Source organism: Pseudomonas syringae, assembly GCF_001698815.1.
GTDB lineage: Bacteria > Pseudomonadota > Gammaproteobacteria > Pseudomonadales > Pseudomonadaceae > Aquipseudomonas > Aquipseudomonas syringae_A.
The window spans coordinates 1-55,967 of record NZ_LGSI01000066.1; the positions used below are offsets into that span (position 1 = coordinate 1).

At 58.2% G+C, this 55,967-nt stretch carries 54 protein-coding genes and 4 pseudogenes (1 of these 58 running past the window's edge); 31 read left to right on the plus strand and 27 right to left on the minus strand.

The window, feature by feature from the left end; genetic code table 11:
• Window positions 1–344 precede the first annotated feature (344 nt).
• The 6 genes from AFK24_RS22210 (at window position 345) to AFK24_RS22235 (ending at window position 7,217) form a co-directional block, all read left to right on the plus strand.
• Window positions 345–1,631 (plus strand): ABC transporter substrate-binding protein, encoded by a 1,287-nt coding sequence (locus tag AFK24_RS22210; protein ID WP_065835279.1) that lies wholly within the window; start codon window positions 345–347, stop codon window positions 1,629–1,631.
• 157 nt (window positions 1,632–1,788) lie between these two features.
• Window positions 1,789–2,697 carry a carbohydrate ABC transporter permease gene (locus AFK24_RS22215; protein WP_065835280.1) on the plus strand — a complete coding sequence of 303 codons (909 nt, stop codon included), beginning with the start codon at window positions 1,789–1,791 and terminating at the stop codon, window positions 2,695–2,697.
• Window positions 2,690–3,535: a carbohydrate ABC transporter permease gene (locus AFK24_RS22220; protein WP_065835281.1), complete on the plus strand. Its 846-nt coding sequence runs from the start codon at window positions 2,690–2,692 to the stop codon at window positions 3,533–3,535. Before AFK24_RS22215 ends, AFK24_RS22220 begins: the two co-directional genes overlap by 8 nt.
• A gap of 2 nt (window positions 3,536–3,537) precedes the next feature.
• Window positions 3,538–4,698: an ABC transporter ATP-binding protein gene (locus AFK24_RS22225; RefSeq protein WP_065835282.1), complete on the plus strand. Its 1,161-nt coding sequence runs from the start codon at window positions 3,538–3,540 to the stop codon at window positions 4,696–4,698.
• A gap of 116 nt (window positions 4,699–4,814) precedes the next feature.
• Entirely contained in the window at window positions 4,815–6,170 is a 1,356-nt protein-coding gene (locus AFK24_RS22230) for a carbohydrate porin (RefSeq protein WP_065835283.1), read from the plus strand.
• Between the two features lie 192 nt (window positions 6,171–6,362).
• Window positions 6,363–7,217, plus strand: coding sequence for a D-hexose-6-phosphate mutarotase (locus AFK24_RS22235; protein WP_065835284.1), 855 nt, complete (start codon window positions 6,363–6,365; stop codon window positions 7,215–7,217).
• Between the two features lie 109 nt (window positions 7,218–7,326).
• Here AFK24_RS22235 and AFK24_RS22240 read toward each other — a convergent pair whose 3' ends face one another.
• Window positions 7,327–8,193, minus strand: coding sequence for a MurR/RpiR family transcriptional regulator (locus tag AFK24_RS22240; RefSeq protein WP_065835285.1), 867 nt, complete (start codon window positions 8,191–8,193; stop codon window positions 7,327–7,329).
• A gap of 218 nt (window positions 8,194–8,411) precedes the next feature.
• On the opposite strand from AFK24_RS22240, the gene zwf reads away from it, so the two are divergent.
• Genes zwf through AFK24_RS22255 form a run of 3 tightly spaced genes read left to right on the plus strand, consistent with a single transcriptional unit; the run spans window position 8,412 to window position 11,273 of the window.
• Window positions 8,412–9,881 (plus strand): glucose-6-phosphate dehydrogenase, encoded by a 1,470-nt coding sequence (gene zwf / locus AFK24_RS22245; RefSeq protein ID WP_065835286.1) that lies wholly within the window; start codon window positions 8,412–8,414, stop codon window positions 9,879–9,881.
• Window positions 9,868–10,581 (plus strand): 6-phosphogluconolactonase, encoded by a 714-nt coding sequence (pgl, locus tag AFK24_RS22250; protein WP_065835287.1) that lies wholly within the window; start codon window positions 9,868–9,870, stop codon window positions 10,579–10,581. Before zwf ends, pgl begins: the two co-directional genes overlap by 14 nt.
• A 17-nt stretch (window positions 10,582–10,598) precedes the next feature.
• The gene (locus AFK24_RS22255) at window positions 10,599–11,273 is read left to right on the plus strand and encodes a bifunctional 4-hydroxy-2-oxoglutarate aldolase/2-dehydro-3-deoxy-phosphogluconate aldolase (protein WP_065835288.1); all 675 of its coding nucleotides are present in this window, start codon (window positions 10,599–10,601) and stop codon (window positions 11,271–11,273) included.
• Window positions 11,274–11,453: 180 nt separating this feature from the next.
• On the opposite strand, the gene AFK24_RS22260 is transcribed toward AFK24_RS22255, so the two are convergent.
• Both AFK24_RS22260 and AFK24_RS22265 read right to left on the minus strand, forming a co-directional pair.
• Entirely contained in the window at window positions 11,454–12,653 is a 1,200-nt protein-coding gene (locus AFK24_RS22260; protein ID WP_065835289.1) for an aminotransferase class V-fold PLP-dependent enzyme, read from the minus strand.
• 17 nt (window positions 12,654–12,670) lie between these two features.
• Window positions 12,671–12,904: a DUF3820 family protein gene (locus AFK24_RS22265; RefSeq protein WP_065835290.1), complete on the minus strand. Its 234-nt coding sequence runs from the start codon at window positions 12,902–12,904 to the stop codon at window positions 12,671–12,673.
• Between the two features lie 221 nt (window positions 12,905–13,125).
• Here AFK24_RS22265 and AFK24_RS22270 point away from each other — a divergent pair, with 221 nt between their 5' ends.
• Window positions 13,126–13,596, plus strand: a complete 471-nt coding sequence (locus AFK24_RS22270; protein ID WP_065835291.1) for a PA2169 family four-helix-bundle protein — start codon at window positions 13,126–13,128, stop codon at window positions 13,594–13,596.
• Window positions 13,597–13,803: 207 nt separating this feature from the next.
• Here AFK24_RS22270 and AFK24_RS22275 read toward each other — a convergent pair whose 3' ends face one another.
• The 5 genes from AFK24_RS22275 to AFK24_RS22295 form a co-directional block, all read right to left on the minus strand.
• Window positions 13,804–15,306, minus strand: coding sequence for a sensor domain-containing diguanylate cyclase (locus AFK24_RS22275; protein WP_065835292.1), 1,503 nt, complete (start codon window positions 15,304–15,306; stop codon window positions 13,804–13,806).
• 154 nt (window positions 15,307–15,460) lie between these two features.
• Window positions 15,461–16,837: a heavy metal sensor histidine kinase gene (locus AFK24_RS22280; RefSeq protein ID WP_065835293.1), complete on the minus strand. Its 1,377-nt coding sequence runs from the start codon at window positions 16,835–16,837 to the stop codon at window positions 15,461–15,463.
• A complete protein-coding gene (locus AFK24_RS22285; RefSeq protein ID WP_065835294.1) occupies window positions 16,827–17,504 on the minus strand; it encodes a heavy metal response regulator transcription factor in 678 nt (225 codons plus the stop codon). Before AFK24_RS22285 ends, AFK24_RS22280 begins: the two co-directional genes overlap by 11 nt.
• Before the next feature lie 181 nt (window positions 17,505–17,685).
• Entirely contained in the window at window positions 17,686–20,799 is a 3,114-nt protein-coding gene (locus AFK24_RS22290) for a multidrug efflux RND transporter permease subunit (RefSeq protein WP_065835295.1), read from the minus strand.
• Complete coding sequence (locus AFK24_RS22295; protein WP_065835296.1) at window positions 20,796–21,956, minus strand: efflux RND transporter periplasmic adaptor subunit; 1,161 nt, start codon at window positions 21,954–21,956, stop codon at window positions 20,796–20,798. Before AFK24_RS22295 ends, AFK24_RS22290 begins: the two co-directional genes overlap by 4 nt.
• Before the next feature lie 303 nt (window positions 21,957–22,259).
• Here AFK24_RS22295 and AFK24_RS22300 point away from each other — a divergent pair, with 303 nt between their 5' ends.
• From AFK24_RS22300 to AFK24_RS22330, 7 genes are all read left to right on the plus strand, one after another.
• The gene (locus AFK24_RS22300; RefSeq protein WP_065835297.1) at window positions 22,260–22,652 is read left to right on the plus strand and encodes a hypothetical protein; all 393 of its coding nucleotides are present in this window, start codon (window positions 22,260–22,262) and stop codon (window positions 22,650–22,652) included.
• Between the two features lie 330 nt (window positions 22,653–22,982).
• A complete protein-coding gene (locus AFK24_RS22305; protein ID WP_065835298.1) occupies window positions 22,983–23,567 on the plus strand; it encodes a fimbrial protein in 585 nt (194 codons plus the stop codon).
• A 61-nt stretch (window positions 23,568–23,628) separates the two neighbouring features.
• Window positions 23,629–24,366 (plus strand): fimbrial biogenesis chaperone, encoded by a 738-nt coding sequence (locus AFK24_RS22310; RefSeq protein ID WP_080482248.1) that lies wholly within the window; start codon window positions 23,629–23,631, stop codon window positions 24,364–24,366.
• Window positions 24,367–24,532: 166 nt separating this feature from the next.
• The gene (locus AFK24_RS22315; RefSeq protein ID WP_065835367.1) at window positions 24,533–26,983 is read left to right on the plus strand and encodes a fimbria/pilus outer membrane usher protein; all 2,451 of its coding nucleotides are present in this window, start codon (window positions 24,533–24,535) and stop codon (window positions 26,981–26,983) included.
• Window positions 26,980–27,759, plus strand: coding sequence for a fimbrial biogenesis chaperone (locus AFK24_RS22320; protein ID WP_065835299.1), 780 nt, complete (start codon window positions 26,980–26,982; stop codon window positions 27,757–27,759). Before AFK24_RS22315 ends, AFK24_RS22320 begins: the two co-directional genes overlap by 4 nt.
• 2 nt (window positions 27,760–27,761) lie before the next feature.
• Window positions 27,762–28,760: a fimbrial protein gene (locus AFK24_RS22325; protein ID WP_080482250.1), complete on the plus strand. Its 999-nt coding sequence runs from the start codon at window positions 27,762–27,764 to the stop codon at window positions 28,758–28,760.
• A gap of 102 nt (window positions 28,761–28,862) precedes the next feature.
• Entirely contained in the window at window positions 28,863–29,084 is a 222-nt protein-coding gene (locus AFK24_RS22330; RefSeq protein ID WP_065835368.1) for a hypothetical protein, read from the plus strand.
• Window positions 29,085–29,262: 178 nt separating this feature from the next.
• Here AFK24_RS22330 and AFK24_RS22335 read toward each other — a convergent pair whose 3' ends face one another.
• From AFK24_RS22335 to AFK24_RS22350, 4 genes are all read right to left on the minus strand, one after another.
• Complete coding sequence (locus AFK24_RS22335; protein ID WP_065835301.1) at window positions 29,263–30,012, minus strand: YkgJ family cysteine cluster protein; 750 nt, start codon at window positions 30,010–30,012, stop codon at window positions 29,263–29,265.
• A 130-nt stretch (window positions 30,013–30,142) separates the two neighbouring features.
• Window positions 30,143–30,463 (minus strand): hypothetical protein, encoded by a 321-nt coding sequence (locus AFK24_RS22340; protein ID WP_065835302.1) that lies wholly within the window; start codon window positions 30,461–30,463, stop codon window positions 30,143–30,145.
• A 32-nt stretch (window positions 30,464–30,495) separates the two neighbouring features.
• Window positions 30,496–31,080 (minus strand): GNAT family N-acetyltransferase, encoded by a 585-nt coding sequence (locus AFK24_RS22345; RefSeq protein WP_080482251.1) that lies wholly within the window; start codon window positions 31,078–31,080, stop codon window positions 30,496–30,498.
• Window positions 31,035–31,934 (minus strand): chemotaxis protein, encoded by a 900-nt coding sequence (locus AFK24_RS22350; RefSeq protein ID WP_065835303.1) that lies wholly within the window; start codon window positions 31,932–31,934, stop codon window positions 31,035–31,037. Before AFK24_RS22350 ends, AFK24_RS22345 begins: the two co-directional genes overlap by 46 nt.
• A 325-nt stretch (window positions 31,935–32,259) precedes the next feature.
• Here AFK24_RS22350 and hmpA point away from each other — a divergent pair, with 325 nt between their 5' ends.
• From hmpA to AFK24_RS32110, 9 genes and pseudogenes are all read left to right on the plus strand, one after another.
• Complete coding sequence (gene hmpA, locus AFK24_RS22355; protein WP_065835304.1) at window positions 32,260–33,441, plus strand: NO-inducible flavohemoprotein; 1,182 nt, start codon at window positions 32,260–32,262, stop codon at window positions 33,439–33,441.
• 373 nt (window positions 33,442–33,814) lie between these two features.
• On the plus strand, window positions 33,815–34,339 hold the full coding sequence (locus AFK24_RS22360) for a disulfide bond formation protein B (protein WP_065835305.1): 525 nt from the start codon (window positions 33,815–33,817) through the stop codon (window positions 34,337–34,339).
• Window positions 34,340–34,792: 453 nt separating this feature from the next.
• On the plus strand, window positions 34,793–35,752 hold the full coding sequence (cyoA, locus tag AFK24_RS22365) for a ubiquinol oxidase subunit II (protein WP_065835306.1): 960 nt from the start codon (window positions 34,793–34,795) through the stop codon (window positions 35,750–35,752).
• A 3-nt stretch (window positions 35,753–35,755) separates the two neighbouring features.
• A complete protein-coding gene (cyoB, locus tag AFK24_RS22370) occupies window positions 35,756–37,768 on the plus strand; it encodes a cytochrome o ubiquinol oxidase subunit I (protein WP_065835307.1) in 2,013 nt (670 codons plus the stop codon).
• A gap of 2 nt (window positions 37,769–37,770) precedes the next feature.
• The gene (locus AFK24_RS22375; RefSeq protein WP_044901468.1) at window positions 37,771–38,391 is read left to right on the plus strand and encodes a cytochrome o ubiquinol oxidase subunit III; all 621 of its coding nucleotides are present in this window, start codon (window positions 37,771–37,773) and stop codon (window positions 38,389–38,391) included.
• Complete coding sequence (cyoD, locus tag AFK24_RS22380; protein ID WP_020292152.1) at window positions 38,391–38,723, plus strand: cytochrome o ubiquinol oxidase subunit IV; 333 nt, start codon at window positions 38,391–38,393, stop codon at window positions 38,721–38,723. Before AFK24_RS22375 ends, cyoD begins: the two co-directional genes overlap by 1 nt.
• 10 nt (window positions 38,724–38,733) lie before the next feature.
• Window positions 38,734–39,621, plus strand: a complete 888-nt coding sequence (gene cyoE, locus AFK24_RS22385; RefSeq protein ID WP_065835308.1) for a heme o synthase — start codon at window positions 38,734–38,736, stop codon at window positions 39,619–39,621.
• Between the two features lie 337 nt (window positions 39,622–39,958).
• Window positions 39,959–40,861 (plus strand): glycosyltransferase family 2 protein, encoded by a 903-nt coding sequence (locus AFK24_RS22390; RefSeq protein ID WP_065835370.1) that lies wholly within the window; start codon window positions 39,959–39,961, stop codon window positions 40,859–40,861.
• A gap of 219 nt (window positions 40,862–41,080) precedes the next feature.
• Window positions 41,081–41,180 (plus strand): annotated as a pseudogene (locus AFK24_RS32110) (antibiotic acetyltransferase); the annotation flags it as partial.
• A 232-nt stretch (window positions 41,181–41,412) separates the two neighbouring features.
• Here AFK24_RS32110 and AFK24_RS22400 read toward each other — a convergent pair.
• Window positions 41,413–41,838: a VOC family protein gene (locus AFK24_RS22400; protein WP_065835309.1), complete on the minus strand. Its 426-nt coding sequence runs from the start codon at window positions 41,836–41,838 to the stop codon at window positions 41,413–41,415.
• A 109-nt stretch (window positions 41,839–41,947) separates the two neighbouring features.
• Between AFK24_RS22400 and AFK24_RS22405 the strand changes: the two genes are divergently transcribed.
• Window positions 41,948–42,844: a LysR family transcriptional regulator gene (locus AFK24_RS22405; RefSeq protein WP_065835310.1), complete on the plus strand. Its 897-nt coding sequence runs from the start codon at window positions 41,948–41,950 to the stop codon at window positions 42,842–42,844.
• 109 nt (window positions 42,845–42,953) lie between these two features.
• Window positions 42,954–43,973, plus strand: a complete 1,020-nt coding sequence (locus AFK24_RS22410; protein WP_065835311.1) for a branched-chain amino acid aminotransferase — start codon at window positions 42,954–42,956, stop codon at window positions 43,971–43,973.
• A gap of 94 nt (window positions 43,974–44,067) precedes the next feature.
• Here the strand turns inward: AFK24_RS22410 and AFK24_RS22415 are convergent, their stop codons facing one another.
• Together AFK24_RS22415 and AFK24_RS22420 are read right to left on the minus strand one after the other, a co-directional pair.
• Entirely contained in the window at window positions 44,068–44,859 is a 792-nt protein-coding gene (locus AFK24_RS22415; RefSeq protein WP_065835312.1) for a transporter substrate-binding domain-containing protein, read from the minus strand.
• 53 nt (window positions 44,860–44,912) lie between these two features.
• Window positions 44,913–45,254: a YceK/YidQ family lipoprotein gene (locus AFK24_RS22420; RefSeq protein WP_065835313.1), complete on the minus strand. Its 342-nt coding sequence runs from the start codon at window positions 45,252–45,254 to the stop codon at window positions 44,913–44,915.
• 133 nt (window positions 45,255–45,387) lie between these two features.
• Here AFK24_RS22420 and AFK24_RS22425 point away from each other — a divergent pair, with 133 nt between their 5' ends.
• Window positions 45,388–45,684 (plus strand): ArsR/SmtB family transcription factor, encoded by a 297-nt coding sequence (locus AFK24_RS22425; protein WP_065835314.1) that lies wholly within the window; start codon window positions 45,388–45,390, stop codon window positions 45,682–45,684.
• A 191-nt stretch (window positions 45,685–45,875) separates the two neighbouring features.
• Window positions 45,876–46,886 (plus strand): zinc-dependent alcohol dehydrogenase family protein, encoded by a 1,011-nt coding sequence (locus tag AFK24_RS22430; protein WP_065835315.1) that lies wholly within the window; start codon window positions 45,876–45,878, stop codon window positions 46,884–46,886.
• Window positions 46,887–46,951: 65 nt separating this feature from the next.
• On the opposite strand, the gene AFK24_RS22435 is transcribed toward AFK24_RS22430, so the two are convergent.
• The 6 genes from AFK24_RS22435 to AFK24_RS22460 all read right to left on the minus strand — a co-directional run bounded on the left by AFK24_RS22435 (window position 46,952) and on the right by AFK24_RS22460 (window position 50,061).
• Entirely contained in the window at window positions 46,952–47,206 is a 255-nt protein-coding gene (locus AFK24_RS22435; protein WP_065835316.1) for a hypothetical protein, read from the minus strand.
• Between the two features lie 56 nt (window positions 47,207–47,262).
• A complete protein-coding gene (locus AFK24_RS22440) occupies window positions 47,263–48,147 on the minus strand; it encodes a manganese catalase family protein (RefSeq protein WP_065835317.1) in 885 nt (294 codons plus the stop codon).
• Between the two features lie 214 nt (window positions 48,148–48,361).
• Window positions 48,362–48,868 carry a DUF6644 family protein gene (locus AFK24_RS22445; protein ID WP_065835318.1) on the minus strand — a complete coding sequence of 169 codons (507 nt, stop codon included), beginning with the start codon at window positions 48,866–48,868 and terminating at the stop codon, window positions 48,362–48,364.
• A complete protein-coding gene (locus AFK24_RS22450) occupies window positions 48,868–49,218 on the minus strand; it encodes a DUF6152 family protein (RefSeq protein ID WP_065835319.1) in 351 nt (116 codons plus the stop codon). The genes AFK24_RS22445 and AFK24_RS22450 overlap by 1 nt, the downstream gene beginning before the upstream one ends.
• 159 nt (window positions 49,219–49,377) lie before the next feature.
• Window positions 49,378–49,617 carry a hypothetical protein gene (locus tag AFK24_RS22455; protein WP_065835320.1) on the minus strand — a complete coding sequence of 80 codons (240 nt, stop codon included), beginning with the start codon at window positions 49,615–49,617 and terminating at the stop codon, window positions 49,378–49,380.
• 186 nt (window positions 49,618–49,803) lie between these two features.
• Window positions 49,804–50,061: a PLD nuclease N-terminal domain-containing protein gene (locus AFK24_RS22460; RefSeq protein WP_080482252.1), complete on the minus strand. Its 258-nt coding sequence runs from the start codon at window positions 50,059–50,061 to the stop codon at window positions 49,804–49,806.
• 167 nt (window positions 50,062–50,228) lie between these two features.
• Here AFK24_RS22460 and AFK24_RS22465 point away from each other — a divergent pair, with 167 nt between their 5' ends.
• Window positions 50,229–50,489, plus strand: coding sequence for a DUF1652 domain-containing protein (locus tag AFK24_RS22465; protein WP_065835321.1), 261 nt, complete (start codon window positions 50,229–50,231; stop codon window positions 50,487–50,489).
• A 355-nt stretch (window positions 50,490–50,844) separates the two neighbouring features.
• Here AFK24_RS22465 and AFK24_RS31645 read toward each other — a convergent pair.
• The 6 genes and pseudogenes from AFK24_RS31645 to AFK24_RS22495 all read right to left on the minus strand — a co-directional run.
• A pseudogene (locus tag AFK24_RS31645) lies at window positions 50,845–51,064 on the minus strand (hypothetical protein).
• Between the two features lie 105 nt (window positions 51,065–51,169).
• A complete protein-coding gene (locus AFK24_RS22475; protein ID WP_080482253.1) occupies window positions 51,170–53,497 on the minus strand; it encodes a TonB-dependent siderophore receptor in 2,328 nt (775 codons plus the stop codon).
• Between the two features lie 76 nt (window positions 53,498–53,573).
• Window positions 53,574–54,413 carry a FecR family protein gene (locus AFK24_RS22480; RefSeq protein ID WP_065835322.1) on the minus strand — a complete coding sequence of 280 codons (840 nt, stop codon included), beginning with the start codon at window positions 54,411–54,413 and terminating at the stop codon, window positions 53,574–53,576.
• Window positions 54,410–54,949, minus strand: a complete 540-nt coding sequence (locus AFK24_RS22485; protein ID WP_065835323.1) for an RNA polymerase sigma factor — start codon at window positions 54,947–54,949, stop codon at window positions 54,410–54,412. Before AFK24_RS22485 ends, AFK24_RS22480 begins: the two co-directional genes overlap by 4 nt.
• A gap of 189 nt (window positions 54,950–55,138) precedes the next feature.
• A pseudogene (locus AFK24_RS31650) lies at window positions 55,139–55,328 on the minus strand (DUF3303 domain-containing protein).
• A gap of 67 nt (window positions 55,329–55,395) precedes the next feature.
• Window positions 55,396–55,967: pseudogene (locus tag AFK24_RS22495) on the minus strand (multicopper oxidase domain-containing protein); its annotated part runs 249 nt beyond the window's last position; the annotation flags it as partial.

Sequence of the window (55,967 nt, forward strand, 5' to 3'; positions counted from 1 at the left end):
CCGAAGAGGCCGGGCCAGCCAGACTCAATCTCTCTGCCAGACTTCATTGCCTGAGCCGACGCCTTCCCGGACAAGTCCGGTCCTACCGAATCCGTGAAACCCGGTAGGAGGAACTTGTCCCCGAAGAGGCCGGGCTAGCCGAACTCAATCTCTCTGCCAGACTCTATTGCCTGAGCCGACGCCTTCGCGGGCAAGCCTCGCGCCAACGGTTGGGGATTCTTGAATGTCACCACCCTGTGACAATCGCGCATCCCTTCGTTACCGTTCTTTGAAAACCCTTGGTTAGACTCCATGCAGCGCAAGCACAGACTTGCTCATGCATAACAACAAGAAAGGTTAAATCGATGAATTCAATTTCCCGTCTCGCTACTCTCATTTCTCTCGCCTCGTTGTTCCCGCTGAGCGCGCTTGCTGCCGATTCGAAAGGCTCCGTTGAAGTGGTCCACTGGTGGACGTCCGGCGGCGAAAAAGCGGCTGTCGATGTGCTCAAGGCCCAAGTGGAAAAAGACGGCTTCACCTGGAAAGACGGCGCTGTGGCCGGTGGTGGCGGTTCCACTGCCATGACTGTGCTGAAAAGCCGCGCGGTCGCTGGCAACCCGCCTGGCGTTGCCCAGATCAAAGGTCCGGACATTCAGGAATGGGCCTCGACCGGCCTTCTTGACACTGACGCGCTCAAAGACGTCGCCAAGGAAGAGAAGTGGGACAGTCTGCTGGACAAGAAAGTCTCCGACACCGTGAAGTATGACGGCGACTATGTGGCCGTCCCGGTGAACATTCACCGCGTCAATTGGCTGTGGATCAACCCGGCAGTGTTCAAGAAAGCCGGGATCGACAAGAATCCAACTACCCTCCAGGAATTCTACGCAGCCGGTGACAAGCTCAAGGCCGCAGGCTTCATCCCTCTGGCCCATGGCGGTCAGCCTTGGCAGGACAGCACCGTTTTCGAAGCCGTCGTGCTGTCGGTGATGGGTGCGGACGGTTACAAGAAAGCCCTGGTCGATCTGGATAACGCTGCATTGACCGGTCCGGAAATGGTCAAGTCGCTGACCGAACTGAAGAAAGTCGCCACCTACATGGATGCCGACGGCAAAGGTCAGGACTGGAACCTGGAAGCCGCCAAGGTCATCAACGGCAAGGCCGGCATGCAGATCATGGGTGACTGGGCCAAGAGCGAATGGACCGCTGCCAAGAAAGTCGCGGGCAAGGACTACGAGTGCGTAGCTTTCCCGGGCACCGACAAGGCGTTCACTTACAACATCGACTCCCTGGCGGTGTTCAAGCAGAAAGACAAAGGCACGCTGGCGGGTCAGCAGGACATCGCCAAAGTCGCGTTGGGTGAAAACTTCCAGAAAGTCTTCAGCATCAACAAAGGCTCGATCCCGGTTCGCAACGACATGCTGAACAACATGGATAAGTTGGGCTTCGACTCTTGCGCGCAAACCGCTGCCAAAGACTTCCTGGCGGACGCCAAGACCGGTGGGCTGCTGCCGAGCATGGCGCACAACATGGCAACCACATTGGCAGTACAAGGTGCGTTCTTTGACGTAGTCACCAACTACATCAACGACCCGAAAGCCGATCCTGCCGACGCGGCGAAGAAACTCGGTGGGGCTGTCAAATCTGCGAAGTAATCGTTTCGCGCTCTTGTAGATCGTGCCCTTTCAGATCAAAGAGCGCGCGTTAACCCCAGCCGCAGTTCGTGCTGATGAAACCGTCTCATCCGGTTTCACGCACGGCTGTGGTCTGGATAGCCCTGTTTCAAAATCATGTTCCAGGTGGATGCTTCCAATGAGTTCTATTGCTGTGTTCAGCAAAGCCTCGCCGTTTGATGCCCTGCAGCGCTGGCTACCCAAACTGGTGCTGGCGCCAAGCATGTTCATCGTCCTGGTGGGCTTCTACGGCTATATCCTGTGGACGTTTGTACTGTCGTTCACCACCTCGACCTTTCTGCCTTCCTACAACTGGGCCGGACTGGCGCAATACCAGCGCCTGTTCGATAACGACCGCTGGTGGGTAGCGAGCAAGAATCTCGCGGTGTTCGGTGGCATGTTCATCGGCATCAGCTTGGTCGTCGGCGTGATCCTCGCGGTATTCCTCGACCAGCGCATTCGCCGCGAAGGGTTTATCCGCACCATTTATCTGTACCCGATGGCGCTCTCGATGATCGTCACCGGTACCGCCTGGAAATGGCTGCTCAACCCGGGCATGGGCCTGGACAAATTGTTGCGCGACTGGGGTTGGGAAGGCTTTCGGCTGGACTGGCTGATTGACCCGGATCGCGTCGTCTATTGCTTGGTGATCGCTGCAGTCTGGCAGGCGTCGGGTTTCATCATGGCGATGTTCCTGGCCGGCCTTCGCGGTGTCGATCAATCGATCATCCGTGCTGCGCAAATCGACGGGGCAAGCCTGCCGACCATCTACCTCAAAGTGGTTTTGCCAAGCCTGCGTCCGGTGTTTTTCAGCGCCGTGATGATCCTTGCGCATATCGCCATCAAGAGCTTCGACCTGGTGGCAGCGATGACTGCGGGCGGCCCCGGCTACTCCTCGGACCTGCCGGCGATGTTCATGTATTCGTTCACCTTCAGTCGCGGCCAGATGGGCATGGGTTCGGCCAGTGCAATCCTGATGCTCGGGGCGATTCTCGCCATCGTCGTGCCTTATCTGTATTCCGAGCTGAGGAACAAGCGTCATGAGTAATCAGATCGGAACACCTTCTGTCAGCATCAGCCGGATCGCGATTCACACGGTCCTGATCATCGCGTGCCTGCTGTACCTGGTGCCGCTGGTGGTCATGTTGCTGACCAGCTTCAAGACTCCGGAAGACATCAGCACCGGCAACCTGCTCAGTTGGCCAGCCGTGGTGAGCACCATCGGTTGGGTCAAGGCCTGGGCGACCGTCGACGGGTATTTCTGGAACTCGATCAAGATCACCGTGCCCGCAGTGCTGATCTCCACCGCCATCGGCGCGCTCAACGGTTACGTGCTGTCGTTCTGGCGTTTTCGTGGTTCGCAGTTGTTCTTCGGCCTGTTGCTGTTCGGCTGCTTCCTGCCGTTCCAGACCGTCCTGCTGCCAGCGTCCTTCACGCTGGGCAAGATGGGGCTGGCGAGCACCACCACCGGGCTGGTGTTTGTCCACGTGGTCTACGGTCTGGCGTTCACCACGCTGTTCTTCCGTAACTACTACGTGAGCATTCCGGATGCGCTGGTCAAGGCCGCGCGCCTGGATGGCGCCGGGTTCTTCACCATCTTCATGAAGATCATTCTGCCGATGTCGACGCCGATCATCATGGTCTGCCTGATCTGGCAGTCCACGCAGATCTGGAACGACTTCCTGTTCGGGGTGGTGTTCTCCAGCGGTGACTCGCAACCGATCACCGTGGCCCTGAACAACCTGGTCAACACCAGCACCGGAGCCAAGGAATATAACGTTGATATGGCGGCGGCGATGATTGCCGGTCTGCCGACACTGCTGGTCTACATCGTGGCAGGCAAGTATTTCGTGCGCGGTCTCACGGCCGGCGCGGTCAAGGGGTAAACATGGCAACGCTCGAATTACGCAATGTAAACAAGACCTACGGCGTTGGCCTTCCGGACACGCTGAAGAACATCGAACTGCAGATCAAGGACGGTGAATTCCTGATTCTGGTCGGGCCTTCCGGCTGCGGTAAATCCACCCTGATGAACTGCATCGCGGGTCTGGAAACCATCAGCAACGGCTCGATCCTGATCGACGACGCCGACGTCAGCGGCATGAGTCCCAAGGACCGTGACATCGCCATGGTCTTCCAGTCCTATGCGCTGTACCCGACCATGACCGTGCGCCAGAACATCGAGTTTGGTCTGAAAATCCGCAAGATGAGCGCCGCCGCCATCGACGAGGAAGTGACCCGGGTCGCCAAGCTGTTGCAGATCGAACACCTGCTCAATCGCAAGCCCGGCCAATTGTCCGGCGGCCAGCAGCAGCGTGTAGCCATGGGTCGTGCACTGGCGCGGCGGCCGAAGATTTACCTGTTCGATGAGCCGCTGTCCAACCTCGACGCCAAGCTGCGGGTCGAGATGCGTACCGAAATGAAGCTGATGCATCAGCGGCTGAAAACCACCACGGTATACGTCACCCACGACCAGATCGAAGCAATGACTCTGGGCGATAAAGTGGCGGTGATGAAAGACGGGATCATCCAGCAGTTCGGCACCCCGAAAGAGATCTACAACAATCCGGCCAACCTGTTTGTGGCCAGCTTCATCGGTTCGCCGCCGATGAACTTCATTCCCCTGCGCCTGCAACGCAAGGATGGCCGGCTGTTCGCCTTGCTCGACAGCGGTCAGGCCCGTTGCGAACTGCCCATGGGCATGTCGGATGCCGGGCTTGAGGATCGCGAAGTCATCCTTGGCATGCGTCCCGAGCAAATCGTTCTGGCGCCCGGCGAACCCAACGGCCTGCCGACCATTCGCGCTGAAGTCCAGGTCACCGAGCCTACCGGGCCGGACACGCTGGTGTTCGTCAACCTGAACCAGAGCAAGGTCTGCTGCCGTCTGGCGCCGGACGTCGCGCCTCAGGTCGGGGAAAGCCTGACCCTGCAATTCGATCCGGCCAAAGTCATGCTCTTCGACGCCGCCACCGGCGAGCGTCTTGGTGTACTGGGCCAGCTACAACCTGCGGGCCGCGCGGGCAATGTCACTCAGATCAACCGCAATTGAACCGAGCACAGCCGGTCGGGTCACCGCTGCCGTAACAGGTCGCCCAGCCGGCAAACACGAAGCAACCGATGTCGATGCCGTTAGAAGCTAATAACAATAAAACGAGGATTTAAGGGATGAAGAAGCTACGCAATAAATCGCTTAACCAGTTCCAGCTTATCGGTAGTTTGTCTGTTTTGAGTGCGTTGGCGTTTACGGGAACTGCCAGTGCTGTCGAGCCGTTCCACGCCAACGAACACATGACCGGCGATTGGGGTGGATTGCGTCAGGAACTGTATGACAAGGGCTACGACTTCTCGCTGGAATACGTCGGCGAGATGGGTGCCAACGTGCATGGCGGCTACAACGACGACAAGACGGCGCGTTACAGCGATCAGTTCGCCCTCGGCGTGCAGATGGATCTGGAGAAGGTCCTTGGCTGGAAGAATGCGGAGTTCAAACTGGCCATCACCGAGCGAAGCGGCAACAACATTTCCAATGACCGACTCGGCGATCCTCGTGTCGGCACGCTCAGCTCCTCACAGGAAGTCTGGGGTCGCGGCCAGACCTGGCGCCTGACGCAAATGTGGGTCAAGCAGACTTATTTCGACGGCAAGCTCGACATCAAGGCCGGACGGATGGGCGAGGGCGAGGATTTCGGCAGCTTCCCTTGCGACTTCCAGAACTTGACCTTCTGCGGCACTCAGGCCGCCAACTATGTGAACACCTGGTACAACTGGCCAGTCAGCCAGTGGGCGTTGCGCGTGAAGTACAACATTACGCCTGAAGTCTTCGCCCAGATCGGCGTCTACGAACAGAACCCTTCGTACCTGGAAACCGGCAACGGCTTCAAACTGAGTGGCAGTGGCGCCAAAGGCACCCTGGTGCCGGTGGAAGTGGTGTGGTCGCCGACCATCAACTCGCTGCCGGGCGAATACCGTCTGGGTTACTACTTCAGCAGCCCGAGCGCCGACGATGTCTACGAGGACAGCAACGGCCAGCCACAAGGCCTCACCGGCGGCCAGTTCAAGTCCCGCAGCGAGAAGACTGGCTGGTGGGTCGTGGCGCAGCAAAAGATCATGAACTTCGGCGGCGATCAGTCCCGGGGCCTGAGCCTGTTTGCCAACGCTACCGTGCATGACAAGGACACCAACTTCGTCGACAACTTCCTGCAGGTCGGCATGGTCTTCAAAGGCCCGTTCGCCGCGCGTCCGAAGGATGACATCGGCATCGGCGTTTCGCGCATTCACGTCAACGAAGACGTCCGTGATCGCGCGAAGCAGATCAACGCCGTCAATGGTATCGACGACTACGACAACCCAGGTTATCTGCCGATCCAGAAGAGCGAATACAACTCTGAGATCTACTACGGCGTGCACGTGACCGACTGGCTGACCATTCGTCCCAACCTGCAATACATCAAGTCTCCGGGTGGTGTCGATCAGGTTGATAACGCGCTGGTGGCCGGTATCAAACTGCAGACCAAGTTTTAACAAACGATCAAGGGTCGTGTGGTGCTTTACGGGCGGCCTGGCCGCCCGTTTTTTTTGGGGTGGCTTTTCTGGATTCAATTCATTCCGTAGCACCGGCTTTAGCCGGGAGGGCGCGCTCCCGGCTAAAGCCGGTCCTACGGTCGCAGCAAAAGCATTTTTTTCGGGACAGCAATGACCATCAAGGAAGCGGGGATGCTGGAGCATCCGTTGCAGCGATTCTTCACGTCCAGGCGCACCAGGCCGACGTTCGAGTGGGAGCGTTATCAGCTGCGTGACGTGCTGATCATCGACCACCCGCAATGTGAGGCGGTGTTCAGTCGTCAGGGCGGCCAGTTGCTGCATTTTCAACCTCGGGGCCAGAAGCCCTGGTTGTGGTGTGCGTCGCATTGGCCACAGGTCGGTGCGATTCGCGGCGGCGTTCCGGTCTGCTGGCCCTGGTACGGCCGTCATCCGAGTGAAGGCGTGTGGCCGGCGCACGGTTGGGCGCGGCTGCTGGACTGGAAATTGATCGACAGCCGCGAAAGCGAGGCGGGCGTGAGCCTGCATTGGCGGCTGCAACTGTGGGACTGGCAAGCCGACCTGCACGCCGAGCTGGGGCAGGGCATGGAATTGCGTTTGACCACGCGGCATCAGGACAGCGAGCCGTGTCAGTTCAGTCATGCGCTGCACGCCTATTGGCGGATCAGTGATGTGCAGGAGGTGGCGCTGGAAGGCCTGGATGGCGCGCAAGGCTACGATCAGCTCAGCCGACAGGCTTGTCAGCAGGAAGGCGATTTGCGCGTGGCGGGCGGCTGTCAGCGGGTGTTCGACCATACCGGCCCGTTGCAGTTACAGGATCAAGCCTGGCAACGGCGCCTGGCTATCGACACTGGCGACAGCGCCAACACCGTGGTCTGGCACCCCGGCAAGCGCCCGCTGATGGGCGTGGCGGGCAGCGAAGCAGGCGGATTCGTTTGCGTCGAGGCCGCGTCAGGCGGCAGCGAAAGCCTGAGCCTGGCGCCAGGCGAGCACGCCGAATTGAGTTTGCAGGCTTATCTGGTGCATTGACTGTGCGCAAAACCTGTAGGACCGGCTTCAGCCGGGAGAGGGCCGAGATATCCGCTGTATTTTGGCCATCTGGAGTAATGCCTCCCGGCTAAAGCCGGTCCTACGGCACCTAACCCTGATCCTCAACCGGATACCGGCTGTCATTCAGGCTTTCCTTGATCTTGCGCAGGTGCGGCTGGAAGTCGACGCCACGGCGCAGGGTCATGCCGGTGGCGAGCACGTCGAGCACGGTCAGCTGGATGATCCGCGAGGTCATCGGCATATAGATGTCGGTGTCTTCCGGCAATGGAATATTCAAGCTAACGGTGCTGGCCTTGGCCAAGGGTGAGCCCGCCGCCGTCAGGCCCAGGACCGAAGCGCCGTTGGCTCGGGCGATGCGCGCCACTTCGACCAGTTCGCGGGTGCGGCCGGTGTAGGAAATGATCACGAACAATTCCCCGGTGTGCGCCACCGAAGCAATCATGCGTTGCATCAACACGTCGGCGTGGGCGGTAACGGCCAGGTTGAAACGGAAGAACTTGTGCTGGGCGTCCAGCGCGACCGGCGCCGAAGCACCGAGACCGAAGAAGTGGATCTGCCGGGCCTGGATCAGCATGTCCACGGCCTTGCTGATCAGCGCCGGGTCCAGTTGCTGGCAGGCGCTGTCCAGCGAGGCGATGGCGCTGCCGAAGATCTTCTGGGTGTAGGCCTCGGTATCGTCATCGGCCTCGACCGCGCGGCTCACATACGCGGCACCGCTGGCCAGGCTCTGTGCCAGCTGCAACTTGAGTTCCGGGTAGCCGCTGACGCTGAATGAGCGGCAGAAGCGGTTGACCGTCGGCTCGCTGACTTTGGCGGCCTGGGCCAGCGCTGCGATGCTGAAACGGGTCGCTTGCTGCGGATTGAGCAGAATCGCCTCAGCGACCTTGCGCTCAGCCTTGTTCAGCTCTTCGAGTCGGCTCTGGATCATCTCCAGAAGGTTTCGTGTGCGGTCCATTCAAAGTCCTTGTCGCGGCTGTTTTGCTCAGGTTTTTGCGAGAGCTATCACGAGGCCCTTTAGCCTGTAGCAAAGGTGGCCTATCGTACTGAGGGCCTGTGTTGATCACCACTGGAATATGGTTTTAGACAGAATGTTGTGGTTATTACTACATTTGGCCTTGAGTAACGCCTTTAAAAAAGGTATTTGTAGCCTAACTTGATAAAAGAACCAACATTATGCTCTCGATTACGGTTGAACCGTGCACTTTTGCCTTGTTTGGCGCCTTGGGCGACCTGGCAGTGCGCAAGCTGTTCCCGGCCCTTTATCAACTCGACCGCGCTGGATTGCTGCATGCTGACACGCGAATCCTCGCGTTGGCGCGCGAACCGGGCGACGAACAGCAGCATTTGGCATACATCGATAAATCCCTGCGCCGCTTTGTTCCGGAGGCTGAACTTGAGCCAGAGAACGTGGAGCGTTTTCAGGCACGCCTGAGTTACCTGCACGTGGATTTCCTCAAGGCCGAGGATTACGTGGCGTTGGCCGAACGGGTTGGCGATGCGGAAACCCTGATCGCCTACTTCGCCACACCCGCGTCGGTGTACGGCGCGATCTGCGAAAACCTGGCTTCGGTCAACCTCACCGAGCGCACCCGCGCGGTGCTGGAAAAACCTATCGGTCATGATCTGGCGTCTTCGCGTCGGGTCAACGATGCCGTGGCGCAGTTCCTGCCGGAAAGCCGCGTCTACCGCATCGACCATTACCTGGGCAAGGATACCGTTCAGAACCTGATCGCCCTGCGTTTCGCCAACAGTCTGTTCGAAACCCAGTGGAACCAGAATCACATTTCCCACGTGGAAATCACCGTCGCGGAGAAAGTCGGCATCGAAGGCCGTTGGGGCTATTTCGATCAGGCCGGGCAACTGCGCGACATGATCCAGAATCACCTGTTGCAGCTGCTGTGCCTGATCGCCATGGACCCGCCCAGCGACCTGTCGGCTGACAGTATCCGTGACGAGAAGGTCAAGGTGCTCAAGGCGCTGGCACCGTTCACTCCAGAGCGTCTGGCCACGCAAGTGGTGCGCGGCCAGTACATCGCCGGTTACAGCGAAGGCAAGCCCGTGCCCGGTTATCTGGAGGAAGAAAATTCCAATACCCAGAGCGACACGGAAACCTTCGTTGCCCTGCGTGCCGATATTCGCAACTGGCGCTGGTCCGGCGTGCCGTTCTACCTGCGTACCGGCAAGCGCATGCCGGCCAAGCTGTCGCAGATCGTCATCCACTTCAAAGAACCGCCGCACTACATTTTCGCCCCCGAGCAGCGCATGCAGATCAGCAACCGCCTGATCATTCGCCTGCAACCGGACGAAGGCATTTCCTTGCAAGTGATGACCAAGGATCAAGGCCTGGATAAAGGCATGCAGTTGCGCAGCGGCCCACTGCAACTGAATTTTTCCGACACCTACCGCAGCGCGCGCGTCCCTGATGCGTATGAGCGGTTGTTGCTGGAAGTGATGCGCGGCAATCAGAACCTGTTTGTTCGCAAAGATGAAATTGAGTACGCATGGCAATGGTGCGATCAGCTGATCGCCGGTTGGAAAAAGGCAGGCGATGCGCCCAAGCCTTACGCCGCCGGATCGTGGGGGCCGATGAGCTCCATTGCATTGATTACTCGTGACGGGAGATCGTGGTATGGCGATATGTGACCTTGAACTGCCAGCGGGCCTTGTCGCCCGCGAGTTCGATAATCCTGCGCTGCTGGCCAGTGAGCTGGCAGCTAACGTGGCCGCGCAACTGAAGACGGCCATCAGCACTAACGGCGTGGCGACCCTGGTGGTTTCCGGTGGTCGCAGCCCGGTGGCTTTTTTCCAGAGCCTGGCCGAGCAGCCGCTGGACTGGTCCAAAGTGGTGGTCAGCCTGGCTGACGAACGCTGGGTGCCGGTTGAGCATGCCGACAGCAACGCTGGCCTGTTGCAGCGCTATCTGCTGCAAGGCCCGGCGGCCAAGGCGAAGTTCCTCGGTTTGTACAGCGTTGCCCAGAGCCTTGAAGAAGCGGCTGACGCTGCCGATCAGGCGTTGGCCGAGCTGCCGCCCATCGACGTATTGATTCTGGGTATGGGTGATGACGGGCACACCGCGTCGTTGTTTCCCAAGAGCCCGAACCTGAGTGAAACCTTGCGCCTGGATGGCGAGCGTCGCTGCTTGCCGATGCTGGCGCCGACCGTGCCGCATCAGCGCCTGACCATGACCCGTCGGCTGCTGGCTTCGGCGCGTTTGCCGATCCTGTCCGTTTCCGGCCAGGCCAAACTCGACACCCTGCGCGCGGCCCTGGCCGGTGATGACCTCGCCGAAATGCCGGTTCGCGCCTTCCTTAACTCTTCCCTTGAGATTTACTGGTGCCCATAAGCAAAGGATCCGCCGCCATGAAAACAGTCGAAAACAATCAGCCGCTCAACAGCATGGCGAACAAGATTTCCCAGATCGATGAGCTCTGCGCCAAGGCAAAGATTTTGCCGGTGATCACCATCCTGCGTGATCAGGATGTCCTGCCATTGGCGGACGCGCTGGCAGCTGGCGGCATGACGGCGCTGGAAGTTACCCTGCGCTCGGCCTTTGGCCTGAGCGCCATTCGTATCCTGCGCGAACAACGTCCCGAGCTGTGTGTTGGCGCCGGAACGATCCTGGATCGCAACATGCTGGCGGACGCCGAAGCGGCCGGTTCGCAATTCATCGTGACGCCGGGCAGCACGCAAGACCTGCTGCAAGCCGCCCTCGACAGCCCGCTGCCACTGTTGCCCGGTATCAGCAGCGCGTCGGAAATCATGATCGGCTACGCCATGGGTTATCGCCGTTTCAAATTGTTCCCGGCGGAAATCAGCGGCGGCGTCGCAGCCATCAAAGCCCTGGGCGGTCCGTTCACGGAAGTGCGTTTCTGCCCAACCGGCGGCGTCAACGCGGACAACCTCAAGAGCTACATGGCGCAACCCAATGTCATGTGCGTTGGCGGGACGTGGATGATTGACAACGCGTGGGTCAAGAATGGCGACTGGAACCGCATCCAGGAAGCGACTGCTCAGGCGATGGCGTTGTTTGATTAAGTCGTGAACGTCCGACTGTAGGACCGGCTTTAGCCGGGAGCGGGGTGCTCTGATGGAGCAAATGTGTTTGAAGCACCGACCTCCTCCCGGCTGAAGCCGGTCCTACGGATGCTTGCGTCAAATCGGTTAATCGTTTGTTGTTGGCTTTACGGTGCGCCCTGGTCCGGCGCACCGTTTTTTTCAAGCCAGTTTGCGCAACGCTTCAGTCAGCAGCTGTATATGTGCAGCAGGGGTGCTGAACCCCGGCGTGATGCGGATGCACGGCCCGCAGGCTGATCCTTCCCGTGCCACGGTGAACAGGTTGTGCTCGTCGAGCAAACGCTGCGCCATGCGTTGCTGATCTTCATGTCGGGTAAAGCGCAAAGCCGTGATCCCGCAATACAGCCGTGGATCGTCCGGCGTCAGTACTTCCACGCCTTCCAGTTCCCGAGCCGGCTTGACCCAAAGGTCGCGCAGGTAGCTCAGACGTGCGCCTTTGGCGACCGAACCACCCATCGCCCGGTGCTCCTCGAAAACCTTGGGCAGCGTCATCCACGCCGGAATATTCGGTGTGCCATAAGGCACCAGCGCCAGGATGTCGTCCTTGCCGTATCGGGTATCGCCCATGTCCGCATCAATCGACCCCAGCCGCTCCTTCGCGACATAGATAAAACCCAGGCTCAGTGGCGCGCCCATCCATTTCTGCAAGTTGTAACCGGCAAACGCGACGCCTAGCTCATCCAGCCTGAAGTCCAGCTGGCCCAGGGCATGGGCGCCGTCGAGAATCACATCGATGTTGCGAGCCTTGGCCAGCGCGGCAATCGCCTGCACTGGCATTACCAGACCGGTGCGATGGGTCACGTGGGTCAGCGCCATCAGTTTGAGGCGCGGGTAGCGCTCGAAGGCGGTCTGATAGCTGTTCAGCAGGGTTTCGTAGGTGGCCGGATGGACATGATTGATTTCAATCACTTCCACGCCACGGCTCTTGGCCAGCCAGCGCATGGCCGTTTGCACGCTGAGATAGTCGAGATCGCTGATCAGCACCTGATCGCCCGGCTGCAACTGGTTGTAGTTGCGAATCAGCGATTGCAGGGATTCGGAGGCGCAGCGGGTGATAGCGATTTCCTCAGGCCTTACCTGCACCAGATCCGCCAACTGGCCGTGAATGACCTTGCTGTCGATCTCGTCGAACTGGCGACGCACGAACACCGAGTTGCTGCGGTTCACGTAATCGATGTTGCGCCGATATTCTTCCAGCACCTCGCGGGTCATGCGCCCGAAATAGCCGTATTCCAGATTGATCGGGCCTGGCTCGACGTCATAGCGCCCAGCGATGTCGGCCCAGAAAGCCTCATCGCGCGCCTGTTGCAGTACCGCAGGGTTTACCGGTGCATAGTCCATTGCCGTCTCGCTTGTGGTCAGCCTTCTTTGAATTGGCGCGGTCGCGTGCGCAGGGGGGCGAGCAGCTCGGACAAGCCGTTATGGTCGATCTCCTGCATCAACGCCAGCAGACCGCCCAGCTCGCTTTTCGGGAAGCCTTCGCGGGCAAACCAATTCAGGTATTGCCCAGGCAGATCAGCAATCAGCCGACCTTTGTATTTGCCGAATGGCATCTCGCGCGTCACGAGCAGCTTGAGTTTTTCCGGGTTCATGGTTGAGCCCCCTTGTCGTTACGTCCAAGGCTTCACGATACGTGCATTCTGCATGCAGGCCAAAGGACAGTTCATGCAGAAATCACGATGCGTCTGTATGGTTGTTTTTTTAAATCATTGAAAAACATAAGGATTATTGGAAATTGAAAGCTGGCACGACGGCTGCAATTACCTAGACAGCAGACACTTTCGTATCAACCTGCCATTAAGGAAATTAACCAATGACTGATATCAATAAAGAATCGATCTCTATCCTGAATGACCTGATCGAAACCAGCAAAGACGGCGAGAAAGGTTTTCAGACCAGCGCAGAAGACATCAAGAACCCTGCCGTCAAAGCGTTTTTCCTCAGCCGTTCCACTGAAATCGCTACTGCCGTACGTGAACTGCAAACCGAAGTGCGTGCGTTGGGCGGCGATCCAGAAACTTCTTCCAGCGTCAGTGGCACTCTGCACCGCGCATGGGTTGACCTGAAGTCGACTCTGACGGGTAAAAGTGACGAAGCAGTGCTTAACGAAGTAGAGCGTGGCGAAGACGTGGCGCTGAAGGCTTACAAAGACGCGCTGCAAAAAGCGACTGAGAAGAACCTGCCCGCGAATGTTACTGCTTTAATCAGCAAGCAGCTGAGTGGCGTGCAAGCCAACCACGACAAAGTTAAAGCTCTGCGTGACCAAGCTCGCGCTGCCAGCTGAGATTGAATCAGCGCCTGCCAAGTGACGAGTTGGCCGGGCGGTTCAAGACAAAAACGCCAGCCAGTCTGGCGTTTTTTATTGCCCGGGTTTTCTTGGGTTGAACGGGTGATTGGCACGTGAATCGTTGGAGCGAGGCTTGCCCGCGAAGGTCTGTAGGAGCGACTTTAGTCGCGAAGGCGTCAATTGCCCTCCCGGCTAAAGCCGGTCCTACAACTCGCAAGCCTCCACCCGATTGCGCCCCAAATGTTTGGCTTCATACAGCGCCTTGTCCGCGGCATTGAGCAAATCCCGCAACAAGACCTCGCTGGTCACTACCGTGCAGGCAATGCCGATGCTTATGGTGACTGGGTGCGTGTCGCCACCATAGGCGGGCAGGGCCTGGACGCCCTGGCGGATTTTCTCGGCGAGGAGTCTGGCCCCGGCGGTATCGGTTTCGGGCAGCGCCACGACAAACTCCTCGCCGCCGTAACGTGCCACTAAATCACTGGCCCTGCGGACTTTGCGCTCAATCGCCAGGGCGACGTTGCGCAATGCCTCGTCGCCGCCGTGGTGACCATGACGTTCGTTGAAGGCTTTGAACTGATCGACATCGATCATCAGCAACGCCAGCGGTTTGCCTGAGCGCATGGCCCGTAGCCATTCGACTCTGAGAACTTCGTCCAGCTTGCGCCGGTTGGCCAGCCCCGTGAGCGCATCGGTTTCGGCGCGCACCTTGAGTTCGGTCTCTGCATGCCGGCGCAGGCCTAATTCCCGGCGCAGCAGCATCGCCAGGCCAAAAATCCCCAGGCACAACACGCCGGTCGCCAGCCCGACCAGCAGCGCGTTGCGGCGCCAGATGGCATAAACCTCATTGACTGACTGGCCGACGACGACGATAAGCGGCAGGTCCCCGACCCGGGAGAACGTGTACAGGCGCTGCTTTTTGTCCAGGGTTGAGGTGCTGGTAAAGCTGCCGCTGCCTTCTCTGAGAATGCGCTGGAAGTTGGGCGTCTGGCTCAAATCCTCGCCGATCAGATCCCTGCCATCCAGCTCTGGATGGCGCGCCAGCAGCAAACCATTGGTGTTGAACAGGTTGACGTTGCTGTCCGGCCCGATGTCCAGCGTGCGAAACAGCTGCTTGAAATAAACCAGGCGCATGGCCCCGCTGGCGATGCCCATGAACGAGCCATCGGGTGCCGACATGCGTCGGCTGAAGCTGATGCACCAGTCCTTGAAGCCCCAGCGGGTTTTGAAAGGGCCGTCTACTTTCATGTCAAGCGAAGGGTCCCTGGCATGGTTCTGAAAGTGCGGTCGGTCAGACAGGTTTTCAGTTCGCGGTTTAATGGACGTGGAGTCGGCGAGGATATAACCATCCTGATCCAGCAACAGCAGATCACCCTTGAAGCGCGCAGACGTAAACCGGTCGAACAACACCAGATGGCGCAATTCCGGGGAAATGTTCATCAGGCCGGGATGCTGCCAGGCGCTGATCATGCCCTGCAGCGAGGTGTCGTAGAGTTCGGCATTGCGCAATACATCGGCATCAATCAACTGCACGATATTGGAAGCAGCGCGGGCGGCATTCTCATTGGCCTCACGGTGTTCCCGACTCAACAGCGAAATGATGATGAGTAACAGCGTCACCACGGCGATAACGCTTCCGCAGATCAGAATAATTTCTGGCCGACGCCATTTTTTTCGTAATTCTTGCTTGGGATGAGGAGCAGTCATTGCACGGGGAGCGCTCGATGAAAAGCGGATCAGACTTAAGATATTGTATTTAATGGAGTTTCTTAAGCTGTCTGCATGAAAAGGTGATAAACAAGTCAGGTATTTATAACCCATCTCAGAGCGCGCAACACAAACTGTGGGATGGACCGGCGTTTCAGGCGCCCAGGCTCAAGGGCAAATTGATCCCGAAAGTATTCAGTCCGGCCTGACTGCGCACGAACACCGTGCCGCCATGCATCAATGCAATCGCCTTGACGATGGCCAGGCCCAGGCCATGATTGGCGCCGCTGTTACTGCGCGAAGCGTCCACGCGATAGAAGCGCTCGAACAGTTTGGGGAGATGTTCCGGGGGGATCTCGCTGCCGGGGTTAGCCACTTCGATGCTCACGTGATCCAGGTGTTCGACGATATCGACCTGGATAACCTGTCCGGGCCCGGTGTGCTGCACGGCATTGTGCAGCAGGTTGATCAAGGCCCGGCGCAGATGGGCTTTTTCGATGGGCACGCTGGCGTCGCCATTGACCTGGACCTGGACCTGAGCGTCTTCGAGGATGAAGTCCAGATAGTCCAGGGTGGTCGCCACTTCCTGCGCCAGGGACGCGCAGGTCAGCTCGGTGACCTTGCTGCCCTGGTCAGCACTGGCCAGGAACAGCATGTCGTTGATGATCGAGCGCAGCCGTTCCAGTTCTTCGAGATTGGATTGCAGGACTTCGAAATAATGTTCAGCCGAGCGGCCGCGCGTCAGCGCGACCTGGGTCTGGCCGATCAGGTTGGTCAGCGGCGAGCGCAGTTCATGGGCCACGTCGGCATTGAACGACTCCAGGCGCGAATAGGCTTGCTCGACGCGTTCCAGGGTCGAGTTGAACGAGGTGACGAACTGGTTCAATTCTGGTGGCAGCGGTGACAGTTGCAGGCGGCCGGACAGGCGCGGCGGGGCGAGTTTCTGCGCCTCCAGCGACAGGCTGGTCAAGGGCCGCAGGCCAATGCGCGCCACCCAATAACCCAGCAGCGAAGCGAGCGCTATGCCAACCGCCGCGAGGCTGATCAGCGCGATCAACAGCGAGTGCTGGGTTTGCCAGAAGGTTTCGGTGTCGATGGCGATGAGAAAACGCAACGGCGGGCGTTGATCCTTGGCGGCGAACTGACTGACCAGCACCTTGAACGGAAACTCATGGCCGCTGAGCCGTAAATCACGCATGCCCAACGGGCCGTTGGCGAACGCACGAATCTCGGCATCAGGATTGCCGAATTCATAAGCCGGGTTGTCGCTGACGACCCAGAAGTGCAGGCGCTTGTCTTCCTCACTGAGCAATTTGAGCTTGGCGTTGATCTTGACCCAATGCTCCGGCGTGCCGAAGCGATTGACTGCAGATTCCAGCACGCTGTAGCGCGCATCGACTTCCGCCTCGGGCAACAGGCCCAGGCCTTTGTCGACCTGCAAATACAACGCCCAGCCGATCAGGGTGAAGACCAGCAAGGCGACCACGGCAAACATGGCGCTCAAACGCAGCGCGATGGAGTCAGCTTTCACTGCGGTTCTCCAGTACGTAGCCCATGCCGCGAATGGTGTGCAGCAGTTTTTGATCGAATGGCCCGTCCAGCTTCGCCCGCAGACGCTTGATCGCGACTTCGACGACATTGGCGTCACTGTCGAAATTGATGTCCCAGACCATCTCGGCAATCGACGTCTTGGAGAGGATTTCCCCATGCCGCCGCGCCAGTACGCTGAGCAGCGAAAACTCCTTGGCGGTCAGGTCCAGACGGGCGCCGGCGCGGGTGGCCTTGCGGCTGATCAGGTCGATCCACAGATCGGCAATGCTGATTTGCACGGGCTCGTGGGCACTGGTGCGCCGGGTCAGGGCTTGCAGGCGGGCGACCAGTTCGAGAAAGGAAAAGGGCTTGCCCAGATAGTCATCGGCACCTTCGCGCAGGCCGCGAATCCGATCGTCCACCTGTTCGCGCGCGGTGAGCATGATCACCGGGGTTTGTTTGCGGGCGCGCAGGGCTCGCAGCACACCGAAACCGTCCAGACCGGGCAGCATCACGTCGAGAATGATTACGTCGTAATCGCTCTCCAGGCTCATGTGCAAACCTTCGATGCCTTCCCGTGCCAGATCCACGGTGTAACCCTGTTCGGTCAGGCCGCGATGCAGGTAGTCCGCGGTTTTTTCTTCGTCTTCGATAATCAGGACGCGCATGGGGCAACTCTCAGCGAAACTGTTGGAGCGACCGGGGTGGCGTTCCACCTTGCCCGCGAAGAGGCCAGCACATCCGGCAGATCTTCTGTGCCGAGAACACCGCCATCGCGAGCAAGCTCGGCTCCCACAGGTCCTGCGTTTGCAATGCTATTCCACAGTGTCCAGGAAATCTGAAAAGTGTTCATTCGGACATCGCCAGTGAGCGCTTGGGTTGCGTGACGGGCTCCGGCTTGCGGCGGTGGAATACACGTTCAAGCTGCAAGTAGATCACGGGGGTGGTGAACAGCGTCAGCGCCTGGCTGACCAGCAAGCCGCCGACCACTGCGATACCCAGCGGTTGACGCAGTTCTGCGCCGACGCCGTAGCCGAGCATCAGCGGCAACGCGCCAAGCAAGGCGGCGAGGGTGGTCATGATGATCGGGCGGAAACGTGTCAGGCAGGCTTCGTAGATCGCCGCCTCGGGGGTCAGCCCGCGTTCGCGTTGCGCTTCCAGGGCGAAGTCCACCAGCAGAATGCCGTTCTTCTTGACGATGCCAATCAGCAGCACCACGCCAATCAAGGCCATGATCGAGAAGTCCTGGCCCATCAACCACAGCATCAACAGCGCTCCGATGCCCGCCGAGGGCAAGGTGGAAATAATCGTCAGCGGATGCACGAAGCTTTCGTACAGCACGCCGAGAATGATGTACACCGCCACCAGCGCCGCGAGGATCAACCAGGGTTGGTTGGCCAGCGAACTCTGGAATGCCTGCGCCGCGCCCTGGAAGTTGCCGATGATCGAAGCCGGCATGCCGATTTCAGTCTTGGCCTGATCCAGCATGCGCACCGCATCACCCAGCGCGACACCTTTGGACAAGTTGAAGGACAGATTGGCCGCCGGGAACATCCCGTCGTGGCTGATGGACAGCGGCCCCATGGTCGGAGCTGCGACTTTCGCCAGCGCCGAGAGCGGCACCATCTCACCCGTCAGCGGCGAGCGCAAATAGAAGTACGCCAGACTTTCGGCCTTGCCGCGCTGCTTGGCGTCCAGTTCGAGAATCACCTTGTACTGGTTGATCTCGGTCTGGAATTCGCTGATCTGTCGCTGCCCGAACGCATCGTACAGCGCCTGATCCACATCGGCGGTGGTCAGACCGAAACGTGCGGCGGCGCTGCGGTCGATGTCGATATGGGTGACGCTGCCGCCCAGTTGCAGGTCGTTGGACAGGTCGCGAAATGCCGGGTTGGCGCGCAGCTTTTCAGTGAGGCGTTCGGTCCAGGTATTGAGCAGCGGCCCGTCGTTGCTCTTCAGCACATATTGATACTGGCTGCGGCTCGGGCCGGAACTGAGGTTGATGTCCTGGCCTGCGCGAAGGTACAGAACGATACCGGGGATCTTGGCCAGTTTCGGTCGCAACCGGTCGATGAAATCGCTGACCGACACATCACGATCACTGCGCGGTTTCAGGGAAATCCAGAAGCGTCCGTTGGCAATGGTCTGGTTACTGCCGGTCACGCCGACTGAGTGGGAAAAGGCCAATACGGCGGGGTCTTCGCCAACGATTTTCGCCAGCGCCTTATGTTTTTCAACCATGTCCGGGTAAGAAATATCGGCAGCGGCCTCGGTAGTGCCGAGGACGAATGCGGTGTCCTGGACCGGGAAGAATCCCTTGGGAATGATCACGTAGCCGACGACCGCCAGAACCAGCGTCAGGCCGAAAATCCCCAGCATCACCCGTTGATGGGCCAGCGCCTTGCGCAACCCGCGCTCGTAGAAATCCAGCAAGCGTTCGCCGAAACCGGGCCGGGCGTGGGGATCGTGTTTGGGCGCGCGCATGAACAATGCCGCGAGTGTCGGCGCCAGCGTCAGCGACACCACCACGGAAATCAGAATGGTCGCGGTGGCGGTCAAAGCGAACTCCTTGAACAGCCGCCCGACTACGCCGCCCATGAACAGCAACGGGATGAACGCAGCCACCAGCGAGAAGCTGATCGACACCACGGTGAAGCCGATTTCCCCGGCACCTTTGATCGCGGCCTCGCGCATGCCGTCGCCAGCTTCCAGGTGGCGGTGGATGTTTTCCACCACGACGATGGCGTCGTCCACCACGAAGCCGACGGCCACCACGATGGCGACCAGCGTCAGGTTGTTCAGGCTGAATCCGAACAGATACATCATGGCGAAACTGGCAATCAGCGAGACGCCCAGCACCGCGCTGACAATCAACGTGGCTGACAGCTGGCGCAGGAACAACGCCATGACCGCCACCACCAGCAGGACCGCGATCAGCAAGGTGATTTCCACTTCATGCAACGAGGCACGAATGGTCCGGGTCCGGTCATTGAGCACGGTGACTTCCACCGAGGCCGGGAGCATTTCCTGCAAGCGTGGCAGTTCGCGCTGAATACGATCCACCGTGTCGACGATGTTGGCGCCGGGCTGGCGGAAGATCGCCACGTTGACGCCTTGCTGCTCACCGGACCAGGCCCGGACGTAGGCGTTTTCCGAGCCATTCACCACTCGCGCCACATCACGCAGATGCACTGGCGCGCCGTCTTTGTAGGAAACGATCAACTGGGCATAATCCTGCGGCCGAAACAGTTGGTCGTTGGAAGCAATCGTCGACACGCTGTCTTTGCCGTACAACGCGCCTTTGGCCAGGTTCAGGCTGGTCTGCTGCACCGCCTGACGGATGTCGGCGAGGGTCAGGCCCAGCGCGGCGAGTTTTTCCGGCGCGGCCTGCACACGAATCGCAGGGCGCTGCTGGCCGGTGATGTACACCTGACCCACGCCATCAATCTGGCTCAACTGACGCGAGAGCAGGGATTCGGTGACGTCACTCAGCTCTGTGCCAGGCATCAGCGTGGAGCTGACGCTGAGGATCAACACCGGGCTGTCGGCCGGGTTGACCTTGCGCCAGGTCGGCAGGTTAGGCATGTCGGCGGGCAGGCGGCCAGCGGCGGTATTGATCGCGGCCTGAACTTCCTGGGCGGCGGTGTCGATGCTTTTATTGAGAGTGAATTGCAGGGTCAGGTTGGTCGAGCCCAAGGCGCTGCTCGACGTCATCTGCGTCATGCCGGGGATCGCGCTGAATTGCACTTCCAGCGGCGTCGCCACCGAAGACGCCATGGTTTCCGGGCTGGCGCCGGGCAATTGCGCCGACACCTGAATGGTCGGGAATTCCGCTTCCGGCAGCGGCGCGATAGGCAGGCGCGGGAACGCGATGGCACCGAGCAGCACCAGCGCGAAGGTCAACAGCAGGGTGGCGACCGGATGGTCCACGCACCACGCGGAAATGGATCCGCGGCCTTTCATCGTGCGGTCTCCAGATTGCCTGCCGTGGTTTGCGGCGCGGCATCACTCATCACTTCAATACGCGAACCGGCCTTGAGCCGGGACTGGCCGTCACTGACCAGCACATCCCCGGCACGCGGACCGGTGATCAACGTCAAGTCGCTGTCCTGATACAGCACTTGTACCGGCACCACTTCGACTTTGTCGCCATTGACCCGGTAAGCGAAGTGCTGCTCCATGCCGCGCTGAACCACTTGCGGCGGGACTTTCAAGGCATCGCGTTCGATGCCGGTCTGGATCTTCACCGTGACCAGTTGACCCGGCCAGAGCAGTTGCTTGGGATTGCTGAACTCGGCCTTGGCGCGAATGGTGCCGGTGGTGGCCGAAACCTGGTTGTCGATCAGTGTCAGCTTGCCTTCACCCAGCAAGCTGCCGTTGTCGCCATCACCCAGAAAAGCCTTTACCGCAGCTGGGGTGCTGGAAATGATCAGGCTGTGCAAGGTCGGCAGCATCTGCTGAGGCAGGGAAAATTCCACGGAAACCGGATCAATCTGGGTGACCGAGAACAGTCCTTGAGCATCGCTGACCCGCAGGAAATTGCCCTCGTCGACATTGCGAATGCCAACCCGGCCCGTCACTGGCGAGCGAATCTGCGTGTAGGAAAGCTGCACCTGTGAAGCGCTGATAGCGGCCTGATTGCCCATTGCCGTGGCTTTGAGCTGGTGGACCAATGCCTGCTGCTGATCGAAGGTCTGTTTGGAAATACCGTTGTCATCGCTGAGCAGCTTGTAGCGCTTGAGATCCAGTTGCGCCACGTCCAGCTGCGCCTGGCTTTGCGCAAGCTGGGCTTTGGCCTGGTCCAGCGTGGCGCGGATCGCCCGGTCGTCGATAGTCGCCAAAAGATCACCGGCCTTTACCGCCTGGCCTTCCTTGACCAGCACTTTGGTGAGGATGCCGTCCACCTGCGGCCGAATAATCACACTGTGCAGCGACAGTACCGAACCGATCCCTGTCACGTAACGCGGCACATCCTCCTTGACCACACTCACCACTTTGACCGGAACCGCAACGGGGGCGCTGACTTTGGCCGTAGCGGGGCGCGTCAGGGTCCAACTGGCGACCCCGATCAAGCCTGCGATGACAATAACGGCAATGACGGTTTTGGTCTGTCTACGCATGCGAGTGGCGCCGGAGGGTGGGAAAAATGAGGAAATCGGAAATAGGCCTCCTTTATAGCCTGCCAATCCGGTCATGAGAATGACTGCAACCTGTCAGAATTGTCAGCAAAGCGGCAAAAGGCCACTGAGCCATCATCAAGAAATCTTCCGCACGGACGATATCCCGGAATGAGAGGTGCGTGATTGCATAAAGCGCAACTTGTCTTTCGGAACTATCCTACAACTTTCTGTGGGGTTTTCTTACGGACGTATCTTGCACCGATCTCATTATTTTTTTGCTGATGGAATAGCGGAGTCATTGCAATGAAAAATGAAACGCCTCGCGTGGAACGGTTTTTCAAAGTTGCTTTGTGTGTGCGAAAGATATCTGTGCTGCTTATTACCGCTCCGCTGTTATTATCCCCGGTCATGGCATTTGCGAATAACGGAGCAATTGCTTTTCGCGGACAGGTGACCAACCCCGGTTGTGCGGTACAGTTTTCGACGGATTCCATAGTCACGCAAGATGTGCGCTATGTGGAAGTTTCAGATCGGATCACGCTCAAGGTCAATACATTGCGCAATGTCTGCGATGGGGAAGTCGTGCCGTTTTCTGTCCGATATGAGGCGTTGTCGGGCACTCCTGGACAGGCCGTTGGCTCTGAAACCACCGTTGTAGAAGGGCGCGCGGGCATTATCACGCTGACCTATCAATAATTACCACAAGCGCTTCGGGCTTTACGCGACGCTATCGCTCGATAGACAGAGTGATTCGTTGCGCGGGTTGGAAACAGTGCGGCGGCAAATATTCAGATGAAGAGGTGCGAAGTTTTGCCTGACCTTTTTGCTAAAGTATTGGCTCGATACCTTGTATTTGCTGGGCGATCCGTGGAAGCCGTTTTATCCTACGGAAAGTTCACGCGCGTCCTGTTGGAAAATCACTCGTATTAAAGTAACGATGCTGACAGCGATCAAAAACATCGAACCCTATAGTGCGTGGCGTCCGATTCAGGGCATACACGGAATAACACAAGGAACGTTGTTAGCATGAAAAAACTTACTTTTGGTTTTATGGCAGCAGGCGCATTGACGCTGGGTTTGGCGGGAACGGCGAATGCGGCGAACAACGGAAAACTAATCTTCAACGGTACTCTGACCAATATTTCCTGTGACGTCTCTCCGGGTACCGGTACCGCGCCGGGTGTCAATCCGGGTGAAATCGCTGTCGATCTGGGTAACGTATCCTTCTCGGACATTGGCACTTCGTCGCAAAGTGAGCTGGCCACGGCGACGCCCATTCAGTTGCTGGTCAACTGCAGTGCCGGGGTTGACCAATACAACCTGGTGAAAATGCGCTTCTCCGCTCGCTCCGGCAGCGGCCTGGACAACAACGACGCCAAATTGCTGCGCACCACCGGCGCTGCGGATGGTGTCGGCATCGGTTTGCTCAATGCGGCGAACGAGATCATGGACCTTGGCGGCACCGAAACCATCGACAAACCCTTGATTAAAGATGGCGTGGGCGGCGCAACCGCCGAGCTCAACTTCGGCGCGGTGTATGTGCTCAATGGCACCGCAACCAACCCTGGCAATGCCGACGGCTTCATGCCTTTCGTTCTGGATTACGAGTAATCCAACAGGCGGGGCGAGTCTGACTCGTTCCGCCTCAATCTGAACTCAAGGCGGCACCTTCATGATCTTTCCCCTCTATCGTTGCGTGGCATTGCTCGCTGGTGCCTTGCTGGCGAACTACAGCCAGGCGGGCATCGTGCTCAACACCACGCGCGTGATTTATCCGGCCAAAGACAAGGAAGTCAGCTTCGGCGTACACAACACCGGCAACGCGGAAATTCTGTTGCAGAGCTGGCTAGAGCCCAACGTGGAAAACCCCGATCCGGGCGCTCTGCCTTTTGTCGTGACCCCGGCGCTGGCCCGCGTGCAGGGCGATGGCAAACAGCTGCTACGGATTATTTACGCGGGCGCCGACATGCCTCGGGATCGCGAATCTGTGCTGTGGCTCAACGTGCAGGAAATTCCCCAGGCGGTTGCCGAGAACTCGTTGCAGGTGGCGATTCGGCAGCGGATCAAAGTGTTTTTCCGGCCCGAAGGTCTTCCGGGCGAGGTCGCTCAAGCGCCGCAGGGTTTGCGCTGGCGAATCGAGCCAGCTGGTTTGCAGGTGGAAAATCCCGGGGCTTATCACGTGTCCATGGTCAGGCTTGAGTTGCGCCAGGACGGTGCCATTCTGCTGAGCCAGGACGGCCAGATGATCGCGCCGGGACAGCGCATTCAGCTGCCTTTGAAGCATCCGCCAAAGCCTGCGCCGATCAACCTGGGTTTCATCAGCATCAATGACTTCGGTGGCCAGGAGCCGTATCGCGCCGCTTTGAAGCCTGGGCAAACCGTCCAGGCCGAAGCGGCCGAACCGCGTTAGCCGCAAAAAAACTGATTTACCCGTTTAGGGGCCGCGTCGTGCGCTGGCTCTGTCGTCATGCGTCTGCGTGAAGGGATTGCGCTGCGCGCTGAATGCCTGAATCGAGTGAAAACTGCTAATGGAATGGCTTTATCTGAATACCAGGGAGTTCACCCCGCGACCCTTCATGGCAGGCGGGCTGGCGGGCTTGATGTTGTTCGCGCCGCTGTCTTCGGCCGCCGACAGTGGCGATGTGCCGACCGTGAAGTTCAATACCGCGTTCATCCAGGGTAGCGACCAGCCCCCGGAACTCACCGAGTTTCTGCGGGCCAACAGCGTACTGCCCGGAACGTATCGGGTGGACATCTACGTCAATCGGGCATTGAGCGGACGTCGCGACATCAGTTTCAACAAGAACACGGTTTCCGGCCGTGTCGAGCCGTGCCTGACGCTGCCGATGTTGCAGGCGTTCGGACTCGATGTAGAGCGACTGCCGGAGTCGCGGCAAAGCTGTTTCGATCTGGCGCAGGTCGAGTTTGGCCGGGTCGATTACCAACCCAATGCGTTGCGCCTCGATATCAGCGTGCCGCAAGCCTTGATGACGCGCAGCTCCAGAGGCTTCGTGTCGCCTGATCTGTGGGACGCGGGCGAATCCGTGGGCTTCGTCAATTACAGCTTCAGCACCAGCCGCCGCCGCAATCGCCAGAGGGATGTCGATAGTTATTATCTGGGCCTGCGCAACGGCATGAATCTCGGCGCATGGCGTCTGCGTAACGAATCTTCCCTGGCGTACGGCAGCGACCAACCCTATCGCTTTCGCAGCAATCGCACCTTTGTGCAGCGCGATATCAGCACGCTCAAGAGCCAGCTGACCCTGGGCGAGACGTTCACCGATTCCCAGGTCTTCGACAGCGTGCGCTTCAAGGGCGCCGCGCTCAGTTCCGACGATGGCATGCTGCCCGACAGCGAGCGCATCTTTGCCCCGGTGATACGTGGCGTCGCCGAAACCAATGCCGCAGTGGAAGTCCGGCAGAACGACTTCCTGCTGTACAGCGGCAATGTTTCACCGGGCCCCTTTGAAATCACCGACATCTATCCCAGCGGCTCCAATGGCGATCTGCAAGTCACGATCACCGAGGCCGATGGGCGTCGGCGCTCGTTCACCCAGGCATACGCCGCGCTGCCCATCATGGTGCCGCAAGGGGCGTTGCGTTTCAGCCTGGCGGCCGGACAACTGGACGACAACGGAAATAATCCCGAATCGCCAACCTTTGCCAGCGCGGCGTTGATCTATGGGTTGTCGGAGCGGATCACCAGCTTTGGTGGCTTGCAAGTGGCCGAGGATTATCAGGCCAGTAACCTCGGCGCGGGGGTCAATACCGGCTTGGGCGCGCTGTCTGCCGATGTCACGCAATCGATCAGTGAAGTGCGCAACGAAAGTCGCGTCGGGCAAAGCCTGCGCCTGCGTTACGCCAATACGCTGGACGTCACCAATACAACTCTGGCGATCGCCGGTTATCGTTATTCGACCGAAAAATACCGGACGCTGAATGAGCATGTCGATGAGCTTGGCAACATTGCCCGGCGGCTTTCGGCAGGCCGCGCCAAGGACCGTTTCGAGCTGACGGTCACCCAGGCGTTCGCCGATCCGTCCGGCAGCCTGAGCCTGACCGCCTCGGAACAGCGTTACTGGAATCTGCCCGGCAAGACCCGCCAGTTTTATCTGGCGTGGAACGCCACGTGGCGCAGCCTCAGTTACAACCTTTCGCTGGAAAGCAACCGCGAGGTGGGCGGTGCGCTGGAGGGTGACAGCGATCAGCGGATTGCCCTGAGCGTGACGATGCCGCTGGGTTCCAGCCCCGGTTCGTCGCGGCTTTCGTTCAATGGTGTGCGTGACAGTTCGGGGGATTACAACGCGCAAGCAGGACTCAATGGTCAGGTGCTGGATCAGCGCAGTACGTTTTATTCGGTTCAGGTCGGTCAGGACAACCGCTCCGGCAGCTTCGGCTCCGGCAAAGTCAGCACCACCGCACCTTTCGGTCGCTTCGAGGCCGGTTACAGCCAAGGCCGGGATTACGACGCGTTGAGCCTGAGCGCGGCCGGCTCTCTGGTGGCCCATGCAGGCGGCGTCAATTTTGGCCAGTCGCTGGGCGAGACTTTTGCCCTTATCGAAGTCCCCGCCGTCAGTGGCGCGAGACTCACCAGTTTCAATAACGTCGAGACCGCCGCCAACGGTTACGCGGTACTGCCCTACGCGCAGCCGTATCGCAGCAACTGGGTCAGTCTCGATACCCGGCAGTTGGGCGCCGATGTCGACCTGGGAAACGCCGTCACTCAGATTGTGCCGCGTCGTGGCGCGATGGCGGTGGTGCGTTTCAAGGCTTCGGTGGGGCGTCGGGTGCAATTCGAACTGGTCCGCGCCGATGGCAGCAAAGTGCCGTTGGGCGCCAGTGTCGAAAATGCCGAGGGCAAGTCGTTGGCGGTAGTTGATCCGACCGGACGCGCCTTGGTGCTCAGTGATCAGGACAGCGGCGAGCTGCAGGTGAAATGGACCGGCAACCAGTGTCGGGCGCCGTTTGCCTTACCGGAAAAAGACCCGCAACGCGCCTACGAGCGAGTCAAGGTGATGTGCCAATGAACCGTCCGGTGTTGTGGATCGTGGTGGTTTATCTGTTCTTGACGCTGTTGATCTCGGTGCCGGGTCTGAAAGCCTTTGGCGCAGTTTCCCTGACCGGCACACGCTTGATTTTCGATGGGCGCTTTCCTGAAGCCAGCCTTGCTGTGACCAACCGCAGCGACCATCAGGTGTTGATTCAAGCCTGGCTGACCGATGCCCGCGACGACGATGGCGATCCCGGCAAGGCTGGTGGCGAGTTGCCTTTTGTGCTGACGCCGCACCTGTCGCAACTGGACGGGCAGGGCAAACAGCTTTTGCGCCTGCTGTATCAAGGCAGTGGTATTGCCCAGGACAGGGAATCGCTGCTGCACCTGTATGTGCTGGAAATCCCTCGGCGCGTCGAAGGCCGGAATCAGCTGAGCATCGCCATTCGCCAGCGCATCAATGTGTTTTATCGACCTCGCGGTTTGCCCGGCGATCCGGCTGAAAGCGCGAGCCTGTTGCGCTGGACGTGGCCTGCAAACGGCCCGCTGCGCGTCAGCAATCCCACGGCTTTTCACGTCGCGCTGCAAAACGTGAAGGTGGGCGTCGTCGAACTCAGCGATTACCTGTTGCTGGCCCCGGGCGCGAACCATGAGTTTGCCCTGCCGGAGTCAAGTCCGCGCCCGCAGCGCCTGTCGTTCAGCGCGCTTACCGATTACGGCGCAGCGCGCGCCTGGTGCGCCCATATCAACGAGCGAGAGCCGGTAAACCCTCGCTTGCTCTACCCTGTTTTTCAACAGCCAAAGGAATGCTGATCATGAATCGTCCCCATCACCCGCGCTGGTGTCAGCTGCTGTTCGTGGCACTGTTGTTGAGTCCGGCCAGCTGTTTTGCCCTGGTCTGCAAAACCCAGGGCTCGGGTCAGACGCTGATTCGCGACGATCTGGACAGCAGCGTAGCGATCCCGGCCACGCTGCCGGATGGCGAGATTGTCTGGCGCTCGCCGCGACACGACATTCAGGTCGAGTGCGCCAAGGACGCCATGCCGCAAGTGCGGGAAGAAATCTTCGTGTACCTGAATCCGGATAATCAGCAGATCGGCCAGGGCATCCGCTCGGGACTGGCATTGGCGGGAATCGACCACCTGCAAAACGGCGGGCGGATCGCGACCGGTCAGTTCCTGCCGGTGTGTCATGAGAGCCCATCCAATATCGCGGCCTGTCCCAAAGTGACGTTCAATCTTGGCTTCTCGATGTTCATCCAGAAATTCGGACCCACTCCGCCGTCTGGCGTCGCCAGTGACCTGCTGGACTATCGGCTGTTCCAGCTCGACGGTGTCACCGGCCCCAATCCGTTGCCCGGCCAGAACCTCAGCTACATGATCAATAACCTGAGTGGGTTACGTTTTGTGGCCTGCGATGCCGAGCTGCAGATCGTGCCCGAGACCGTCGAGTTTGGCGCCATCGGTATTCAGCAGGTGGCCGTGGGGAAAGTCATCGACCGCCGACCGTTTTCCCTGACGACGCGGCGATCCTGCGATTCACCGTTCAGCCTGGGTGCGCGTTTCAAGCCCGTCACGGGCGCGTTGGCGGGGGATTTCCTGATTCCAGCGGCCAATAACGCGGTGGGCATCCGTATCGTCAATGGCCGGGACAACACGGTCCTGCGCTACAACGAGCCATTCCATCTGACCGATATGCTCGACGATGTTTCGTCCGCGAGTGCGGACTTCAATGCAGAGTTGGTCTGGCAGACGTCACGACCCAAAGCCGGGCCGTTCGAGGCGGAAGTGATGGTGGATCTGTTCTACAAATAGCGTTAGCCGATGGGAGGTGAGGGGCGGTACAGGCGGGTCGCGAGGGATTCAGGTATGCTGCGCGGCCGTTCGACGACCCAATCCCATTTTCTGGAGCCTTCCATGACTTCTGCTGACCAAACACCTGCTCCTGAAACCGTCGTCGATGATGCGGCCACAGACAAGAAAACCGCGATTCCAGCGTTCAGCTTCCCGTTCAAGCCTGCCGATTTCGCGCAGAACAAGAACGATCAGCCCTGGTATCAGCAATCGAACAAATCCGGCCACCACAAAACCCCGGGCGTCGCGCCACATGGCACGCGCAAGACAATGGGTAAGCGCTGATCCAGTCGCGATTTTGTGGGAGCGAGCTTGCTCGCGAAGCGTCTATGGCGTTACGCGGTGCCTCTCTTCAAGCACGTAATTCGTTGGAGCGAGGCTTGCCCGCGAAGAACGATAACGCGGTGGGTCTGACTCACCGAGGCGCCTGATTCGCGGGCAAGCCACGCTCCAACGGACTGTGTCAGGCCTGCAGCGCAATGAACATATACCCCTGCGGCTCGCTGCACAGCACATTGGCGCCCGCCACTTGTAGCGTGTCGACAACCGCTTCCCCTGCAACGTGAAAGCTCCAGCCCTCGTGCTCGGACGGACAATCAGCACCTTCAAGTACGTGCACCACCGCTCCGGCAAAGGCGCTCATGTCGGGCAGATAAGCGACAAAGCCGTTGCCTTTGAGCGCCGTGGTGCGGATCCCCAGGTGCTGACAAATGGCTTGCTTGGCAACGATGTCATCCCGGTCGGCCTGGCGCGATTGTTCGATCAGTGCCATCAGTTGCGTATCGACCAGTTGGCCACCGACGATCAGGTCCGGGCCTTGTTCCCAAGATTGCGGCGGACAGCCCTTTGATTCTGGTCGAAGAGGGATATGCGGATTGATTTCCATCGGATAGATACGGCACACCAGTGGCCGACGTTCATAGATGCGGCAGAGATTTTCCGCGTCAAGATTCCGACAAGGGCCGACGTTGTAGGCGGCGAAAGTGATGGCCACATGGACCTCGGCTGCACCGCTGGCAACCACTGTCGAGCGGCGCAGCGCATGGTTCAGCTGGGCGGGGTCAACGCCATAACCATCCGCCAGAAACGCCTCGGTCAGAACGATCACTGTGCCGCCATCGGCCGCCCAGTGCATGGCTTCGGTGAGTGTCAGGGGAACGTGGTGGTCGGTGCAGCAACTGCCACAACCAACGCAGGAAAACTGGGTGTTCATTGGCAAACGATCCGTCATGACAGGCGCGGAACAGAGCGGCAAGAACTTGCTGCTCACACGGCAAAGACAGAAGTCGAAGCAAGTTATGCGCCAGCGACCTTGACCGTCGCCGGCAGATCATTTCGGGAAGTTACTTCTTCGGCGTCGGCTTGAGCGTATTCCACTCGGTCACCGTCGCCTTTTTGCTATGGCGGTTGTACAGGCACAGCTCGGCGCCGGGCTGATTCTTCATGTGTGGCTGCGGATAACGTCCTTCGAGCATCAGCGCTTCGTAGCCGACGCTGTCGTCAAATCCCGCTTTACCGGAAGGTTTGACACTCTTGAGCTGGCTGGCCTTGATGCAGCTGTCGACCACTGCCTTGTCCAGCGCTTTCCAGGCATCGGTGCTTGAAGCATGGGCCTGGCCGGCGATGGCGATCAGGGCGAGCAATAACGCGGTGGCTGATTTCATGTCCATTTCCATTGGGCTTGTTGGATCGGCGATTATGCCAGATCGAACTCGGTCATTGCCGAGCGCTGCACGTAGCGCATCCCGGCTTTTTCATAAAGCCGTCGGGCATCGAAGTTGTTTTCCATGACTTTCAGGTCCACCCAGCCTTCGCCGCGCAAGCCGAACGTGTGGAAGCCATGATTGAGCAGAGCCAGTGCAATGCCCTGACGCCGGGCGCGAGGATGAACGACCAGATCCTTGATAAATGCGCTGGTCCAGCATTGCATGACACCCACCAGACCTGATTCGTCCCAGGCTGAAAAACACAGGCTCGGATCGAACTCAGGATCGGTGTGGAGGGTACGCAGCCAGGTTGGATAATCCGTCACGCTGCCGCCGCCGTTTTGATAGCCAAGGATCAGCAGCTGATGAATCTGCATCGCGTCTTCGGGCGCAAAGCCCTGCCGAACCTGTTGACTGGCAGAGGTGTTGATCGGGTGGATGCCTTGCAGATCCCGACGCATCAGCCAGCAATGCCGGTCCGAACTGCCGAGGGGATCGGCAGCCAGTCGGGTTTGCTGGTTTTGCCAGGTCAATGATGGCTGGCTTGCACCGCACGTGCCGCCGTGATCAAACATTTGGTCAACTCGGGGGACGAGAACTTGGTCAGCACGGCATTGGCACCTGCCGCCTGGGCTTTTTCGCTGTTCATCGCGCTGTCCAGCGAGGTATGCAGCAGGACATAAAGATCGTTGAAGTCCGGGGTCTCGCGCAAGGTGCGCGTGAATGCATAACCATCCATCTCGGACATTTCGATATCCGAAACCACCACATTGATCTGTGCCGGTGAGCCTTGCAGCTCCAGCAACACATCGATGGCTTCCTTGGCGCTGCGGGCCGTGTGGCAATCGAGGCCGAGGTTGCGCAGGGTAATCAGTGATTGCTGCAAGGCCACCTGACTGTCATCGACCACCAGAATTCTCGCGGCGGCCAGCAGTTCGGTTTCTTCCGCCGTCAGCGCGTTAGGTTCGACGACGATTTGCGCAGGCGCAATGGCATGAATGACTTTCTCGATATCCAGCACCTGCACCAGCACGCCATCGACCTGGGTTACCCCGGTAATGAACGACTTGTTGCCCGCGCCGTACGGCGGCGGGCGAATGTCGGTGGTCAGGCAATGGACGATCTTGCTCACGGCCTGGACATGCAGACCCTGCTTGGAGCGGCTGACGTCGGTGACGATCAGGCAACCGCCGTCCGGGTCCACCAGTGGTCGCTCGCCGATGGCGCGGCTGAGGTCGATCACCGACAGCGCAGCACCGCGCAAGGTGGCGACACCTTTGACGTGTGGATGGGATTCGGGCAGCCGGGTCAGGGCGGGGCAGGGAATGATCTCGCTGACCTTGAGTAGATTGATCGCCATCAGCTTGCCGCTGCGCAATGTGAACAGCAGCAGCGAGAGGGAATCTGCGCGGACGTTCTTGGAGGACATATAAACCTTCTGGCCTTAGGTGTCTCGCTGCAACGAGCAGCAGACAGCTTTCTCTGGAGGGTTATCGACCTGCGAGACGCTCGCTTGAGGTTTTTTCTGTAACCGGTGTGCAAAATTATTCCATCGGGAGGCGTATTTCAGCTTTCTCATGATGCCCGATGATGTCGAGTCAAAAAGACCGCGCGCTGTCAAAGTGACTTGATCATGTGTGTTGTCATTTTGACTTTGTGTAATTATCTATTTGATTTTATTGAATAAAATTCCTGGCACGATTGCTGATACAACAAGGTAGATCTTATAAAGTCCCGCGTGCCAGGAGTACCTCATGTTGAAAGCCTCAGATCGTGCCATCGTCAAATCCACTGTGCCACTGCTCGAAAGTGGTGGCGAAGCATTGACCACTCATTTCTACAAAAAAATGCTTTCGGAATACCCGCAAGTGCAGCCCTTGTTCAATCCGGCCCACCAGGCAAGCGGTGCTCAGCCAAGAGCGCTGGCCAACGGTTTGCTGATGTACGCCCGGCATATCGATGAGCTGGAGCAATTGGGTGATCTGCTCGCCAAGATCATCAACAAACACGTCGCGCTGCAAATTCTTCCCGAGCACTACCCGATTGTTGGCAGCTGCCTGTTGGCCGCCATTGCTGAAGTGTTGGGCGAGGAAATCGCCACCGATGAGGTCATCAATGCGTGGGGCAACGCCTATCAGCAACTGGCGGATATCCTGATCGGCGCCGAAGCCGTGATCTACGACGAAAAAGCCGAGGCTCAAGGCGGCTGGCGCGGGACGCGTGAATTCAAACTGATGGACAAGGTGGTGGAAAGTGACGAGATCACGTCGTTCTACCTCAAGCCTGCGGACGCAGGTCCGGTGCTGGATTTTGCCGCTGGCCAATACCTGGGCTTGCAACTGCACATCAACGGCATCGAGATGCGTCGCAACTATTCGCTGTCGGCGGTTCCTGGCGGCGGCCAGTACCGGATCAGCGTCAAGCGTGAACCGCACGGCAAGGTGTCCAACTATTTACACGATCAGGTGCAGGTCGGTGACAGTCTTCAGGTCTTCACGCCGTCCGGGGAATTCATCCTGGCGGCAAGCGACAAACCGCTGGTGCTGATCAGTGGCGGGGTAGGGATCACGCCAACCCTGGCCATGCTTGAAGCAGCGCTGGAGACCTCGCGTCCGATCCACTTCATCCACTGCGCGCGCAATGGCGGCGTCCATGCCTTCCGCGAGTGGGTTGATAATCTCGCGGCCCGTCACCCGCAGCTCAAACGCTTTTACTGCTACGACGAAGACGACGGCGTAAGTCCCGCTGCCGATGCCGTGGGTTTGCTGAATCAGGCGCGACTTGAGCAGTGGTTGCCAGAGGATCGCGATCTGGATGCCTACTTCCTCGGTCCCAAGGGTTTCATGGCTGCCATGAAGCGCCAACTCAAGCTTGCCGGTGTTCCGGAAAAGCAGAGCCGTTATGAATTCTTCGGCCCGGCTTCTGTCCTTGAGTAAGCTGCGACAAAGCGCCGCACTCTTCTATATATAGAAGGGCGCACTGCGACAAAAAGCCGCATCCTTCTATATATAAGAAGGATTCGGCTTTTTTGCGTTTCTGGCAGTGCCTTGTGCCGGATGCTGGCGGTGATCGTGCATGGCGTATTTTTGAAGGTGCATGACGCAGGTCAAGGCGAGGGTATGCCATCCGGTGGCCAAATGTATCCGTACAGCGGGTCAGGTCTTGAGTTGTCCGGCCCGGCCCGTGATTATCCCGAGCGATCGGGCCGTTGTGCATTTACACTCTCGTGGTTGAGAACCCACGGCTGGCTTCAATGGGCCCAGGCATGGATCGACGATCCATATGGACACCCTGACAAAAGGTATGTGAATGAGCGACAACATGTTGTACCTGAAACGCGAGAAACGCTTTCTGGTCTTGCTGGGCGTGATTTGCCTGGCCTTGATCGGTGGCGCGTTGTACATGCAAGTGGTGTTGGGCGAGGCGCCATGCCCGCTGTGCATCCTGCAACGTTATGCGCTGTTGTTCATCGCCATCTTCGCCTTCATCGGCGCCGCGATGCCGGGCAGCCGCAGTATCACCGTGTGCGAGGTGCTGGTTACCTTGAGCGCAATAGGCGGAATCTTCGCCGCAGGCCGCCACGTGTACATCCTTTCCCACCCCACCGAGAGCTGCGGCATCGATGTGCTGCAACCGATCGTCGACGGTTTGCCCCTGGCATTGATCTTTCCCCTGGGTTTTCAGGTCGGCGGCTTTTGCACGACCCCTTATCCGCCAGTCCTCGGTCTTTCCCTGGCGCAATGGGCGTTGGTGGCCTTCGTTCTGACTGTCGTGCTGGTTCCAGTCGGAATCCTGCGTAACCGACGCAAGCGTCACGGTTTACAAGGCCTCTAAGGCTAAGCGCTCCGTAAAAACGGAGCGTTTTTCTTGTGAAAATTCCGTCGTTGTTTCGTCATCGTTACGTATTCGGAAACAAACTGTTGCTAAATAAACCATAGTCATAAAAATCTTACATATCTACAATCCCCGCACTTACCGCTCCGGTCCACCGAGTGATAAGCAGTTTTCAGGGTCCCAAAGCGTCTTTTTACACACTGTGTAGAGTGTTTTTGCGGCCTTTGTTAGCACTCGGAATGTCCGCGCCAAAGGGAATTGGCCTGCAAAACAGGCCCAATGCCACCAATCAAATAAGAAACTAAAGATAACGTCGGATTTGTCGTTACGCTTGCATGCGTCCTGACAGGGCCCTGTTCAATCCAAAAATATGCCAGCACCGGCAGGCTTTAGTGTTGGCGGTCGAAAACCAATTGCACTGCGCAAGCTGCTTTTGCTTTTAGAGGTCGTGAGATGAGTAAAAAAAGGTACCCCAGGTTTTTTGGCTTCTTGGCCCTTTTCAGCATGCTTTTGCTCAGTGGTTGCGAGGGCGTGCCTCTGCTCGATCCGAAAGGACAAGTAGGGATTGACGAGCGAAACCTGATTATTACCGCCACGCTGCTGATGTTGATTGTCGTGATTCCGGTCATCTTCATGACCATTATCTTCGCCTGGAAATATCGCGCATCGAACAAGAACGCGACGTACACGCCTGACTGGTCGCACTCCACGAAGATCGAAATCGCTGTATGGGGCATTCCACTCGCCCTGTTGATCGTCCTGGGCTACATCACCTACGTGTCTACTCACGCTCTCGATCCGTACCGCCCTATCGACTCCGACGTCAAGCCGGTTACGATCGAAGTGATCTCGATGGACTGGAAATGGGTATTCATCTACCCGGAACAGGGCATCGCCACGGTCAACAAGATCGTGTTCCCGGCCAACACGCCGGTCAATTTCAAAATCACCTCTGACTCGGTAATGAACTCGTTCTTCATTCCAGGTCTGGGCGGCCAGGTGTACGCCATGGCGGGCATGCTGACCAAGCTGCACTTGATCGCCAACGAGAACCACGAATTCAACGGTATCTCCGCCAACTACAGCGGCGCGGGCTTCACCGGCATGAAATTCAAGGCGATCTCGACGTCTCAGGCTGATTTCGACGCCTGGGTCACTGAAGTCAAGAATTCACCGAAAAAGCTTGAAACGTCCGAATACGCAGCCTTGCTCAAGCCAAGCGAGCGTAATCCCGTCGAGCTCTACTCCAAGGTCACTCCAAACCTGTTCCAGGCCGTCATCGACAAGTATGAAGGCATGAAACCGGGCAAGGCGAATCCTCACGAGCAGGAAGGCAACGCTCACGAGGCGGGACATGCCGGTATGGAAGGGATGGACATGGGTAAGCATTCAGCTGCTGGGGCAGAGGAGTAAACGATGTTTGGTAAATTAAGTCTGGACGCGATACCGTTCCACGAGCCGATAGTGATGATCACCCTGGCGATGATCGCGCTGGGTGGCATCGCGTTGTTCGCGGCTATCACGTACTTCAAGAAGTGGACCTACCTGTGGACCGAATGGCTGACCTCTGTCGACCATAAGAAAATCGGTGTGATGTACATCGTGGTTGCCATGGTCATGCTGTTGCGTGGCTTTGCCGACGCCGTGATGATGCGTACCCAGTTGGCTGTCGCCACCAATGGCTCGGAAGGCTATCTGCCGCCTGAGCACTATGACCAGATCTTCACCGCTCACGGTGTGATCATGATCATCTTCATGGCGATGCCATTCTTCACCGGCCTGATGAACATCGTCGTGCCGCTGCAGATCGGCGCCCGTGACGTTGCCTTCCCGTTCCTGAACTCCCTGAGCTTCTGGCTGCTGGTATCCGGCGTGATCCTGGTCAACCTGTCCCTGGGCGTCGGCGAATTCGCACGTACCGGTTGGGTTGCCTATCCGCCTCTTTCCGAACTGGGCTACAGCCCGGGCGTGGGGGTCGATTACTACATCTGGGCGCTACAGCTATCGGGACTCGGGACGACACTCACGGGTGTCAACTTCCTGGTTACCGCGCTGAAAATGCGTACGCCTGGCATGAAGTTGATGGAAATGCCGATCTTCACCTGGACCTGCACCTTCGCCAACGTTCTGATCGTGGCTTCGTTCCCGATCCTGACGGCGACGCTGGGCCTGTTGACGCTTGACCGCTACATGGACTTCCATATTTTCACGAACGAATTGGGTGGTAACCCGATGATGTACGTGAACCTGTTCTGGGCATGGGGTCACCCTGAGGTTTACATCCTGGTGCTTCCGGCATTCGGGGTCTTCTCCGAGGTCATCTCCACGTTCTCCGGCAAGCGCCTGTTTGGTCACAAGTCGATGATCTTCGCCAGCGGCGGGATCACCGTGCTGGGCTTCATGGTCTGGCTGCACCACTTCTTCACCATGGGTTCGGGTGCCAACGTCAACGCCTTCTTCGGGCTGGCGACGATGCTCATTGCGATCCCGACAGGTGTGAAGCTGTTCAACTGGCTGTTCACGATTTACCAGGGCCGTCTGCGCTTCACCGCGCCGGTTCTCTGGACCCTGGGCTTCATGATCACCTTCTCGATCGGCGGCATGACCGGCGTTCTGTTGGCGATCCCTGGTGCCGACTTCGTGCTGCACAACAGCCTGTTCGTAATCGCTCACTTCCACAACGTCATCATCGGCGGTGCGGTCTTCGGTTACATCGCTGGCTTCGCGTTCTGGTTCCCTAAAGCGTTCGGCTTCAAGCTCAACGAAAACTGGGGCAAGGCTGCATTCGGCTTCTGGTTCACCGGTTTCTTCGTTGCGTTCATGCCGTTGTACTTCCTGGGCTTCCTGGGTATGACCCGTCGTCTGAACAGCACCGATAACCCTGAGTGGAACCTGTATCTGCACATCGCCTTCTGGGGCGCCATGCTGATCGCTTGCGGTATCGCCTGCCAGTTGATCCAGATCTACGTCAGTATCCGCGATCGCAAAGACAACATGGACGTCACCGGCGACCCATGGAATGGCCACACTCTGGAGTGGTCGACTTCTTCGCCGCCGCCGTTCTACAACTTTGCAGAGCTGCCGAAAGCCGACGAAATCGATGCGTTCACCGCGAACAAGCGTGCGGGCACGGCTTACAACGTTCCGGCTCACTACTCCGACATTCACATGCCTAACAACACCGCCACTGGCATGGTGATGGGCCTGCTGTTGACGGTGTTCGGGTTTGCCATGATCTGGCACATCTGGTGGTTGGCGATCGCCAGTCTGGTAGGAACAGTCGTTGCCTTCGTGATCCACGCAGCACGTGACGATCAGGGCTACATGGTTCCGGCCGCAGACGTAGCGCGTATCGAAGGTGAGCAGCACAAGGTCCTCGTGGCTAACGGCGCATACACTCCTGTCAATTCCACACTGGAGCAGGTTTAAACATGTCGAACTTAGTATTGAATCCAGGCGATGCCCACGGTCACGACCACGGGCATGATCATCACGACGCAGGAGCCATGACCGTCTACGGTTTCTGGCTCTACCTGATGACTGACTGTGTGTTGTTCGCGTCTGTATTCGCGGCCTACGCAGTGTTGTCCGGCAACGTGGCTGGCGGGCCTTCGGGCCACGACATCTTCGAACTGCCGTTCGTGCTGGTCGAAACCGCTTGCCTGCTGTTCAGTTCCATCACCTACGGCTTCGCCATGCTGGCGGTGCACAAGGGAAACAAGTCGCAGGTTCTGGGCTGGTTGGCCCTGACCTTCCTGTTCGGTGCCGCCTTCATCGGCATGGAGATCTTCGAGTTTCACAAGCTGATCTCCGAGGGCTTCGGTCCTAGCCGCAGCGGCTTCCTGTCGGGCTTCTTCGCCCTGGTAGGCATGCACGGCCTGCACGTGACCAGCGGCCTGATCTGGATGGGCATCATGATGTATCAGGTCCAGACTCGTGGCCTGACAGCGACCAACACCACGCGCCTGAGCTGCCTGAGTCTGTTCTGGCACTTCCTGGACGTGGTCTGGATCTGCGTCTTCACCGTTGTTTATCTGATGGGAGTCCTGTAATGGCTAACGCACATATCCACGCTGAAGAAACAAGTCACGGCAGCGTCAGGTCGTATGTCATCGGCTTCGTGTTGTCGGTAATCCTGACCGCGATCCCGTTCTGGCTGGTCATGGACCCAATCATGTCCAAGACGGCAACGCTTTGGACGATTTTGATCTTTGCAATCGTTCAGGTAATGGTTCACCTGGTGTACTTCCTGCACTTCGACCGTTCGCCTGGACAACGCAATAACGTGATTTCCTTCGCGTTTGCGGCGCTGGTCATTGTCCTGTTGGTTGGTCTCTCGTTGTGGATCATGTTCAGCATCCACACCGTCATGATGGCGCACTGAGGAAACCTGAATGTCCCTTAAGCACTTTATCCAAATCACCAAGCCGGGGATCATTTTCGGTAACGTGCTTTCGGTGGCAGGTGGCTTTTTTCTGGCTTCCAAAGGGCAGATCGACTTCGGCCTTTTTCTGGCCGCAGTCATCGGCACCTCGCTGGTTGTTGCATCCGGTTGCGTGTTCAACAACTGCATCGACCGTGACATTGACGTGAAGATGGAACGTACCAAGAACCGCGTGCTGGTACAGGGCCTGGTTTCATTGAAACTGGCGCTGCTCTACGCAACGATTCTGGGTGTGGTCGGTGTTGGCCTGCTGTACACCAAGGCCAACCCGCTGGCGGCGGTGTTCGCGGTCATCGGTTTTGTGATTTATGTCGGCTTCTACAGCCTGTACCTGAAGCGCAAATCGGTGCACGGAACCTTGGTGGGCAGTCTGTCGGGGGCCATGCCTCCGGTGATTGGCTACGTTGCGGTGAGCAACAGCTTCGACTTTGCTGCGCTGACGCTACTGGTGATGTTCAGCCTGTGGCAGATGCCGCATTCGTATGCCATTGCGATCTTCCGTTTCAACGACTACCTGGCCGCGAAGATTCCGGTTCTGCCGGTCGAGCGCGGTATCCTGGTCGCCAAGCGTCATATCCTGATGTACATCCTGGCGTTCCTGGTGGCTACCCTGATGTTGACCGTTGGCGGTTACGCCGGCCTCAACTACATGGCAGTCGCTGCAGCCATGGGCATGTACTGGCTGTACATGGCCTGGAAAGGCTACAAGGCGGTGGATGACATCGTCTGGGCACGCAAGCTGTTCGTCTTCTCCATCTTCACCATCAGCGCCTTGAGCGTGATGATGTCGCTGGACTTTCAGGTAACCAAAGAGTTGTTGGTGACTTACGCCTTCTGATTCCGCGCTAGCCTGAAACATGAAACCCCGTTGCTCGATTGAGGAACGGGGTTTTTTTATGGGCCGCAAATGATAGCAGCGTTGTCGCAATCGCCTTACAAGATCCTGGCCAGCAGGTTCTCCGCAAAACAGGTTATATGTCTGCCCACGTTGATTTGGCCTCGGGGCGAAGCGGGTAAGCTCCCCCGCAGGAGCTTGATTCGAGACAGTTTCAGCCGGACAGAGGGATTCAAACCATGACAAGCGGGGGCTGTTTGCAGCATGATGCATCCACTTTGTAGGTAATAGGTAACTGGTTTGTAGGACCGCGCCCTTGAAAGACTTCGAAACTGACTTTATGACTGACGAAAACATCTCTGGACCCCATCAGGCAACGGATACGCCGCCGCTCGTATCAATCGTTGCCCCTTGCTACAACGCCGAGAAGTTTCTGGAAGAGGCGATTGTCAGCATCTTCGCGCAGGATTACGCGAACTTAGAAGTCATCATCGTCGACGATGGTTCGACCGATAACAGCTACGCGATGCTTGAAGCACTCCAGTCGCGGTATCCGTTCCAGCTTTATCAGCAAGCGAACCAAGGCGTCAGCGCCACGCTCAATCACGGGTTGCAATACGCCAAAGGCGTCTACGTTTCCACGCCAGACCTGGACGACATCATGTTGCCGGGCTCGGTACGTATTCGTGCCGAGTATCTGGACAAACATCCCCATGTTGGTTGTGTCGGCGCGCTGATCATTTACATGGACAGCGAAGGCAACAACACCAAGTTCCAGAAGTTGAACGAAGTTAAACACCTCAACTTCGATGAAATACTCAGTGACGCCATCGTAGTCGGCGCGCCAGTTTCGTTGTATCGGATGGACGCCCTAAAGGCTGCGGGATTCTACGATCCGGACATCAAGGTGCAGGATTTCCAGATGACCCTGAAAATCGCGCATCAGGGTTATGGCATCGATGTCCTGCCGGTCAGCGTGACCCGTTATCGGCGTCATCCCAATAACCTGTCACGCAAGTACAAAGTGCTGCTGGATGCTGATCTGCAGACCATTGCGCCCTACACCGCGCACCCCGCGTACCAGAGCGGTCGCACCGCGATCCTCAACAAGGCGCTCAAGTACGCCGTGGTCACCGATAAAAAGCACGCCTGGAGCCTGTTGCGCTCGATCCCTTTTCGACATCTGAACATGACGACCTTCCGCCGCTTCAAGCGCTTGCTGCTGCATCGCCACAGCGGCTAAGCGGTACTTGCCAGACACCTCGTCATTCTTGTCTGCGGATTGCCATGAATCTCCTCGACCTGTTGAAAAAGCGCAACACCCGAAAACGCCTGCGCCGCATGGACAAACTGGAGCGCGCACCGGAAAAGATCAGGCTCGAATATCCGCGTTACACCGTCGGGGTCGGCACTTACGGCACTTACGGCATTCCTGAATTCATTGAGTTTGGCGATGACACCATCCATCGTCGCTGCCGGAGCCATCGTGACCCGCGATGTCGCGCCGTTCTCGGTCGTGGGCGGCAACCCGTGCAAGTTTATCCGCTGGCGCTTCGATGCAGACGTGCGCGACTTGCTGCTGCAAGCCGCGTGGTGGGACTGGCCGATGGAAGAGGTCAAGTCCGTGGCGCGGATGCTGAGCAGCTCGGACATGGATGCGTTCCTGGGTTATATCCGCGGGCGAGCAACCCTGTAGACGCGACGTTGTTCGCGAGGCGATTGTCCTGACGACAGGTTCAAAGCCTCGCTGACACCTTGGTCACTACAGAAACAACTGATTACCGGTGTCATCCATCACTTCGCAAACAATTGCCCGATATCCTTGAATGCCTTGAATTCCAGAGCATTGCCGCACGGATCGAACAGAAACATCGTCGCCTGCTCACCTACCTGGCCCTGGAAGCGCACATAAGGTTCGATCACGAACTGGATGCCCTGTGAACGCAGGCGTTCTGCCAGAACTTCCCAGTCTTCCCAGCTTAATACCACCCCAAAATGCGGTACGGGCACGTCATGTCCATCTACGGCATTGGTGTGGGCGGACTCTTGGGATGCGGTCTTCGGGTGTTCGTGGATCACCAGTTGATGCCCGTAGAAATCGTAATCCACCCAGTGGTCACTGGAGCGTCCTTCGGCGAAGCCGAAAATGGTGCTGTAGAAATGCCGCGCGGCTGCAAGGTCATAAACCGGAATTGCCAGGTGAAAGGGAGTAAGGCTCACGGGAAAATCCTGTTTTTATGGGAACGGTTCATTTTAGATAGAAAGAAATTTATACAAAGCGGATATATTTGCTGCTCAGCTCAAATAATTTCGATCAATCGAGACGCTCATGTTGCGTGAACTGAAGACTTTCATGGCCGTGGCACGGCATGGCACATTCGCCGCCGCTGGCATGCACATCGGCTTGACTCAGTCAGCCGTCAGCTCGCAGATCAAGAATCTGGAGCAGGCTTTGGGAGTGCGACTCTTCGACCGCACCGGACGTCAGGCAATTCTCAATGCTGCCGGCATACGCGCATTGCCTCTGGCTCGGGAAATGTTCGAGTTGTTCAATCAGATGTCGATTGCGCAAAACCCTGACGAGTACCACGGCGAAATGAAGATCGGCGCGATTGCCAGCGCTCAGACCGGTTTCCTGCCCCAGGCCCTGCTGCGGTTGCGCCGTGTCGCGCCGGCAGTGGAGGCCAAGCTGGTGCCGGGCGTTTCGCTGGATCTGCTCAGTCAGATAGATGCCGGCGAACTGGACGTCGCGATCCTGATCAAGCCACCGTTCGAGCTGCCCAAGGAACTCCACGTTCAGGCGCTGGAGACCGAACCCTTCGTGCTGATCGTGCCAATGGACGTGAAGGGTGACGACCCGCTGACCGTCCTGCTTGAGCAGCCCCATGTGCGTTACGACCGCTCTTCCTTCGGCGGCCGGCAGGTCACCCGGTTTCTGCGCGAGCAGCGGATCGAGGTACGAGTGGCGCTGGAACTGGACGAGCTGGACGCCATCGTCAAGTTTGTCGAAAACGGCCTGGGCGTTTCGCTTATTCCCCAGGCCGGGCTCTGGCTGGAGCGCGACGTCAACCTGCGGGTCATCCCACTGGGCAGTCTGACCTTCCATCGCGAAGTGGTCCTGCTGATGCGGCGCAGCCAGCGCGATCTTCCCCTGCACCGGCTGTTCGCTCGCTGCCTGTCGAAAACCGATCCGGCCGAAGAAGTCCTCTGCCTTCCGCACAGTTGAACGTCATGTGGAGGTTTATGTGGATTTGAAGCCTCAGGGTGCGGATGATTCTGGCAGAATACGAGCTTGGCCTGATTCGTCCAGGCAGCTGCTAATGACAGAGGGCGTTATGAGTCACGAAAGTATCAACTGGGACAAACTGGGTTTCGACTACATCAAAACTGATATGCGCTACCTCTCTCACTGGCGTGATGGTGCCTGGGACGAGGGCGCGCTGACCGAAGACAACGTTCTGCACATCAGTGAAGGTTCCACGGCGCTGCATTACGGTCAGCAATGCTTTGAAGGCCTCAAGGCCTATCGTTGCAAGGATGGCTCGATCAATCTGTTCCGTCCTGACCAGAACGCCCAGCGCATGCAGCGCAGCTGTTCGCGTCTGCTGATGCCTCATGTGCCGACCGATGTGTTCATCGAAGCCTGCAAACAAGTGGTCAAGGCCAACGAACGCTTCATCCCGCCGTACGGTTCAGGCGGCGCGCTTTATCTGCGTCCGTTCGTGATCGGCGTGGGCGACAACATCGGCGTACGTACCGCTCCCGAATTCATTTTCTCGATCTTCTGCATTCCGGTCGGCGCCTATTTCAAGGGCGGCCTGAAGCCGAACAACTTCGTGATTTCCGGTTACGACCGCGCGGCACCGAACGGCACTGGCGCAGCCAAAGTCGGCGGCAACTACGCCGCCAGCCTGATGCCAGGTTCCGAAGCCAAGAAGAACCACTTCGCCGACTGCATCTACCTGGACCCGCAAACTCATTCGAAGATCGAAGAAGTCGGTTCGGCCAACTTCTTCGCCATCACCCACGATGACGTATTCATCACGCCCAAGTCGCCGTCAGTGCTGCCGGGTATTACCCGCCTGTCGCTGATCGAACTGGCGCAAAGCCGTCTGGGCCTGAAAGTGGTTGAAGGTGACGTGTTCATCGACCAGATCGCCGACTTCAAGGAAGCTGGCGCGTGCGGTACCGCTGCGGTCATCACGCCAATCGGCGGGATTTCCTACAAGGACAAGCTACATGTGTTCTACAGCGAAACCGAGGTCGGTCCGGTAACCCGCAAGCTGTACGCGGAATTGACCGGCGTACAGTCCGGCGACGTTGAAGCGCCACAGGGCTGGATCGTCAAGGTTTGATCGGCACAAACGTGTAGGAGCGAATTTGTGTGGGAGCGAGCTTGCTCGCGAAGCTTCTGAAACGAGGCCTCGCCAACAAGCTGGCTCCTGCAACTTACTGCCCCGGCACCGCCAACCAGTGTCCGACCACGGTCTGATATGCGCCGGTGGCCTTGCTCAAATGCAGCCATTGATCAACAAAGCCCTTCCACGTCACGTCATCGCGCGGCAACAGATACGCCTTCTCGCCATATTGCATGTACTGCGCAGGGTTGATCGCGCACAGTCCAGGCATGCGTTTTTGCTGGTACAGCGCTTCCGAAGCATCGGTGATCATCACGTCAGCCTTCTTGTCCAGCAACTGCTGAAAGATGGTCTTGTTGTCGTGAAACGCCAACTGCGCCTTGGGCAGGTATGCGTGTACAAAAGCTTCGTTGGTGCCACCGGCAGGCTCGATCAGGCGCACTGATGGCTGATTGATCTGCTCGATGGTCTGATACAAAGCGTGGTCTTCACAGCGGGTAAGCGGAATCTTGCCGTCGATGTCCAGCATGTTGCTGAAGAAGGCTTTCTTCTGGCGCTCAAGGGTTACCGAAATCCCGCCCATGGCGATGTCGCACTTGCCCGCAATCATGTCCGGCATCAGGGTTTTCCAGGTGGTCGGCACCCACTGGATCTTCGCCCCCAGGCTTTGCGCCAGCGAGCGCGCCATTTCAATATCGATACCTTCGTACTCGCCGTCTTCGCGCAGGAACGTGTACGGTTTGTAATCGCCGGTGGTGCATACCGCCAGTTGCCCGCCTTGCAGGACCTTGTCCAGATGGGACGCGGCCGGCTCTTCGGCGAAAGCCATGTTGGATAGTCCACACAGCAAGGTGGCGATTGCGCTGTACTTGAGTCTCTTCATGCAGTGATGCTCACTTCTAGTGATTGTTCTAGTGAGGGGTGTTCGGTTGGTTCTCAACTTTCCCGTCTCCAGGTCCTGGGGCTGATGTCGATGCTGCCGTCCTGGCGTTGCCGATAAGCCGTGTAGGGCAGGGCGACGGTATCCAGCACCGCGCAGACAGCGGCGTCGATCAACAATCCCGGCATGGCGTACCCGCTACGACCGGCATGTTCAGGAGGTGCGTTGAGCAGGCAGAAATCGTAATACACCCCGCTGTAGACCCGTGGCACGGTGGCGCAATAGGACTTCTGGTCGATCAACTCGCGGCTGGTGACTTCATCGCCGCGCAAAACCGTATTGATGCTTCCGCATCCGCTCAATACCAAGCCGAGGGCCAACAAGGCAATTATTTTCATGGCATGCATCCTTGCTCAAAAGGCCTGAGGATAGCGGCGCCAACGCGGTTTTGGTGATTTTTTTTCCAGCTTTCGAATCTGTGAGCGGGGATTTACGCTTGAACATTTCGTTAAAAGGCGTAATGTTCGCCCCATGATTCTCGAACAGCTCAAAGCGGTCGGTAATGACACTCGCATGACGATCATGGAGTGGCTCAAGGACCCGCAAACTCACTTTCCTCCCCAGGACCATGGCGATCCGGCGATTGGTGTGTGCATGTCGCACATTCAGCGCAAGGCCAGCCTGTCACCGTCCTCGGCGTCTGCGCACCTGGCGATTTTGCAGAGGGCAGGGCTGCTCCAGGCAACGAGAATCGGCAAATGGACTTACTTCCGACGCGACGAACAGACCATCGACCAGTTCGCCGCCCGACTGAAAAACGAACTCTGATTTTTGATCATACGTTTCGTCATTATGCGTAATGATGAAATATAGGATTACTTATGCCCCGCTGTGGGAGCGAGCTTGCTCGCGAAGCCGTCATGCCCTCCAGCGCATCTTTATAGCTGGGGATATTGCCTTCGCGAGCAAGCTCGCTCCCACGCGACTACTTTAAATTTCATTAATTGAGGAATACCCCCATGAGCAACAAAACCATTTACGTACAAGCCGGCGGCGGTTACGACAACGTCACAATCGGCGATAGCGAAGTTCGTGCGCCACACGTCGGCGAGATCAGCGTGCGGTTACGTGCCAACTCCCTGAACTACCACGACTTCGCAGTCGTCAGCGGCATGTGGGGCCCGAGTGAGGCGCGCATTCCCATGGCCGATGGTGCGGGTGAAGTCATCGCGGTAGGCGAGGGCGTCAGCGAATTCAAGGTTGGCGACTCGGTCGTCAGCACCTTCTTCCCGGACTGGATCGATGGCACGCCCCTGGTCGAAGGTTTCGTCAGCGTGCCCGGCGACGGCATCGACGGTTACGCCCGTGAGCAGGTAACGGCACGCGCCACTTCATTCACCCTGGCGCCGACCGGATATAGCCACGCCGAAGCCGCCACGCTGACCACCGCCGGTTTGACTGCCTGGCGTGCGCTGATGGCCGACGACTCCCTCAAGCCTGGTGACACCGTGCTGATTCAGGGTACCGGCGGCGTGTCCATCTTCGCCTTGCAGTTCGCGAAAATGGCTGGCGCGACGGTCATTGCAACGTCCTCCAGCGACGAAAAGCTCAGCCGTCTGAAAGCCATGGGCGCTGATCATTTGATCAACTACCGCAAGGACACCAATTGGGGTGAGACCGCCCGCGCATTGACCGGCGGCCGGGGTGTGGATCACGTGATAGAAGTAGGCGGGCCATCGACGCTGGAGCAATCGATGATTGCTGCGCGGGTTGGCGGGCATATCTCGGTGATTGGTATTTTGACGGGCGTTGCCGGGCAGCTTTCATTCGTGCCGGCACTGGTCAAACAGTTGCGTCTGCAAGGCGTTCTGGTGGGTAGCCGCACACAACAGCAGGATATGATTCGCGCGATCAATGCCAGTGGCATGCGCCCGGTTATTGATCGGCACTTTCCGTTGAGTGAAATAGTTGAAGCGTTCCGTTACCAGGAAACCAATCAACACTTCGGCAAGATCTGTCTGGATATCTAACTTCAGGCACAGCGAGCAAGCCTGCGTGCAGGCTTGCTCTATCTTTTGCTATGCACATTTAATTGTCACGGTTGTTTCGACTTGCCTGACGTGTAAGTCACCGAAGCGTACTTGCGTTTCGAATCCGGCGAAGCCGAATGATCGGAACTGCCCGGCACTCTCAATGAGTTGATAGCCTGGTTTACCTGAAAGCCACGTTTGATATCCCGCGCCTGAACTTCAAAGCTTTTAACGGTTGAATCAAACGTTGCAGGAGTCGCCAGCAACGCATTAAGTTCTTCGTCGTTTACAAGGCGAGTCTCATCCTCAGACAAATGCATTGTCCACCTCCTCTTTTAAGTTTTGGTCAGTCAGTCAGTTTCACATGTTAAAGGTCTTACAGATCTTTACCTTGCACGTAACCTGAACCCAGATCCGCACCGGTAATCGGGTTGGCATCCGGATCGGACATGGTGCGTTCCTTCATGGTCAACAACACGGCTTCGTCATCTGTGGACAACTCGACCGATGCAGTACCGTCACCGCCATCTACTGCAGGTTGTGGTGATTCCACATATTCCCACTCGTCGCCTTCATTCCACGGGCCACGCAGGTTCGGCTCGCCGGCAGACATGTTGAAGTACACGTTGGCGAACTCAGGCATGCCAGGCAGTTTTCCTTGCGGGAAGTTTGGCTGGATCGAGTGCAGCGCTTTTTCGAACGACTTCTGGTGCGCGATTTCCCGGGTCATCAAAAAGCCCAGGGCTTCTTTGATACCTGGATCATCCGTCACATTCATCAGGCGCTCATAAACGATCTTCGCCCGTGCTTCTGCCGCGATATTGGAACGGAAGTCCGCAGTCGGTTCGCCGATAGTATCGACATACGCAGCTGTCCATGGCACACCGGCCGAGTTGGTCAGTGGCGCACCGCAGCCGTAGAGCAAAGAAGTAATATGCGAATCATTGCCCGCGCCATTGATTGCACGATACAACTCACCTTCCTGCTGTACGCCTTCAGCCAACTGACCTTTGCCGCCACGGTTCAGCATGCAAATAATCGAACCGATGATTTCCAGGTGGCTAAGTTCTTCGGTGGCAATATCCATCAGCAAGTCTTTACGACCTGCATCCTCTTCTGCCAACGCTTGAGTGAAGTAGCGCGCCGCTGCTGCCAGTTCACCTTGAGCACCACCGAACTGCTCCAGAAGAAGATTGGCCAGACCTGGATCAGGTCGTGCGACACGCACGGTATACTGCAAACGCTTGTTATGAATGAACATGGTTCTATTCCTCATCTTATTAAGCCAAAACGGCTGTCGGTGGACATATGATTGGCCACAGTAAAGGGAGCACCGAGCCGTGAAAGCTGTTCAGCCAAGTTGACGAATGGTAGTAAAAAAATGAAATTGTGTAATAAGCGAACCCATTTGAGTGTTAGAAAAGTTGCTTATTTGTCGTTTTGAGTGATGGCTTCAGCGTGGCCGCGATGCCCGCTCAGGTATAAGCCAGAAGCCGACCGCACAGCACCACGCACAGCCATAATCCGATTGATAACACAGCCTGGATCTTGGCGATTGCGGGTGCTGCGACACCTGTGTTCCAGCGATTGACCGAGCGGTATACGCCTATGTGGAACAGTGCGGCATTGATGCCTGCGAGGGCGATCAGGCTCAGTTTCAAGAGGAAAATGTTGTTGCCGGCGAAGTCATGGGGATGTGCCGAGAACATCATCAAACCGGCGGGAACAATCAGTAGCAGGGCGGCGAGGGCAAATCGCAACAAGTGCCGAGCCAGCGCCGTGACTGCAATTTCCCGCGATAGCCCGAGCACCCGCAGATCGAACATGACCACCGAGCCGACTAGTACTGCAAAGCCGATGATGTGCACTACTTCGACCAGCGGATAAAGCCACAGATCGCTGCGCATGGCCGAACCCACCGGCGATGCGTCCAGCCAGTCCAGCCAGGTGTTTGCGCCTGAGCCTGTCGGGGCTGCATTCATCAGCGCAACTCGGTGGTCTTGTCGCCAATGGTGATGCGTTCGGCGCGTAACTCTTCGGGTTTGCTGCGATTCTGATAGCCGACCACGCTGGCTTGATTCCCGACCTTGAGCATTTCCTTGGTCAGACCCCGATTTTCCATACGGGATGGCGGTGCCAGTACGACATTCCAGGTTTTATCAGCGGTTTTGAGGCGCACGAATCCGTGAGGATGGGAGTAACCGGACTCTTCGATCGTGCCTTGCAGCTGCAATGCCTTGCTGGAGTCGTACTCGCTCCAGCCGTGATGGGCGAACGCAGTCGTAGCAACCAGTACTGCGGACAATCCAACGCACTTGAGCATGCCTTTCATGACGCGGTCCTCTTGTTGTCTTTTCTTCTGTGCAGGGCAGAAGCGTAGACGGGACTGGCGCCGTGTTAAGTGCAGGTCAGCGAAGACATGCCTGGACAGCGTTGCGGTGCCGTGCCTGAAGCCAGCAAGGACAAGGCTTGGGCACGTGAATGCCGCTTGTCAGGCAGCGCTGGTTTTGCTGATCAGGCCATCCCGAACTTCGGAGGCGTAGTTCAGCAGGCTGGATTCGGATTCTTGATAGTTGGCCGAAAGCTCAATCAGTGCCTGGGCTTCAGCATGCTTGCCGCTGTCCGCGAGGCTGTTGGCTTCCTTGAGCATGTTGGCCAAAGACCATCTCAGCAGGTGGGCGGCCGAGACCAGAGCATTCTGAAGTTGTTGGTTTTCTTTGGTGAGACCCATGTTGATTCCCTTCCAGGTCAGTGCTGTGCCAAACGATATGGCGATTTGATGCGGCGAAATATAGCAAACCTAAGCTGCTGAATTATGGATATTTAGTTGGCCGATTCATCGCGCGAATGCCAGGCACAAAAAAAACCGGCTCAGTGGCCGGTTTTGTGAATCCTAAGCTTAGGGTCGCATCAAGCTTCAATTTCGTTGCTGAAGCGGATCGGAACCTGCTGTTTTGGCTTTCGGACCCGCAACCGCCCAGGCCAGCAGCCCGAGAACCGGAACAAACACCAGCACGATGATCCACAGCGCCTTGCTTTCACGTTGGCCATCGCTCCTCATGACTCGGGTCACCGCCCACAGCACGGCAACAATAAGCAGCGTCACAATGGATATCCAGGCCAGCGGAACATCCATGATGTTCGCCAGCACGTCCCAGATTTGTTTGAGTTCCATACATCTCCCCCTTGGTTGTAACTGTTTAGGCAGGGTGATGCGCAAAGGGTTCAGTGTTGTGTACGGGGACAAATCCTTCTTGCCCCAGCGCCTTCGACAATGTTGTCTACACTCACCTGCGCCGACAGGTCAGGAATGTTCCCGGCCCGCAGTCACGGAGGCTTGGCATGATCTCTAGCCAGGAGTTAACCCACATTGTCGAAATGGCGTTCTTGCCCAAGAGATGCACCTGCATCATCGACCCGGCCGGCTCGATGACCGTCCAGATTTTCAATCAGAACACTGACAAGGAAGAGCTGACATTCGCTGGCATCGACGCCTCCAACCTGACTGCCGGCCGAGCCATTGCAAATCTGGTTCTCGGGCTGAGAGAGGAAATGCGGCTTTGGCATTTGCAGCCGGAGCAACGGCAGTGTCGGCGGGCGTGACACCACATCAGATGCGCGGACGACAGACACAAAAAAACCGGCCCAAATGGCCGGTTTCTTCGTGTCCGTGAGTCGGTAGAAACTCACGGTTGTTGCTATATGGTGCCCGAGGGAGACTCGAATAATAGCATAACTCTATAATTAACATGGTTTTTTGCATGTGTACACTTCCACGTTGTACCGTAAAGTGTACATCCGGCCTGCCTCCAATAAGAGTTGGTGCGGATGGAAGCTTGATCGGATTTCTCCAACCAATTTCCGACGAGCTGTAGATAAAACCTACAAAAAATGTTTACGGATAGACTTCCTAGCCTGCCCAAAAGGGCCGAAACCGATACATGGCAAACTTTTGCTTTCACTCGGGAGTTATTAGCACAAAAGCGTTCACTTTATGAACTCCTCGCTCTGGTCGATCGTGTCTAGGACGCCCCGAACATTGTTGGCGACGTCCGCCGATCCGCGCATCTCTACCACTTCGAAAGTTCCATGATTGTGGCCTCCAGGGCGAGCTGATTTCCGTTGATCTTGAATAGCAGGGAAGGAATTAAGTCAGAGTTTGTGACCCCAAAAGTCAGGATCGGTGTCCAACTTTTGGGGGCAGTTCATTTGGAATGCGTATCCCCTGTAGGAACTGTCGAGTGAAACGGGGCTGCGATCTTTTGGTTCTGAACTTAGTGGGATTAGAACCGGTAATTGAGCCCAAGCGTCAACGACCGCTCAGGTGCCGGTTGACGGCCCCAGGGGCTGGTGTCGATGCCGCGGAAGTAATACTCGCGGTTGAACAGGTTGCTGACCCCGGCCGAGGCGGTCAGCAGGCTGTGATCCTGGAGTTTGAACTCACGCTCGATCGCGGTATTCCACACCCAATAGGCCGGGAGCTTGCCCACCGAAGCCGTCGCGTCTTCGTCACCGGAATTGGCGGCGTCGGTGTAGGCGCTGCTGACGAACAGGCCGTCAAGGCTGTAGGTCCAGTGCTCGGCGAAGCGATAACGGCCGTCGACGTTGAACTGGTTTCTGGAGGCGAACGGGACTTCGTTGTCCTTGAAGGCGCCGTTGCGCTGTTTGGCATCGAGGTAGGCGTAGCTGGCGTGCAGGTCGAGGTCGGGCAGCGCGGCCGGGGTCCAGAACACTTCGGTCTCAATGCCCTGGTGACGGGTGCTGCCAAGGTTGTCGAAGCGGTCGGTGGTCGCGTTGAAGACGATCTGGTCGCTGAAATCGATACGGTACAGACCGGCGTCCACCCGCAGACCTTGCCATGGCGTATAACGCACGCCGGTCTCGTAGTTCCAGGCCAACTCGGCGCCGACGTCACCTTCCTTGACGATCTGCGTGACCTGCGGTGGACGCAGGGATTTCTGCGCGTTGGCGTAGATGAACCAGTCATCGCTGGCCTGGAAGCCCACGGTCAGGCCGGGCAGCCACTCTTCTGATTTGTTTTCATGCTGGAACCCGGTGATGCCGTCGTCGTAGTTCATGCGCGCGTTTTCGTAACGCACGCCCGGCGTAATGGTCAGCCGGTTGTCGAGCAGGCCGATGGCGTTGCTGAGGTAAAAGGCCTTGGCATCGTCGTCGAACGTCCAGTCGCGGAACGGCGTGGTGGTGCCTGTGGCGAGGCTTTGGCGATTGACCTTGTAGTCGATGTCTTCCTTGACGTAACGCGCGCCCAGCAACCAAGTCTGGCTGAGGCTGTCACCATCGATGCTCATGCTCAGGCGCGGTTCAGTGCCCCAGACCTTGAAGTCGCGCGGGCCGTCCTGCTTGGTCACCGCCGCGCCGTCCGGGGTGAAGGGCAGGCCGACCACGAAGTTGCGGTAGCTGTTGTGAGCGAAGTTGGTCCAGCTGAATTCTACCGAATCGAACGGGCCCATCGCGCCCAATTGCTGGGTGTAGGTGCCCCAGACGCGGTCGGTATCGCCTTCGAAGCGGTCCAGTGGGCGGGTCGATTGGCGTGGGTCGTCCTTGTAATCCTTGACGCTGAGGGCGCCGGCCAGGTCCATGTCGGCCTTGTAATGCTGCACGCCGAAGCTCAGGTCGCGGTCATCGTCGATGTTCCATTGGCCCCGCAGGCGATAGTTCTGGATATCGGTGTCGGAATGCTCGCGGGCGGTTTCACCATTGATGGTGTTGAGGTCCAGTTGCAGGCCGAAGTTGTCGGTCAGGTAGCCGCCGGTGCCGACGTAGGTGTCCCACAATTGGCGGCCGCCGGCGTTGAACGTGGTGCGTTCCTGCAAGGTGGTTTCCCATTCCTTGGGAATCGGTTTGCTGATGAAGTTGATCACCCCGCCGACGTTGTTCGGGCCGTATTGCACGGCGGCGCCACCGCGCACGATGTCGATCCGGTCGACGGTCGCGAGAGTCACCGGGAACAGCGACAAACCGGTCTGGCCGTAAGGCGCGAGGGCCAGGGGAATGCCGTCGGACAAGGCCTGGACCCGGCCGCTACGGCTTTCATACAGGCCTCTGACGGAAATCTGCGGCAAGGCACCGGTGCCGGTTTCGTCGAAGATTTTCACTCCGGGAACCCGTTGCAACGCATCGTCGACGCCGCGCACGCTGGCTTTTTTCAGGTCTTCTTCCTTGACCATCGAACGGCTGCCGGGGTAGGTGAGGACTTCCGGGTCCGTTGCGCCACCGAGCACGTCGCCCTTGATCACCATTGGCGCGATGTACTGGACTTCGGGCGGTTTGGCGGCCACCGGTTCCTGTGCCGGGACGATGATGAACGTGTGCTCATCGCGCACCCGGGATTGCAGGCCGCTGTGGTCGAGCAGTCGCGACAAGGCTTGTTGTGGTGTGTAGCTGCCCTTGACCGCTTTGGTGGTTTTGCCCGCAGTAATGTCGCTGGCAAAGATGATCTGCACCGACGATTGCCGCGCCAGGGCATTGAGTGCCTTGTCCAGGCTGGTGCTCGGCAGGTCGAGTTCGACCTTGTCCTGGGCCTGCGCCGACAGGGCGAACAACAGGCTGGTGGCGAGGACGGACAAAGGCAAATGCCGGCGGTGCTTCATGGACGGTGTTCCTTGGAAAGTGGGGTCTGCCTTACTAGCCGCCACGGGTGCGGAAAAACCCTACCTCTGTCGGAAATTATTTTTTCGCCGCCTTGCGCCGCACATGCGTAGTGCCATCGGCCTCGGTGTTGAGGCTCAAGGGCAGGATGCTCGGCAGCAGGTTCAACAAGTCTTCGACGTTACGGTTATCGAACACGCCGCTGATCGGCAGGCTGGCCAAGCTCGGGTCATCGAGCACAATAGACGGTTTGCGGTAGCGCTGGATTTGCCCCAGCGCCTCGGCCAGTGGCGTGCGGTCGAAAATCAGCCGATTGTCCTTCCAGGCAATGGCGGCCTCGGTGTCGACGGCGAGCGGTGGTTGTAGCTGGTTTTGCCGCACATCGACTTGCTGCCCCGGCACCAGTTGCACGGTGCGCCCGGCATCGGCGGTGGTGCCCACGCTGACAGCGCCACGCACCAGCGTCACGCGCACGGCATCCTTGAGGTGGCTGACGCTGAACAGTGTGCCGAGGACGTTGATTTGGGTGGTGCCCGCGTCCACGCGGAACGGTCGGATTCTGGTCTTCGACACATCGAACAGCGCCTGACCGGACTCCAGTTGCACATGCCGGGAACGCAGATGCCAGGCGACCGTGGCCCGGGAGTCGCTGTCCAGGGTCATGCGACTGCCATCGGCGAGATTCAATACCCGGCGCTCGCCGACCACCGTATGGAACTGCTCGCTGTGATAGGCCGGATCGACCCAGGCCAGCCCCGCGCCGAGCATCACCAGCAACATCGCGGCACCCAGAGTTTTGCGCGGTTTGCGCGGCGTAGGTGTCGGCAACGGGAAGCGATTGCGCAAGTCTTCGCGATGGCGTGCGAGTGCTTCATCTTCACGGGACAGTGGCGTTTTTGGGGTGCGCGTGGGGCTCACTGGGCAAGCTCCGTGGCATGCAAATCAGTGCCATCAAGGTAGGCGCGGCAGGCGGCCAGGCCTAGGCGCAGATGCTTTTCAACGGTCTTCAAGGAAACGCCCATCTGCGCCGCCACTTCGGCCTGCGACAGTTCATGAATCTTGTGCATGACGAAGACAATCTGACAGCGCGGCGGCAATTGTGCGATGGCCTGGGCCAGGCGCTCGAATTCCCGGGCGGCCTCATATTGACGCGGCGGCAGGGGCGCTTCGCACACTGGCTCGCTCAGGTCGGGCAGGGCGACGACCCAGGCCTGGCGCCGGCGTTCGCTGCGATAGCGGCTGACCGCCTGGTCGTGGGAAATCTTGCGCAACAAGGCCAATGGCGTGCGCACATCCTCTCGTTCGCGTTTTTCCAGCAATTGCACGCAGACGTCATGCACCACTTCGCGGGCAAATCCCCGATCACCGAAACGTCGACGAACATGGTCGACCAGTTCGTCGTAGTGACGCACCAGGGTGCTGATCAGCGATGGCTTGGCTGGGTCGAACGACATGATGGACCTGAGGCGATGCAGAGCGGCTGCAAATATAAATGAGAAATCTTTCCATTCATAGCCTCGACAATGATCGCCTTCGGTCGAACGACTACAGGAGGAGGCGAGTAGCATCCGCCGCCCCAATGACGATTACTTGCCGCCAATGCTTACTAGTAGCGGCGCGATCTGGTCATCAGTCAGCGCCGCCTAGACTTCCATGTTCATAAGGTCGTTCCACTCCAGCCCCCATTGCTGAATCGCCACCAGATCACTGCCTCTGCAATACCAAGCCCGCTCGAGCCGCCGACGGCGTGTCAGCGTCCCCGGCCTTGAGAAAACGCTTGATCGCGCGGTTACGATTTTCTGGGCTGATCGACCAACTCACGATGAATAACATTTGCCACCTCTTGCGACGGATTGGCACCTGTTTGTGGGGGCGGGACCACGGTGACGCGTGTGTTTTACTACGGCATAACAGCGGTGCGCAGTTTGCGTACGACCGCTGATCCTCTTGGCTGGTCGTTTTCGAGGTTGGGGAGGGGGCTTGTATCAACGGCGAAACAGGGGCCGATGATGGTCACCGGTTTCCCATTGTTGCTGATGGCGCTGTCAGGGTTGGCGATCGGTTTCTTGTTTTCGCCCTCGTTGTCATCGTCACCTTTACAGCCGGTGCGGAAGGTCGGTAGCGCAGCGGAGTTCACATAGGTGACACCGTCCCAGCCAGGCAAGGGCGTAGGCATCAGCTGGAACTGACCGGGATGCTCGATAATCCAACGCAGCAGCATGGAGTTGTCCTCGTGCTGGGTGTTATGGCAGCGCTCCATGTAGCTCCCGGCGAATTCACGGAAGTGGATTGCCATTTCTACATGCCCCCGAGCTTTCGTTACCTTCTCCGATCGATAGACGTCCTTACGCGGACCTTTTTCCCATTCCGGCGGCGCCTTGCCGTCGCTGCTAAGGATGATCCCTTCTTCAAAGTGCACGTGCACAGGATGGTTCCAGCCGTTCTTGATTTTCCACACTTCCAAGGTGCCGC

Coding starts and splice junctions, on each gene's coding strand:
- AFK24_RS22275 (WP_065835292.1), bottom strand. CDS start 15,306: ATGACTGCTCCTCATCCCAAGCAAGAATTACGAAAAAAATGGCGTCGG.
- cyoD (WP_020292152.1), top strand. CDS start 38,391: ATGGCTAACGCACATATCCACGCTGAAGAAACAAGTCACGGCAGCGTC.
- AFK24_RS22220 (WP_065835281.1), top strand. CDS start 2,690: ATGAGTAATCAGATCGGAACACCTTCTGTCAGCATCAGCCGGATCGCG.
- AFK24_RS22460 (WP_080482252.1), bottom strand. CDS start 50,061: ATGGAACTCAAACAAATCTGGGACGTGCTGGCGAACATCATGGATGTT.
- AFK24_RS22240 (WP_065835285.1), bottom strand. CDS start 8,193: ATGGACCGCACACGAAACCTTCTGGAGATGATCCAGAGCCGACTCGAA.
- AFK24_RS22455 (WP_065835320.1), bottom strand. CDS start 49,617: ATGGGTCTCACCAAAGAAAACCAACAACTTCAGAATGCTCTGGTCTCG.
- AFK24_RS22390 (WP_065835370.1), top strand. CDS start 39,959: ATGACTGACGAAAACATCTCTGGACCCCATCAGGCAACGGATACGCCG.
- AFK24_RS22335 (WP_065835301.1), bottom strand. CDS start 30,012: ATGAACACCCAGTTTTCCTGCGTTGGTTGTGGCAGTTGCTGCACCGAC.
- AFK24_RS22265 (WP_065835290.1), bottom strand. CDS start 12,904: ATGAACCCGGAAAAACTCAAGCTGCTCGTGACGCGCGAGATGCCATTC.
- AFK24_RS22260 (WP_065835289.1), bottom strand. CDS start 12,653: ATGGACTATGCACCGGTAAACCCTGCGGTACTGCAACAGGCGCGCGAT.
- AFK24_RS22290 (WP_065835295.1), bottom strand. CDS start 20,799: ATGAAAGGCCGCGGATCCATTTCCGCGTGGTGCGTGGACCATCCGGTC.
- AFK24_RS22305 (WP_065835298.1), top strand. CDS start 22,983: ATGAAAAAACTTACTTTTGGTTTTATGGCAGCAGGCGCATTGACGCTG.
- AFK24_RS22425 (WP_065835314.1), top strand. CDS start 45,388: ATGATTCTCGAACAGCTCAAAGCGGTCGGTAATGACACTCGCATGACG.
- cyoE (WP_065835308.1), top strand. CDS start 38,734: ATGTCCCTTAAGCACTTTATCCAAATCACCAAGCCGGGGATCATTTTC.
- pgl (WP_065835287.1), top strand. CDS start 9,868: ATGGCGATATGTGACCTTGAACTGCCAGCGGGCCTTGTCGCCCGCGAG.
- AFK24_RS22435 (WP_065835316.1), bottom strand. CDS start 47,206: ATGCATTTGTCTGAGGATGAGACTCGCCTTGTAAACGACGAAGAACTT.
- AFK24_RS22420 (WP_065835313.1), bottom strand. CDS start 45,254: ATGAAAATAATTGCCTTGTTGGCCCTCGGCTTGGTATTGAGCGGATGC.
- cyoA (WP_065835306.1), top strand. CDS start 34,793: ATGAGTAAAAAAAGGTACCCCAGGTTTTTTGGCTTCTTGGCCCTTTTC.
- AFK24_RS22285 (WP_065835294.1), bottom strand. CDS start 17,504: ATGCGCGTCCTGATTATCGAAGACGAAGAAAAAACCGCGGACTACCTG.
- AFK24_RS22405 (WP_065835310.1), top strand. CDS start 41,948: ATGTTGCGTGAACTGAAGACTTTCATGGCCGTGGCACGGCATGGCACA.
- AFK24_RS22440 (WP_065835317.1), bottom strand. CDS start 48,147: ATGTTCATTCATAACAAGCGTTTGCAGTATACCGTGCGTGTCGCACGA.
- AFK24_RS22350 (WP_065835303.1), bottom strand. CDS start 31,934: ATGTCCTCCAAGAACGTCCGCGCAGATTCCCTCTCGCTGCTGCTGTTC.
- AFK24_RS22415 (WP_065835312.1), bottom strand. CDS start 44,859: ATGAAGAGACTCAAGTACAGCGCAATCGCCACCTTGCTGTGTGGACTA.
- AFK24_RS22450 (WP_065835319.1), bottom strand. CDS start 49,218: ATGAAAGGCATGCTCAAGTGCGTTGGATTGTCCGCAGTACTGGTTGCT.
- cyoB (WP_065835307.1), top strand. CDS start 35,756: ATGTTTGGTAAATTAAGTCTGGACGCGATACCGTTCCACGAGCCGATA.
- AFK24_RS22465 (WP_065835321.1), top strand. CDS start 50,229: ATGATCTCTAGCCAGGAGTTAACCCACATTGTCGAAATGGCGTTCTTG.
- AFK24_RS22210 (WP_065835279.1), top strand. CDS start 345: ATGAATTCAATTTCCCGTCTCGCTACTCTCATTTCTCTCGCCTCGTTG.
- AFK24_RS22230 (WP_065835283.1), top strand. CDS start 4,815: ATGAAGAAGCTACGCAATAAATCGCTTAACCAGTTCCAGCTTATCGGT.
- AFK24_RS22445 (WP_065835318.1), bottom strand. CDS start 48,868: ATGAATGCAGCCCCGACAGGCTCAGGCGCAAACACCTGGCTGGACTGG.
- AFK24_RS22235 (WP_065835284.1), top strand. CDS start 6,363: ATGCTGGAGCATCCGTTGCAGCGATTCTTCACGTCCAGGCGCACCAGG.
- AFK24_RS22340 (WP_065835302.1), bottom strand. CDS start 30,463: ATGAAATCAGCCACCGCGTTATTGCTCGCCCTGATCGCCATCGCCGGC.
- AFK24_RS22485 (WP_065835323.1), bottom strand. CDS start 54,949: ATGTCGTTCGACCCAGCCAAGCCATCGCTGATCAGCACCCTGGTGCGT.
- AFK24_RS22215 (WP_065835280.1), top strand. CDS start 1,789: ATGAGTTCTATTGCTGTGTTCAGCAAAGCCTCGCCGTTTGATGCCCTG.
- AFK24_RS22375 (WP_044901468.1), top strand. CDS start 37,771: ATGTCGAACTTAGTATTGAATCCAGGCGATGCCCACGGTCACGACCAC.
- AFK24_RS22225 (WP_065835282.1), top strand. CDS start 3,538: ATGGCAACGCTCGAATTACGCAATGTAAACAAGACCTACGGCGTTGGC.
- AFK24_RS22330 (WP_065835368.1), top strand. CDS start 28,863: ATGACTTCTGCTGACCAAACACCTGCTCCTGAAACCGTCGTCGATGAT.
- zwf (WP_065835286.1), top strand. CDS start 8,412: ATGCTCTCGATTACGGTTGAACCGTGCACTTTTGCCTTGTTTGGCGCC.
- AFK24_RS22295 (WP_065835296.1), bottom strand. CDS start 21,956: ATGCGTAGACAGACCAAAACCGTCATTGCCGTTATTGTCATCGCAGGC.
- AFK24_RS22310 (WP_080482248.1), top strand. CDS start 23,629: ATGATCTTTCCCCTCTATCGTTGCGTGGCATTGCTCGCTGGTGCCTTG.
- AFK24_RS22255 (WP_065835288.1), top strand. CDS start 10,599: ATGAAAACAGTCGAAAACAATCAGCCGCTCAACAGCATGGCGAACAAG.
- AFK24_RS22315 (WP_065835367.1), top strand. CDS start 24,533: ATGGCAGGCGGGCTGGCGGGCTTGATGTTGTTCGCGCCGCTGTCTTCG.
- AFK24_RS22430 (WP_065835315.1), top strand. CDS start 45,876: ATGAGCAACAAAACCATTTACGTACAAGCCGGCGGCGGTTACGACAAC.
- hmpA (WP_065835304.1), top strand. CDS start 32,260: ATGTTGAAAGCCTCAGATCGTGCCATCGTCAAATCCACTGTGCCACTG.
- AFK24_RS22410 (WP_065835311.1), top strand. CDS start 42,954: ATGAGTCACGAAAGTATCAACTGGGACAAACTGGGTTTCGACTACATC.
- AFK24_RS22270 (WP_065835291.1), top strand. CDS start 13,126: ATGACTGATATCAATAAAGAATCGATCTCTATCCTGAATGACCTGATC.
- AFK24_RS22320 (WP_065835299.1), top strand. CDS start 26,980: ATGAACCGTCCGGTGTTGTGGATCGTGGTGGTTTATCTGTTCTTGACG.
- AFK24_RS22360 (WP_065835305.1), top strand. CDS start 33,815: ATGAGCGACAACATGTTGTACCTGAAACGCGAGAAACGCTTTCTGGTC.
- AFK24_RS22345 (WP_080482251.1), bottom strand. CDS start 31,080: ATGTTTGATCACGGCGGCACGTGCGGTGCAAGCCAGCCATCATTGACC.
- AFK24_RS22325 (WP_080482250.1), top strand. CDS start 27,762: ATGAATCGTCCCCATCACCCGCGCTGGTGTCAGCTGCTGTTCGTGGCA.
- AFK24_RS22475 (WP_080482253.1), bottom strand. CDS start 53,497: ATGAAGCACCGCCGGCATTTGCCTTTGTCCGTCCTCGCCACCAGCCTG.
- AFK24_RS22300 (WP_065835297.1), top strand. CDS start 22,260: ATGAAAAATGAAACGCCTCGCGTGGAACGGTTTTTCAAAGTTGCTTTG.